General features: G+C 35.0%; 55 protein-coding genes and 1 riboswitch. Of the genes, 45 read left to right on the forward strand and 10 right to left on the reverse strand.

Going from position 1 to position 57,671, the window contains the following annotated elements:
- The coding region (locus Q2T76_RS04130; RefSeq protein ID WP_302084259.1) for a MucBP domain-containing protein at window positions 1-441 on the forward strand (441 nt) is incomplete at its 5' end.
- A 95-nt stretch (window positions 442-536) separates the two neighbouring features.
- A complete protein-coding gene (locus Q2T76_RS04135; RefSeq protein ID WP_302084260.1) occupies window positions 537-932 on the forward strand; it encodes a type II toxin-antitoxin system HicB family antitoxin in 396 nt (131 codons plus the stop codon).
- A gap of 36 nt (window positions 933-968) precedes the next feature.
- On the opposite strand, the gene Q2T76_RS04140 is transcribed toward Q2T76_RS04135, so the two are convergent.
- The 3 genes from Q2T76_RS04140 to Q2T76_RS04150 all read right to left on the reverse strand — a co-directional run bounded on the left by Q2T76_RS04140 (window position 969) and on the right by Q2T76_RS04150 (window position 3,336).
- Window positions 969-1,442, reverse strand: coding sequence for a universal stress protein (locus Q2T76_RS04140; protein WP_302084261.1), 474 nt, complete (start codon window positions 1,440-1,442; stop codon window positions 969-971).
- Window positions 1,443-1,518: 76 nt separating this feature from the next.
- Window positions 1,519-1,803: a hypothetical protein gene (locus tag Q2T76_RS04145; RefSeq protein ID WP_302084262.1), complete on the reverse strand. Its 285-nt coding sequence runs from the start codon at window positions 1,801-1,803 to the stop codon at window positions 1,519-1,521.
- Window positions 1,804-2,061: 258 nt separating this feature from the next.
- A complete protein-coding gene (locus tag Q2T76_RS04150; RefSeq protein WP_302084263.1) occupies window positions 2,062-3,336 on the reverse strand; it encodes a replication-associated recombination protein A in 1,275 nt (424 codons plus the stop codon).
- A 60-nt stretch (window positions 3,337-3,396) separates the two neighbouring features.
- Here Q2T76_RS04150 and Q2T76_RS04155 point away from each other — a divergent pair, with 60 nt between their 5' ends.
- Together Q2T76_RS04155 and Q2T76_RS04160 are read left to right on the forward strand one after the other, a co-directional pair.
- Window positions 3,397-3,966: a DUF1054 family protein gene (locus Q2T76_RS04155; RefSeq protein ID WP_302084264.1), complete on the forward strand. Its 570-nt coding sequence runs from the start codon at window positions 3,397-3,399 to the stop codon at window positions 3,964-3,966.
- A gap of 66 nt (window positions 3,967-4,032) precedes the next feature.
- Complete coding sequence (locus Q2T76_RS04160) at window positions 4,033-4,734, forward strand: B3/4 domain-containing protein (RefSeq protein ID WP_302084265.1); 702 nt, start codon at window positions 4,033-4,035, stop codon at window positions 4,732-4,734.
- A 48-nt stretch (window positions 4,735-4,782) separates the two neighbouring features.
- Here Q2T76_RS04160 and rpsD read toward each other — a convergent pair whose 3' ends face one another.
- A complete protein-coding gene (gene rpsD / locus Q2T76_RS04165) occupies window positions 4,783-5,391 on the reverse strand; it encodes a 30S ribosomal protein S4 (protein ID WP_302084266.1) in 609 nt (202 codons plus the stop codon).
- 328 nt (window positions 5,392-5,719) lie between these two features.
- On the opposite strand from rpsD, the gene Q2T76_RS04170 reads away from it, so the two are divergent.
- Complete coding sequence (locus Q2T76_RS04170; RefSeq protein ID WP_302084267.1) at window positions 5,720-7,414, forward strand: septation ring formation regulator EzrA; 1,695 nt, start codon at window positions 5,720-5,722, stop codon at window positions 7,412-7,414.
- Window positions 7,415-7,446: 32 nt separating this feature from the next.
- On the opposite strand, the gene Q2T76_RS04175 is transcribed toward Q2T76_RS04170, so the two are convergent.
- Window positions 7,447-7,965: a hypothetical protein gene (locus tag Q2T76_RS04175; RefSeq protein WP_302084268.1), complete on the reverse strand. Its 519-nt coding sequence runs from the start codon at window positions 7,963-7,965 to the stop codon at window positions 7,447-7,449.
- A 120-nt stretch (window positions 7,966-8,085) separates the two neighbouring features.
- Between Q2T76_RS04175 and Q2T76_RS04180 the strand changes: the two genes are divergently transcribed.
- The 9 genes from Q2T76_RS04180 to thiT all read left to right on the forward strand — a co-directional run bounded on the left by Q2T76_RS04180 (window position 8,086) and on the right by thiT (window position 18,700).
- Entirely contained in the window at window positions 8,086-9,231 is a 1,146-nt protein-coding gene (locus Q2T76_RS04180) for a cysteine desulfurase family protein (protein WP_302084269.1), read from the forward strand.
- An 11-nt stretch (window positions 9,232-9,242) separates the two neighbouring features.
- Window positions 9,243-10,460: a tRNA uracil 4-sulfurtransferase ThiI gene (thiI, locus tag Q2T76_RS04185; protein WP_302084270.1), complete on the forward strand. Its 1,218-nt coding sequence runs from the start codon at window positions 9,243-9,245 to the stop codon at window positions 10,458-10,460.
- Window positions 10,461-10,774: 314 nt separating this feature from the next.
- The gene (locus Q2T76_RS04190) at window positions 10,775-13,414 is read left to right on the forward strand and encodes a valine--tRNA ligase (protein WP_302084271.1); all 2,640 of its coding nucleotides are present in this window, start codon (window positions 10,775-10,777) and stop codon (window positions 13,412-13,414) included.
- A 40-nt stretch (window positions 13,415-13,454) separates the two neighbouring features.
- The gene (locus Q2T76_RS04195) at window positions 13,455-14,690 is read left to right on the forward strand and encodes a folylpolyglutamate synthase/dihydrofolate synthase family protein (protein ID WP_302084272.1); all 1,236 of its coding nucleotides are present in this window, start codon (window positions 13,455-13,457) and stop codon (window positions 14,688-14,690) included.
- Between the two features lie 18 nt (window positions 14,691-14,708).
- Window positions 14,709-15,365, forward strand: coding sequence for a DNA repair protein RadC (gene radC / locus Q2T76_RS04200; RefSeq protein ID WP_302084273.1), 657 nt, complete (start codon window positions 14,709-14,711; stop codon window positions 15,363-15,365).
- A 93-nt stretch (window positions 15,366-15,458) separates the two neighbouring features.
- On the forward strand, window positions 15,459-16,457 hold the full coding sequence (locus tag Q2T76_RS04205) for a rod shape-determining protein (RefSeq protein WP_302084274.1): 999 nt from the start codon (window positions 15,459-15,461) through the stop codon (window positions 16,455-16,457).
- Between the two features lie 54 nt (window positions 16,458-16,511).
- Window positions 16,512-17,369 carry a rod shape-determining protein MreC gene (mreC, locus tag Q2T76_RS04210; RefSeq protein ID WP_302084275.1) on the forward strand — a complete coding sequence of 286 codons (858 nt, stop codon included), beginning with the start codon at window positions 16,512-16,514 and terminating at the stop codon, window positions 17,367-17,369.
- Window positions 17,369-17,908 carry a rod shape-determining protein MreD gene (mreD, locus tag Q2T76_RS04215; protein ID WP_302084276.1) on the forward strand — a complete coding sequence of 180 codons (540 nt, stop codon included), beginning with the start codon at window positions 17,369-17,371 and terminating at the stop codon, window positions 17,906-17,908. Before mreC ends, mreD begins: the two co-directional genes overlap by 1 nt.
- A 72-nt stretch (window positions 17,909-17,980) precedes the next feature.
- Window positions 17,981-18,080: riboswitch (TPP riboswitch) on the forward strand.
- 38 nt (window positions 18,081-18,118) lie between these two features.
- Window positions 18,119-18,700 carry an energy-coupled thiamine transporter ThiT gene (gene thiT, locus Q2T76_RS04220; RefSeq protein WP_302084277.1) on the forward strand — a complete coding sequence of 194 codons (582 nt, stop codon included), beginning with the start codon at window positions 18,119-18,121 and terminating at the stop codon, window positions 18,698-18,700.
- 26 nt (window positions 18,701-18,726) lie between these two features.
- On the opposite strand, the gene Q2T76_RS04225 is transcribed toward thiT, so the two are convergent.
- Window positions 18,727-18,837, reverse strand: coding sequence for a DUF4044 domain-containing protein (locus tag Q2T76_RS04225; protein ID WP_302084278.1), 111 nt, complete (start codon window positions 18,835-18,837; stop codon window positions 18,727-18,729).
- 226 nt (window positions 18,838-19,063) lie between these two features.
- On the opposite strand from Q2T76_RS04225, the gene mraZ reads away from it, so the two are divergent.
- From mraZ to Q2T76_RS04380, 31 genes are all read left to right on the forward strand, one after another.
- Complete coding sequence (mraZ, locus tag Q2T76_RS04230) at window positions 19,064-19,495, forward strand: division/cell wall cluster transcriptional repressor MraZ (RefSeq protein WP_302084279.1); 432 nt, start codon at window positions 19,064-19,066, stop codon at window positions 19,493-19,495.
- 8 nt (window positions 19,496-19,503) lie between these two features.
- Entirely contained in the window at window positions 19,504-20,454 is a 951-nt protein-coding gene (rsmH, locus tag Q2T76_RS04235) for a 16S rRNA (cytosine(1402)-N(4))-methyltransferase RsmH (protein ID WP_302084280.1), read from the forward strand.
- Between the two features lie 17 nt (window positions 20,455-20,471).
- On the forward strand, window positions 20,472-20,852 hold the full coding sequence (gene ftsL, locus Q2T76_RS04240; protein WP_302084281.1) for a cell division protein FtsL: 381 nt from the start codon (window positions 20,472-20,474) through the stop codon (window positions 20,850-20,852).
- On the forward strand, window positions 20,849-23,017 hold the full coding sequence (locus Q2T76_RS04245; protein WP_302084282.1) for a penicillin-binding transpeptidase domain-containing protein: 2,169 nt from the start codon (window positions 20,849-20,851) through the stop codon (window positions 23,015-23,017). Before ftsL ends, Q2T76_RS04245 begins: the two co-directional genes overlap by 4 nt.
- A gap of 16 nt (window positions 23,018-23,033) precedes the next feature.
- Window positions 23,034-23,999, forward strand: coding sequence for a phospho-N-acetylmuramoyl-pentapeptide-transferase (mraY, locus tag Q2T76_RS04250; protein ID WP_302084480.1), 966 nt, complete (start codon window positions 23,034-23,036; stop codon window positions 23,997-23,999).
- An 18-nt stretch (window positions 24,000-24,017) separates the two neighbouring features.
- On the forward strand, window positions 24,018-25,391 hold the full coding sequence (gene murD / locus Q2T76_RS04255) for a UDP-N-acetylmuramoyl-L-alanine--D-glutamate ligase (protein ID WP_302084283.1): 1,374 nt from the start codon (window positions 24,018-24,020) through the stop codon (window positions 25,389-25,391).
- The gene (gene murG / locus Q2T76_RS04260) at window positions 25,388-26,479 is read left to right on the forward strand and encodes an undecaprenyldiphospho-muramoylpentapeptide beta-N-acetylglucosaminyltransferase (RefSeq protein ID WP_302084284.1); all 1,092 of its coding nucleotides are present in this window, start codon (window positions 25,388-25,390) and stop codon (window positions 26,477-26,479) included. Before murD ends, murG begins: the two co-directional genes overlap by 4 nt.
- 9 nt (window positions 26,480-26,488) lie before the next feature.
- A complete protein-coding gene (locus Q2T76_RS04265) occupies window positions 26,489-27,241 on the forward strand; it encodes a cell division protein FtsQ/DivIB (RefSeq protein ID WP_302084285.1) in 753 nt (250 codons plus the stop codon).
- Between the two features lie 96 nt (window positions 27,242-27,337).
- Complete coding sequence (gene ftsA, locus Q2T76_RS04270) at window positions 27,338-28,729, forward strand: cell division protein FtsA (RefSeq protein ID WP_302084286.1); 1,392 nt, start codon at window positions 27,338-27,340, stop codon at window positions 28,727-28,729.
- 33 nt (window positions 28,730-28,762) lie between these two features.
- The gene (gene ftsZ, locus Q2T76_RS04275) at window positions 28,763-30,049 is read left to right on the forward strand and encodes a cell division protein FtsZ (protein ID WP_302084287.1); all 1,287 of its coding nucleotides are present in this window, start codon (window positions 28,763-28,765) and stop codon (window positions 30,047-30,049) included.
- A gap of 20 nt (window positions 30,050-30,069) precedes the next feature.
- Window positions 30,070-30,462 carry a cell division protein SepF gene (locus tag Q2T76_RS04280; RefSeq protein WP_302084288.1) on the forward strand — a complete coding sequence of 131 codons (393 nt, stop codon included), beginning with the start codon at window positions 30,070-30,072 and terminating at the stop codon, window positions 30,460-30,462.
- A gap of 44 nt (window positions 30,463-30,506) precedes the next feature.
- Window positions 30,507-30,749: a YggT family protein gene (locus Q2T76_RS04285; RefSeq protein ID WP_302084481.1), complete on the forward strand. Its 243-nt coding sequence runs from the start codon at window positions 30,507-30,509 to the stop codon at window positions 30,747-30,749.
- A 2-nt stretch (window positions 30,750-30,751) separates the two neighbouring features.
- Entirely contained in the window at window positions 30,752-31,528 is a 777-nt protein-coding gene (locus tag Q2T76_RS04290; protein ID WP_302084289.1) for an RNA-binding protein, read from the forward strand.
- A gap of 222 nt (window positions 31,529-31,750) precedes the next feature.
- Window positions 31,751-34,528 carry an isoleucine--tRNA ligase gene (gene ileS / locus Q2T76_RS04295; RefSeq protein ID WP_302084290.1) on the forward strand — a complete coding sequence of 926 codons (2,778 nt, stop codon included), beginning with the start codon at window positions 31,751-31,753 and terminating at the stop codon, window positions 34,526-34,528.
- Window positions 34,529-34,729 carry a cold-shock protein gene (locus tag Q2T76_RS04300; RefSeq protein WP_302084291.1) on the forward strand — a complete coding sequence of 67 codons (201 nt, stop codon included), beginning with the start codon at window positions 34,529-34,531 and terminating at the stop codon, window positions 34,727-34,729. It begins immediately after the preceding gene.
- A gap of 55 nt (window positions 34,730-34,784) precedes the next feature.
- A complete protein-coding gene (locus Q2T76_RS04305) occupies window positions 34,785-36,203 on the forward strand; it encodes an MFS transporter (protein WP_302084292.1) in 1,419 nt (472 codons plus the stop codon).
- Window positions 36,187-36,750 (forward strand): NUDIX hydrolase, encoded by a 564-nt coding sequence (locus Q2T76_RS04310; RefSeq protein ID WP_302084293.1) that lies wholly within the window; start codon window positions 36,187-36,189, stop codon window positions 36,748-36,750. The genes Q2T76_RS04305 and Q2T76_RS04310 overlap by 17 nt, the downstream gene beginning before the upstream one ends.
- Window positions 36,743-36,955, forward strand: coding sequence for a hypothetical protein (locus tag Q2T76_RS04315; protein WP_302084294.1), 213 nt, complete (start codon window positions 36,743-36,745; stop codon window positions 36,953-36,955). The genes Q2T76_RS04310 and Q2T76_RS04315 overlap by 8 nt, the downstream gene beginning before the upstream one ends.
- 19 nt (window positions 36,956-36,974) lie before the next feature.
- Window positions 36,975-37,658, forward strand: a complete 684-nt coding sequence (locus tag Q2T76_RS04320; protein ID WP_302084295.1) for a 5'-methylthioadenosine/adenosylhomocysteine nucleosidase — start codon at window positions 36,975-36,977, stop codon at window positions 37,656-37,658.
- Between the two features lie 20 nt (window positions 37,659-37,678).
- Window positions 37,679-38,821, forward strand: a complete 1,143-nt coding sequence (locus Q2T76_RS04325; protein ID WP_302084296.1) for a cysteine desulfurase family protein — start codon at window positions 37,679-37,681, stop codon at window positions 38,819-38,821.
- 4 nt (window positions 38,822-38,825) lie between these two features.
- Window positions 38,826-39,161, forward strand: a complete 336-nt coding sequence (locus tag Q2T76_RS04330) for a cysteine desulfurase (protein ID WP_302084297.1) — start codon at window positions 38,826-38,828, stop codon at window positions 39,159-39,161.
- A 15-nt stretch (window positions 39,162-39,176) separates the two neighbouring features.
- Window positions 39,177-40,292 carry a tRNA 2-thiouridine(34) synthase MnmA gene (mnmA, locus tag Q2T76_RS04335; RefSeq protein WP_302084298.1) on the forward strand — a complete coding sequence of 372 codons (1,116 nt, stop codon included), beginning with the start codon at window positions 39,177-39,179 and terminating at the stop codon, window positions 40,290-40,292.
- Window positions 40,293-40,380: 88 nt separating this feature from the next.
- Complete coding sequence (locus Q2T76_RS04340) at window positions 40,381-41,040, forward strand: histidine phosphatase family protein (RefSeq protein ID WP_302084299.1); 660 nt, start codon at window positions 40,381-40,383, stop codon at window positions 41,038-41,040.
- An 11-nt stretch (window positions 41,041-41,051) separates the two neighbouring features.
- On the forward strand, window positions 41,052-41,699 hold the full coding sequence (locus Q2T76_RS04345) for a lipopolysaccharide assembly protein LapB (protein ID WP_302084300.1): 648 nt from the start codon (window positions 41,052-41,054) through the stop codon (window positions 41,697-41,699).
- A 3-nt stretch (window positions 41,700-41,702) separates the two neighbouring features.
- Window positions 41,703-44,081, forward strand: coding sequence for an ATP-dependent RecD-like DNA helicase (locus Q2T76_RS04350; RefSeq protein ID WP_302084301.1), 2,379 nt, complete (start codon window positions 41,703-41,705; stop codon window positions 44,079-44,081).
- Window positions 44,082-44,084: 3 nt separating this feature from the next.
- Window positions 44,085-45,299 carry an enhanced intracellular survival protein Eis gene (locus tag Q2T76_RS04355; RefSeq protein ID WP_302084302.1) on the forward strand — a complete coding sequence of 405 codons (1,215 nt, stop codon included), beginning with the start codon at window positions 44,085-44,087 and terminating at the stop codon, window positions 45,297-45,299.
- Window positions 45,300-45,484: 185 nt separating this feature from the next.
- A complete protein-coding gene (locus Q2T76_RS04360; protein ID WP_302084303.1) occupies window positions 45,485-47,671 on the forward strand; it encodes a BspA family leucine-rich repeat surface protein in 2,187 nt (728 codons plus the stop codon).
- 200 nt (window positions 47,672-47,871) lie between these two features.
- The gene (locus Q2T76_RS04365) at window positions 47,872-49,980 is read left to right on the forward strand and encodes a BspA family leucine-rich repeat surface protein (RefSeq protein ID WP_302084304.1); all 2,109 of its coding nucleotides are present in this window, start codon (window positions 47,872-47,874) and stop codon (window positions 49,978-49,980) included.
- A gap of 175 nt (window positions 49,981-50,155) precedes the next feature.
- Window positions 50,156-52,501: a BspA family leucine-rich repeat surface protein gene (locus tag Q2T76_RS04370; protein WP_302084305.1), complete on the forward strand. Its 2,346-nt coding sequence runs from the start codon at window positions 50,156-50,158 to the stop codon at window positions 52,499-52,501.
- 180 nt (window positions 52,502-52,681) lie between these two features.
- On the forward strand, window positions 52,682-53,134 hold the full coding sequence (locus Q2T76_RS04375; protein ID WP_302084306.1) for a hypothetical protein: 453 nt from the start codon (window positions 52,682-52,684) through the stop codon (window positions 53,132-53,134).
- Between the two features lie 12 nt (window positions 53,135-53,146).
- Window positions 53,147-53,548 (forward strand): hypothetical protein, encoded by a 402-nt coding sequence (locus Q2T76_RS04380; RefSeq protein WP_302084307.1) that lies wholly within the window; start codon window positions 53,147-53,149, stop codon window positions 53,546-53,548.
- A gap of 31 nt (window positions 53,549-53,579) precedes the next feature.
- On the opposite strand, the gene Q2T76_RS04385 is transcribed toward Q2T76_RS04380, so the two are convergent.
- From Q2T76_RS04385 to def, 4 genes are all read right to left on the reverse strand, one after another.
- Entirely contained in the window at window positions 53,580-54,536 is a 957-nt protein-coding gene (locus Q2T76_RS04385) for a diacylglycerol kinase family protein (RefSeq protein ID WP_302084308.1), read from the reverse strand.
- A 40-nt stretch (window positions 54,537-54,576) separates the two neighbouring features.
- Entirely contained in the window at window positions 54,577-56,265 is a 1,689-nt protein-coding gene (locus Q2T76_RS04390) for a ribonuclease J (RefSeq protein WP_302084309.1), read from the reverse strand.
- 6 nt (window positions 56,266-56,271) lie between these two features.
- Window positions 56,272-56,484, reverse strand: coding sequence for a DNA-directed RNA polymerase subunit epsilon (locus Q2T76_RS04395; protein ID WP_302084310.1), 213 nt, complete (start codon window positions 56,482-56,484; stop codon window positions 56,272-56,274).
- A 123-nt stretch (window positions 56,485-56,607) separates the two neighbouring features.
- Complete coding sequence (def, locus tag Q2T76_RS04400) at window positions 56,608-57,168, reverse strand: peptide deformylase (RefSeq protein ID WP_302084311.1); 561 nt, start codon at window positions 57,166-57,168, stop codon at window positions 56,608-56,610.
- Window positions 57,169-57,671: the final 503 nt, after the last annotated feature.

The raw sequence follows: 57,671 nt of genomic DNA on the forward strand, positions 1-57,671 counted from the left end.
CAAATGGGACAAGTTACTGCTAACTATCAAGATGATAAAGGTAACAAATTAGCTGATTCTGAAGTTCAAGTTCTTAAAGTAGGTTCAACTTACAAGACCGAACAAAAGAAGATTGCTGGATACAAGTTTGTGAAGACAACTGGTGATCCTGTAACAGGTAAAGTAAAAGCTGTTGCAGTTGGAGCAAGCACTCAAAAAGCTAAGATGAAAGCTGAAGCTATGGAAGCTGCTACAACAACAGGAGGACAAACAGTAAATTACATTTACTCAAAAATTCCTGCACCAGTAGATCCTGACAAACCAACAACAATCACAACTATTACAAAGACAATCACTAAGTACTTACCAAAAACTGGTGAACAACAATTGGCTGTCTTAGGAATCGTTGGTGTGCTAGTTCTAGCAACTGCAGCATACTTGAAATTCCGCAAAAAAGCTTAATAAGAAATAAACTATAGAAAACGCCGTGAACTGCGACGTTTTTTATAATTATAACTTAAACAGAACAACTCTAAATTGGTATGAAGGTATATTTTATGAAAACAAGAGATACTATAATCTATCCAGTAATTATCACTGAGATTCAGGATAACGAACATTATTATACGGTGACTTCTCCTAATATTGAAGGCATGATAACTCGAGGAAAAACTTTTTCCGATGCTGCTACCAAGGCTGAAGATGCGATTGCCACAATCTTAAACGAGGGAAGTAGCTATCCTGAAGTTCAAGACCCAACAACTTGGGAAATTAATGATAATGAAAAGATTGTTTATATTAATGTTAATATGACCAAATGGCGTACTCGAAATACTCAAACAATTAGAACGACAATAACTATGCCAGAGTATTTGAGTGTTCTAGCTAGAAAGAATAATATTAATGTATCTAGAGTTGCAACTGAAGCACTTAAGAAAAAACTAAAGATATAAAAAAGAAGTTCAACATATTGTTGAACTTCTTTTTATTTATTTACTTTCTTTATGTGGCTTCTTATTGTCTAAGTCGGTTCTGACAACTAATACATCACACTTAGCAGTACGGGTAACATATTCAGTTACGGAACCAATGAGTAGTCGTTCTACGGCATTTAGTCCAGTAGCACCAATCATAATCAAATCAATATCAGCTTTTTTAGGAAAGTCCTCAGAAATAATTGTTTTCGGTGCACCATATTCGATTGTAGAATCCACTTCTTTGATTCCTTCGTCTTTAGCTGATTTTACATAGCCATCAATGGTTTCTTTTGCTTTTTGAGTAACTTGTTCAACCATTTCTGAATCGAAACTAGAAACACTTTGGAAAGCTCTAGTATCAATAACATGCAAAATGTGAAGTTTAGCATTATTTCTTTTAGCAACCGCAACGGCCTTTCTGAATGCTAACTCAGCTTCAAAAGATCCATCAATTGGAACCAAGATACTTGTGTATTGTTGTAACATAGTATCACCTCATTTATTATTTTGTAACTTTATTGTAGTTCAAAAAAGGGTCATTTAACAAGTAATTCGAATTAGATTAAACGTGAAATTTATTGGAAATAAAGATTGCATAAAAAGCAGCACAGATACTACCAAATAATAGGGCAGAGATGCTGAGCATCTTGTTGTCAAAGAATAGAGTGACAAAGCCAAACATGGCTGAAATAAAGAACAAAATCGCAATGGATTTGGTTACTAATTTGTATTGATTGATACTGTCTGGTTTTATTTTGACGAAAGGTTCTTCAACGTGTCTTGATAAATAAGTAGCGATTATCAGAATTAATAGTGAAAAAATTCCCATGGCAATTTTGATTAACATTTGTTTCCTCCAATAAAAAAACGGTTCATTTCAGATGAACCGCTAAAACACTTTAAGTGACGCTTAGCATCGTGTAGTTGTCCCCGCGTTTTAATAAAAATCGGATTGTCTCAAAGCCAGTCACTTCTTTGCACAAAAGCCTGATCGTGACTATGAATAACTCTCCAGGGCATGTATTAGTTGTTCAGTCAACTGAAAATAATGCCTCTCTATCACTCAAGCATTTCATGCATATCTTAGCAACATTCGCGAGAAATTTCAATCTTTACGAGCTTCATTTATTTTGTCATATTGTTGTTTCAAAGCTTGTTCATATTTTCCAGTAGTTTTTGGATCATAATAGAGTTTTTTCTTAATCTTATCAGGCAAATATTGTTGATCAACCCAGTCATTTGGATAACTGTGCGGATACTTGTATTCAACACCATGATTAAGTTTCTTTGCTCCTGAGTAATGAGAATCTTTCAAATGATCAGGAATATTACCAGAGTTGCCGGCTTGAATATCTTGCATAGCACCATCGATGGCGGTCATTGCCGAATTGGATTTTGGACTTAGACAGAGATCAATTACCGCAACTGCTAGTGGAATTCTTGCTTCAGGTAAACCTAATGATAAAGCGGCTTGGGTAGCTTCGACAGTTCGAGCACAGACTTGTGGATTTGCCAAACCAATATCTTCATAGGCACAGACAGTGAGGCGGCGAACCACTGAGACCAAATCGCCAGCTTCAAGTAATCTTCCCATGTAGTGGAGGGCAGCATTGGCATCTGAACCACGAATTGATTTTTGAAAAGCAGAGATAACATCATAATGTCCATCACCGTCTTTATCAGCGGTGAGAGCTTTTCTTTGAACTGATTCTTCAATAATCTCTAAAGTTAAGTGAATTACGCCGTCAGAATCTGGTGCCGTGGATTTAGCAGCAAGTTCAAGACCATTAAGAATACTTCGTAAGTCGCCATTAGTTGAGGACACCAAAAGTCCGAGGGCGTTGTCGTCTAGTTTGATATTCATGTTACCTAGACCGACTTCTTTATCACTTAAAGCACGAGCAACGGCTTTTTTTAAATCTTCTTCATTCAAAGGTTTAAGTTCGAAAATTTGGGTACGAGAGCGAATCGCTGGTGAGATATTAATATAAGGATTCTCGGTTGTGGCACCAATCAAAATAATACTTCCTTGTTCTAATAATGGTAAAAGGAAGTCTTGTTTAGTCTTATTTAGTCGATGAATTTCGTCAAGGAGTAGGACAACTGTACCGCTCATCTTCGCTTCTTCAGCAACGACTTTGAGTTCTTTTTGACCGTCGGTGGCTGCATTTAAAGTACGAAAAGCGTATTTGGTACTACCAGCAATAGCGCTCGCAATGCTGGTTTTTCCGATTCCTGGTGGTCCATATAGAATCATCGATGATAATAATTTTGCATCGACCATTCGACGAATGATTTTTCCAGGGCCAACAAGATGTTCTTGACCAACGATGTCGTCAATCGTCTTGGGTCTCATTTTGTATGCAAGAGGTTGTTGCATTGCAATACTCCTTTGAATTAGTTATCTTAATATTAACAATAAAAAGCTCAGAGGTAAAAGATGTTTAATTCTGATGATTTTAAGGTTTTTGACGACCCAACTTTAGCTGGTCGCTTGGGAAAGATTAAAGAAATTATTGACCCGAAGTTTGAGTCATTAGGTGAATCATTATTAGATCAATATCAAGGACAATTTCAGCAACAACTATATGTCCATATTGCCCAACATATTCGTCGTCACAAGAATCCACCAACTGACACCTGGATGGCAATTAGTACCAATAAACGAGGATACAAATCTTTACCACATATTGAAATAGGATTCTGGCCAGAGTGTATCTTTAGTAATATTTCGTTTTTGACTGAAATTGAGAAGCGAAAAGATGTTGTTGATAGATTAAATAAAGTAATTACATTTGATCAGAATTTAGGAATTTCAACCGACCATACACAGAGCCAACTGCAACCATTAACGAAAGAAAATTTTGAAGCGGCTACGCAACGTTATTTGAAGATAAAAAGTGCGGACTTGGTAATCGGCTATACTTACGATAAAGAAAGTTTTGATAACGAAGCAATATTAAACGATTTGCTAGGGTTGTTCAGTTTATTAGAAAAATTTGAACGATGATTGAATTCGGTTGATAATAATTTAAATGTTATAATTATTATAGAGAGCAATCGCAAGGAGAATGAAATGGGTAAATTCACAGTTGATAAGAAATTCTGGGAATTATTTCCAGAAACAAAAATTACTTTTTTAATTGCAAAAAATGTTGATAATACAAGTTATCGCGATACACCAGATGATTTACTTGATAAAGCCAATCAAAAAGCTGCTAAGTGGGTTCCTGATGATCCAATCAGTGAGAATCCGGTTGTTAAGGACTGGCGAGAAGCTTTTCAAAAGTTTAAAACTAAAAAAGGTGCTCGTTGTGCGGTTGAAAATCTTTTGAAACGTGCTAAGAATGGCAAAGGAGTAGGGCAAATTAATCCGGTTGTTGATATTTATAACTCCGTTTCATTGAACTGGGCTTTTCCTTGCTCAAGTGAAGACAGTGATAAAGTAGTTGGCGACTTAGAATTGACGGTTGCTGATGGTGGAGAAAAATTCCTGCCTATCGGAGAAGCTGAAGTTGAAGAAGCACTACCCGGAGAAGTTATTTATAAAGATCAAGAGTCGGTATTAAGTCGTTGCTGGGCTTGGCGTGATAGTTCGCGAGTGGAAACAACCGAAACTTCTAAGAATCTTATTTTCTACATGGAAAATGTTAATCCCGAAAGGGATGCCGATCACCAAAACGCTATCAAAGAGTTACAAAGTAAATTAAAAGATTATTTAGATATTGATACACGGGTAATATTGGTAACCAAAGATAATCCTGAAGCTGAATTTTAGATAATAAAAAAACACATCCAAATGGATGTGTTTTTGTTTTGCCAAATCTTAAAGGATTTGGTTATAGTATTCAACGACAAGTGATTCGTCGATTTCTGGGTTAAGTTCTTCACGTTCTGGCAATCTTACAAGTGAACCAGAGTTTGTGCTTTCGTCATAACTAACGAAACCAGGGCGACCAACAACTGCTTCAAGAGCTTCTTTAACAATTGCCAAGTCTTTTGATTTTTCTCTTAATGAGATAACTTGTCCAGGTTTTACTTCGTATGAAGGAATATCTAAACGTTTGCCATCTACTAAGATGTGACCGTGGTTAACAAGTTGACGAGCTTGTGGTCTAGTTGAAGCAAGACCTAAACGATAAACAACGTTATCTAATCTTGTTTCAAGAAGAGCCATCAAGTTAGCACCGTGGATACCTTCCATTTTACCGGCACGAACGAACAAGTTACGGAATTGACGTTCATTTAATTCGTACATGAAACGTAGTTTTTGTTTTTCTTTAAGTTGAGTACCGTATTCAGAAACTTTTCCACGACTGTTTGGTCCGTGTTGTCCAGGAGCGTAAGGGCGACGTGCTAATTCCTTACCTGTTCCTGAAAGTGAAATTCCTAAACGACGAGATAATCTCCATCTTGGTCCTGTATATCTTGACATATATATGTCCTCCAATTTTTTTTGGAGTAAAATAAATCAAAAATAAGTTCGACATTCGTTCAGTTCTCGTTTCAATCTTCACCATTGCAGCCGTAGGTTACACAATTGAGCTATTACGCGTTGAACTGTTGACGAGCTTGCCACTTATCGCTGCATTATTTTACACAAGTGCTATCATACCGACATTTTGACGAATAGTCAATGTTAAATAGGGGATAAATATTAATTTTTTTAAAAGTTATTTAAATAACCCGTGGGATAGGGATATTTTATAGTAATGGTTTGCTATAATTAAAAATGATGTAAAAACTAAACTGAGGTGGCAACTGTGGCGTTAAATATTTTTATCGCAATTATTATTCTTTTAATTCTCGCAATAGTTTTCATTTGGTATATGACCAACAAAAATGAACGAGATTTAATTGAAGTACAAGATCGTATCGACTTGTTGAAAATAGGTAATTTAAAAAAAGTATTAGATGAACTAACGAAGACCCAATTCACTGGGGCTAGTTTGAAGAGCTTTCAAGAACAACAAGCTATTTATAATGAAATTGTAAGTGAAAAGATTCCGGTAATGAATGCCGAAGTTGAAGAGATACAAGAAGATAACTCGAGATTCAAAGTTTTTAGTGTGCACAATAAGTTAAAAACTAAGTTTCAAGAAATTGATGATGTCAAAGAAGAAATCAATCGAGTTAATTATAGTTTGACTCGTTTGGCTGAGAGTACCAAAATCAATGCTTCTCAAAGTAACGAATTAAAAGACCGTTATCAAGCAATTCGTAAACAACTATTAACTAAATCATTTGTTTATGGTTTAGCTGCACCAAAGTTAGAAGAAGAATTGAAAGCTATTGAACTTCAATTCGAAAAAGAAACTGAATTAACTCAAAAAGGTGACCACTTAGAAGCTAAGTCACTTCTAGATGTGATTAAAAAAGATATTGATAAGATTGATTGGAAGATGAATCAAATTGAACCATTGTATCAAGAATTGATTGACGTGTTCCCAGGTCAATTGGAAGAAATTGAATCAGTTTACCAAAAGATGAAAACTCAAAAATATGATTTTCCAAGTCCTGGAATTGAAGCTGGTGTAATTTCTATAACTGATCAGATTGCTAACACCAAAGAAAAAATCAGTACTTTTGATTTCCCAGTTGTTAAAGAACAAAACGCCAAGATTGCTAGTGAAATTGACGGACTATATTCAACGCTGGAAGAAGAAGCAAATGCTAAAAATGAAGTTCAAAAAACTGGTGATAAAGTCTTTGAATTCCTACAACATGCTAAGAACCAAAATGATACTTTAATTAGTAGCTTGAAGAAAATCAGTCGTGATTATATTTTATTGAATCAAGAAGATGAAGAAGTCCATAGTTATCAAGAACAAATTTATGAGTTGATTGAACAATATCATGAACGTTCTGAAGAGATGGCAACAGACAGTGTAATTTATTCCGAAATTTTAACAGCTAATAATCAGACTACTGAAAAACTTACTGAAATTGAAACTAAACAAAAAGAAATTCATGAGAATTTCCAAGCTATGGTTGAAGGTGTCGAAGTTGCCAAAGTTAGTGTCAACAACTACGCCAACAGCTTGAAGAACCAAAAACTTAGAATTGATCAATTAAGATTATTGGGACTTCCTAAAGACTATCTCGACTATTACAAGATGGTGGCTTCAGAAATTAATAAAATGCAAGGTCAACTTAATGAACCAAAGATTAATGTTGATGAAGTTTCTAAACAATCATTTATTGTTCAAGAAGATCTCAGCAACTTAGAGCAAAAAACCGATGAATTAGTTAACAACGTTAAGCTAACTGAGATTGCCATTCAATATGCAAACCGTTATGTTAACAGTGATGAAGAAGTTCGCGAAGCTTCTCAAAACGCCAAGAGATTATTTGATCAAGATTTCGATTATACCGGTGCTTTGAATATCATTGGTGGTAGCTTAGAAAAAGTTGAACCTGGGTCAATGAAGAGATTGCAAGACTCAATGGGTGCATAAAAATATAAAATAAAAAAGCCATTATGGCTTTTTTATTTTGAGAAAAGATTGAAAATAGTTAGTTTTTCGTTGAGCTTGATTTTGTAATACGGTGAAACATCGGATTTTTGAATTCTTTGATAAGCTTTTATTCGATATTTTTTGAGATTTGAAAGGATTTCTTTTTCTGATCTTTCAAATAGATCTATGTTTTCAAGAGTGAAATATAAATAACGACAGTTGATATTTTGACGAATTATCTCTAAGTCACTTTCAAAGAAATCATAGATCACTTTTTGAGTGGGCCCGCCACCAAAGACATCATCAGCTAAAATAGAAATTCTATCTAATATATACATATCATCAATTTGTTTAATTCCCCAAAGAACAGAGCCACGGCCTAACGAATTACCATTAGAAAAACTGACCAAATATTCAAAATTAAGATTCTTCTTGAAAAGCTCTCCAACGTATTCAGACTCTGGCCAACTAAAAGGATGGTAGTTGCTTTTGATCCAATTCTTTTTCTGTTCTAGATTCATCTTGGAACTATTTACAATTTTTGTTTTCATAATAGTTAAGTATACATTATTTTAGAAAGTTATTAAGTATCAGTAGATGCTTAATTTATGTAAATGTTATATGATATTAAAGTTAAAAACAGTGTATTATTTGAAACGGTGGTAGATAAAATGATTTACTTTGACAATTCGGCAACTACAAAAATCAATGCCGATGTATTAAAAACCTATGAAAAAGTTTCAACGGACTTTTATGGTAATCCTTCTAGTCTTCATAAGTACGGCGAGAAGGCTTTTCAAATGCTCGAGACTTCACGACAACAAATCGCTGACTTGTTAAAAGTAAAGCCAAGTGAAATCTTCTTCACTAGCAGTGGAACCGAAGGTGACAATTGGGTTATCAAAGGGACAGCTATGGAGAAGCGGGTCTTTGGGAAACATATTATTACTAGTAGTATTGAACATCCGGCAGTGTTGAATTCAATGAAGCAATTAGAAAAACTTGGTTATGAAGTAACATACTTACCAGTTGACTCAGAAGGGTTCGTTAGACCTGAGGATGTTAAAAAAGCTATTCGCAAAGAGACGATTTTAGTTTCTATTATGGCTGTGAATAATGAAATTGGATCAATTCAACCAATCAACGAAATAGCTGCAATCTTGAATGATTATCCAACGATTCATTTTCATGTTGATGCCGTACAGGCAATTGGTAAAAACATTGATGAGCAATACATGAATGATCGTGTTGATTTCATGACTTTTTCAGGACATAAGTTCCATGCTCCTCGTGGCGTTGGTTTTGTCTACTATAAGAATGGCAAACGAATTGAAGACTTATTAAGTGGTGGCGGACAAGAAAATAATCAACGTAGTTCTACCGAGAACACTCCGGCAATTGCTGCGATGGCTAAAGCATTAAGAATGCTGAAAGAAGACGAAGTAAATAGTGCTCAACGCGAATCAGAATTGAAAGAAATGTTAGTTAAGCATCTTGAACAAAAGAAGAATGTGACAATTTTCTCGCCGATTTCTGAAAATTTTGCGCCCAATATTGTCTGTTTCTCAATGCATGGCGTTCGTGGTGAGACAGTAGTGCATGCTTTTGAACAATATGATATTTATATCTCCACAACTAGTGCTTGTTCTTCAAAAAAAGGTGTTGAGTCAGGTACGCTGAAGGCGATGCATGTTGATGAAAATATTGCCACTAGTGCAGTTAGAGTAAGTCTTGATAACACTAATACTAAAGAAGAAATGCAAGAGTTCATAAATGCGTTAGATAAAATCTATGAGCATTTCCAAATTCTAAATTAATAGGTGAAAGAATGAATTATACTGAAATAATGGTTCGTTACGGCGAATTATCAACAAAAGGGAAAAACAGAAAAGACTTTATCAGTCGCTTGAACGGAAACGTGACTAAGGTCATGCGCGGATTAGATAAGTTGAGTATTCGTCCACATCGTGACCGAATGCATATTCAATTGAATGGTGAAGATTACCAAGAAGTAATTACCAGATTGCGTAAGGTTTTTGGTATCCAAACTTTTTCTCCAAGTATTAAAGTCAAAAAAGATTTCGAGGAAGTAAAAAAAGTTGCTCTTGAAATGATGCAAGAAGTCTATGAAGATGGGATGACTTTCAAAGTAAACACCAGAAGATCAGACCATGAATTTGAACTTGATACAAATGAAATCAACTTACAACTAGGGGACTACATTTTCACTAACATTGAAGGTATTCAAGCTGAAATGCGTAAACCTGATGTGAAATTGCTAGTTGAAGTTCGTCAAGATGGCATTTACTTATCTAATCAAGTTATCAAGGGTGCTGGTGGAATGCCGGTGGGAACTGCTGGCAAAGCTGAATTAATGTTATCAGGTGGAATCGATTCACCAGTAGCTGGTTATTTAGCTATGAAGCGTGGCGTTGAACTTGAGATGGTTCATTTCTACAGCCCACCTTATACAAGTGAAAATGCTTTGCGTAAGGCTAAAGAATTAACTGGTAAATTAGCAGCATACAGTGGACCAATTAAATTCATAGCCGTACCTTTTACAGAAATTCAAGAGACAATTAAGTCCGAGCTTCCTGAAGGATACTTGATGACAATCCAACGCCGATTCATGATGCGACTAACTGACTTAATTCGTGAAAGAAATAATGGTTTAGCAATTTTTAATGGAGAAGCGGTTGGACAGGTTGCTTCTCAAACATTGGAAAGTATGGTGGCCATTAACGACGTTACCAATACACCAATTCTTCGTCCTGTTTCTAACATGGATAAGAATGAAATCATTGAGATTGCTGAAGATATTGATACTTTTGATTTATCAATTCAACCTTTTGAGGACTGTTGTACGGTCTTTGCACCACCAAGTCCGAAGACACGACCTAATTTAGAAAAAGCTCGTTTCTATGAATCTAAATTAGATGTTGAAGGATTGATTCAACGTTCACTTGATGGAATTGTGGTATCAACTGTGATGCCAAATGAAGAATTTTTGACTCAAGAAGATACTGAAATCAACGAATTATTGTAATCTTATTGACTAGTCGAAAAATTTACATTAGTATCTTATTAAAGGCGTTGAGCAAGAGTTTTTTTAGTCCTTAACTTGTAGAGAAGATGAGTTGCTGAGAACATCTAGTTAAGCTAAAAAATGTTACTTGTGAGCTTATCTATACGATCGGGATACCGTTATCTATTTGAGGAGAGCGAGAGTGTGACATTTGCCGTTTATGGGAGATGGAACAGGTTTATATTCGTTCTTGAATTTAGGTGGTACCACGAGCATTCGTCCTAGTAGGCGAATGCTTTTTTTGTACAGAAATTATCACAAAAAGAGGTAATTCAATGAAAGAAGTAAATATGGATCCAAAATATAATCCAACCGAAGTTGAAAAAAACTTATATGACAAATGGCTTGATGAAGGTGTATTCAAACCTTCAGGCAATAAAAATGCCAAGCCATATTCAATAGTTATCCCACCTCCAAATGTCACGGGGAAACTACATTTGGGACATGCCTGGGATACAGCAATTCAAGACACTTTGATTCGCTTGAAGAGAATGCAAGGCTACGATACTTTGTATCTTCCTGGAATGGATCATGCGGGAATCGCTACCCAAGCTAAAGTTGAAGCTAAGCTTCGTGATGAGGGGGTTGATCGTCATGAATTAGGCCGTGAAAAATTTGTCGAACAAGTCTGGGCTTGGAAAGATGAATATGCCTCAACAATTAAATCACAATGGGGTAAGTTAGGACTTTCTCTTGACTATGACCGTGAGCGCTTTACCTTAGATGAAGGTTTGTCAAAAGCTGTTCGTAAAGTCTTTGTCCAAATGTACAATGAAGGCTTAATTTATCGTGGTGAATATATTATTAATTGGGATCCACAATTACAAACAGCCTTGTCAGATATTGAAGTTCTTCATCAAGATGATGAAGGTGCTTTTTATCACGTCAGATATCCCTTTGCTGATGGGAGCGGCGAAATTGAAATTGCAACAACTCGTCCGGAAACAATGTTTGGTGACACAGCGGTAGCAGTTAATCCAAGTGATGAACGCTATAAAGATTTAGTTGGCAAAGAATTAATCTTGCCATTAACTGATCGAAAAATTCCTATTATTGCCGACCATCATGTTGATAAAGACTTTGGTACTGGAATGGTTAAAATCACCCCAGCTCATGACCCTAATGACTTTGAAGTAGGAAATCGTCATGACCTTGAGCGAATCAACGTTATGAATGATGACGGAACCATGAATGAACGTGCCGGTAAATATGTGGGAATGGACCGCTTTGATGCACGTAAGGCGTTGGTTAAAGATTTAGATACCGAAGGCTTCTTAATCAAAGTAGAGCCAATGGTTCATAGTGTTGGACATTCTGAACGTTCAGGCGTTCAAGTTGAACCACGTCTTTCAACCCAATGGTTCGTGAAGATGAAACCATTAGCTGATACTGCCATTAAGAACCAGTCAACTGATGACAAGGTTAATTTCGTTCCTGATCGTTTTGAAAACACATATCGTCAATGGATGGAAAATGTCCACGATTGGGTTATTTCACGTCAATTATGGTGGGGACATCGAATTCCTGCTTGGTACCACAAGGAAACCGGTGAAATGTACGTTGGCGAAGAAGCACCAGCAGATATTGAAAATTGGGAACAAGAAAATGATGTGCTAGATACTTGGTTCTCAAGTGCTTTATGGCCGTTTTCAACAATGGGTTGGCCAGATGTTGACAGTGCGGATTATCAAAGATATTTCCCAACTAATACTTTAGTAACTGGCTATGATATTATCTTCTTCTGGGTTTCTCGAATGATTTTCCAAAGTTTGAAATTTACTAACGAACGTCCATTTGAAAATGTAGTAATTCATGGACTAATTAGAGATGAGAACGGTAAGAAGATGAGTAAGTCATTGGGTAACGGAATTGATCCAATGGATGTCATTGAAAAATATGGAGCTGATGCCTTACGCTGGTTCTTATTAAATGGTTCAACTCCTGGACAAGACACACGTTTTAGTTACGACAAAATGGATGCAGCCTGGAACTTTATCAATAAGATTTGGAATGCTAGCCGTTACGTAATTATGAACTTGGAAGATACTCCTGAACCCCAAGACTTACCAAATATGTCACAAAATGATTTAACCGATGATTGGATTCTGGCTAGACTGAATGAAACTGTCGGTGAAGTTAATGACTTATTTGAGAAATTTGAATTCGGTGAAGTTGGACGTAGTATGTACAACTTCATTTGGAATGATTTCTGTGACTGGTATATTGAGATGTCTAAGGCAACGCTTAATGGCGATGATGAAGAAGCAAAAGCTCATAAGCGTTACGTATTAGCATATGTCCTTGACCAAGTCTTGAAATTGATGCACCCAATCATGCCATTTGTAACTGAGAAGATTTGGTTAAGCATGCAATACAGTGGTAAGTCAATTTCTCTTAAAGAGTATCCTGAAGTACATAGTGAATTTAATAATTCCGATGCGATTTCAAATATGACAACGATGATAGATTTAATAAAAGCTATCAGAAAGATGCGCTCTGATGCTAATGCACCATTGTCAAATCCAGTTGATATCATTATTAAACCAAGTGATGACGAAACTAAGAAAATCATTGAAGAAAATATTGAATATGTTGATCGTTTTGGACATCCAAAAGAATTAACAATTAGCTTGGATGCTAAAGCTCCTGAACTAGCAATGACCGAAGTAATTAACGGAGCAGAAATCTACGTACCACTAGCGGAATTAATCAATATCGACGATGAAATCAAACGTCAAGAAGATGAACTTGCTAAGGTACAAGCTGATTTAGACTTTGTTAACAAGAAACTTTCTAACGAGAAGTTCGTTGCCAACGCTCCAGAACAAGTGGTAGCAGAACAACGTGAAAAACTTGCTAGCTACGAAGAAAGAAAACAAAAAATTGAAGCAAGAATTGCACAATTGAAGAATTAAAAAAGTAGGCGAAAGCCTGCTTTTTTGGTATAACTAATTTATGACAAAAGTTGAAGAAACAATTAAATATATTCATGGATTACCTAAGTTTCATAAGACGGCGGACTTCGCAAATATCAAAGAAGTTTTGAGTCGCTTAAATAATCCGCAAAATGATTATCAGACGATTCATATCACCGGCACAAATGGCAAAGGGTCAGTGGCTCATTTTATTAATCAAATGCTGATTAATTCTGATTATCAGGTAGGGATGTTCACTTCGCCTTATATCGAAGAATTCAACGAGCGAATTCAGATTAATAATCGTTTTATTTCTGATGAGGAATTAATTCACTTAGTTGAACAAGTTAAAAATGTAGCTGGTGAGATTTCGTTAGTAGAATTTGAATTCGTAACTATTTTAGGTTTTCTATATTTTAGTTTGCATCAAGTAGATGTGGCAGTGATTGAAGTTGGGATTGGCGGATACCGGGATAAAACCAACGTTGTTGATGCCGACATTGCCGTAATTAATAATATTGGTTTGGATCATCAAGCTCTGATTGGACCAACACTAGAGGATATTGCAGTTGAAAAATCTGGAATCATTAAAAGAAATAGTGTGGCAATTTTAGGTGATATTGAGGCTGAATTATGGTCAATATTTGAAGAAAAAGCTCAGGTAGAATCTGCTAAACTACTAAAATATGGTAGTGATTTTCACGCTTCAAAAATTGTTGATGAAAATTTCAAGTTCCAATCGAATGAATTATCAATTAACGACTTAATGTTAGCAACGGCAGGAGATTTTCAAATTAAAAATGCCACAGTAGCAATTGAAGCATTTATTGAATATCAAAAATTGCGACAACAAGAAATCGATGTACAAATCATCAGACAATCGATTTCTCAAGTTCAGATGTTAACTCGCCTACAAGTTATCCGTAATCATCCTCGAATAGTCCTTGATGGCGCTCATAATGTACATGCAGCAAAGGAACTAGTTAGAACTTTTCAAAAGCAAGATGTGAAAATTTTAGTGGCTATTATGAAAGACAAAAATTTCCAGGCTGTTCTAAAGGAATTGTCGAAGATTTCATCGGATATAACTTTAACAACTTTTGAGGAAAATCGGAGTCTAAGTCAAGATGATATTGTTCAAAGCCAGCTTGAATATCCATTCATAAATGACTGGCATCAATTTATTACTGATTTTGTTCGAGAAGATTCAGATGAAACTTTATTAGTAACTGGGTCGATTCATTTTGTTTCACTAGTTCGACAAGATTTTACGTAATTTCATTTTAGTAATGAGGTGAGTGAAATCGATATTAGAGAAACGGCAGCCGAATTTGGTGTTGAGAGTTTAAATGATTTTGAAATTATCAAGTTGTTGATTAGATCGGGAAATAAGTCTGCATCAGTTGAAGAAATTGCCCATGATTTTTTGAATAAATATCAAAATATAGCTGAAGTTGATTTTGCAAGTATTAAACAACTCCAAGAAATTAAGGGATTGGGGAAATGCCGAGCTATCGAAATTAAAGCTGCAATTGAACTTGGCAAACGAGTACAGGCGGGCAAAACTGTCAGATATCAAGAAATTAATTCTAGTAAAGCCATTGGCGAGTTGTTAATTAATAAGTTAACTGGACAAACTCAGGAACTGGTTATGGTGGTTTATTTGGACACGAAGAATCAGATTATTAAACTAGATAATATCTTTAAAGGAACATTGAATTCGACAACGGTTCATCCACGAGATATTTTTCGTCGTTGTTTGCAACTTTCCGCATCTAAATTTATTGTGGCCCATAATCATCCGAGCGGTATTATATCGGTATCTGATGCCGATCTCGAATTTACTAATCGATTATTGAAATGTAGTGAGTTGATAGGTTGCGAACTATTGGATCATTTAATTATTGGTAAAGATTCCTATCTTAGCTTGAAAGAGGAGTCGCTAATGTAGGAAAATAGCCGGGTAAGTTAAATAGGCATCTTTTTTTGAATCTATTTATGATATAATCTTTCTAATATTACGTAACTAAAGGAGCGGTTTATTTTGTTTGGAATTGGCACAAGAAATATAGGGATTGATTTAGGTACAGCGAACACACTTGTATACGTTGACGGTAAAGGAATAGTTTTGAACGAACCTTCCGTTGTTGCAAAAAATACTTCGACAGGTGAAGTTGTTGCGGTCGGAGAAGAAGCACGTGAAATGATTGGTAGAACACCGGGGAGCATTGTTGCAATTCGTCCAATGAAGGACGGAGTTATTGCTGACTATGATACAACGGCTGCCATGATGAAATACTTCTTGGAAAAAACCATTGGCAATACTAAACCTTTAGTTATGGTTTGTGTACCAAGTGGCGTAACTGAAGTTGAGAAGCGCGCTGTTGTTGAAGCTACTCAACAAGCAGGAGCTAAAGAAGCTTATGTAATTGAAGAACCATTTGCTGCAGCTATTGGAGCAGGACTTCCTGTAATGGATCCAACTGGTAGTATGGTAGTTGATATTGGTGGTGGAACTACTGATGTTGCTACAATTGCTTTAGGTGGAATCGTTTCATCACGTTCAATTCGTGTTGCGGGTGATAAGTTCGATGAATCTATCATTTCATACATCAGACAACAATACAGTCTATTAGTTGGTGAAAGAACTGCTGAACAAATCAAAATGGAAATTGGCTCAGCTTCAGTTCAAAAAGCTGATGAAGGAAAATCCATTTCAATTCGTGGACGTGACTTGATGACAGGTCTTCCTAAGACTATCGAATTAACTTCAGTTGATGCAGCTCGTGCTATTCAAGAAGACGTTAATGAAATTGTTACTGCTGTTAAAGAAACTCTTGAAGAAACATCACCCGAAATTGCCGCTGATATTATTGATCACGGAATCGTTTTAACTGGTGGTGGAGCTTTGCTTGGAAATCTTGCAGAAGTTATCTCTGATGAAACTAGTGTTCCAGTTTTCATCGCACAAGATGCACTTGAATGTGTAGCTATTGGAACTGGAGAATCTCTTAAAAATATCGACGTTATCAGACGTCACTAACAGATTTGTGGATGAATAATCCACTTTTTCTTTAAGTATTGGGAGTAGTAAAGAATGAATAAGTTTTTCTCAAATAAAAAATTAATTATCTTGATGATTGCGGTTATTTTTACTTTTGGATTAATAGCTGTATCTTTGAATATTCGTGATAATAAAAATGACTCACCATTTTTCCAACAAGCTGGTAATGATACTACCAGTTTATTTGGGAGAATCATTTCTACTCCGGTTAATGCAATTCGTAACTTTGGAAATAACGCTTCAGATTTGATGAACACTTATTCCGAGAATAAACGTCTAAAAGCTAAATTAAGTGAATATGAACAAACTAAAGTTGAACTAAGTACTAAGAATAATGAAAATAAGGATTTGAAGAAACAACTAGATCTTTATAATACTTTGACTGATTATTCGCGAATCAATGCTTCAGTTATCAACCGTTCACCAAGTGACTGGCAAAATTATTTAACTATTAATCGTGGCTCTCTAAAAGGAATCAAGAAGAATATGCCAGTTATGTCTGGTTCGGGTTTGATCGGTCGAATTGCTGATGTTAATAAAACTAGTTCCAAAGTAGAGTTAATTTCATCTGAGAATTCCTCAAGTAACCGTTTTGCAGCTGAAGTATTGTCAACTTCATTGAACGTTAACGGAGTTATTACAGGTTATAATACTAATTCTGGATTGCTTGAAATGACACAAGTGAATACAGTTGATGGGGTTGTGACGGGGCAAAAAATTATTACCTCTGGTTTAGGTGGAATCACTCCACGTGGATTGTATATTGGAAAAGTTCTAAGTGTTAAAAAAGATAACTACGGACTTTCAAATGTTATCTATATTAAACCGGCTACTGATTTAACTAAGTTCACAGTTGTGACGGTTATTGATAGAAGCGTAGGTGATAACTAATGAAGAGAGTCGTTAACACATTCAAAGTTATTGGCCCATTTGTTATGTTGGCCGTTGCTTTTTATTTAGATGGAATCTTGAAATTAGGATTAGATTTTTTGAACAGTGGGAATAATAATGGTTTGCCACAAATAATGTTGATGGTTTTTGTCATGTTTGCTTTTAAGTTTGACATGAACCGTGAGCTGATTGTCTATTCATTTGTTTTTGGATTTTTATACGACATTTACTATATGAATATATTCGGTGTCTATACGGTAATTTTGCCACTGTTTGTCAGTTTGTTGTTATTTGCTAAAGAATATTTTCCTGATTCAATCATTATTGAAACCTCATATTATCTACTAGTACTAGTGGCAATGCATACCGTAGTGTTTGTATTAGGTTTAATCTTTAAAACTGTGAATTTGAATTTTATTGATTTTCTATCATTTACAATTTGGCCAACAGTCTGGTTCAATTTGATTATTTTTCTTCTACTATATGTGCCATTGTCATGGTTAATTTATAAATTAATTGATTTAAGAAGAGTGTTTTAAAAGGCAAGTTTTACTTGCCTTTTTTGTTATCTTGGTATAATTTTAAGTTGTTGTTAATTTAAAAAATTAAATAGTCTCACAAAGGGGAGCCTTTTGGCTGAGAGTGATGTAATGTCAGACCCTTAGAACCTGTTTGTTAGTACAAGCGTAGGGATTTGTGTGGAGGAAACTCCTTTTGTGATGACTAAATCATGAAAGGAGTTTTTTTATATGCAAACAACAAAAAAAGCTGACGTTTTGTCAGTTACCGTCGAAGGAGCCATTATTACTGCTTTAGCAATGGCTTTGAATTACTTACCACATACAACTGGAATTTCAGCAGTTGAATTTTCATACGGTTTGGTACCGTTGACCATTTATGCTTTTAGAAGAGGATTTTTGCCAGCTACTTTATCTGGATTTGTCTGGGGTATTTTAGATCTAATTCTAAGAGGCCTTGGTAACGGAAGTGTCTTGAATCCACTTCAAGGATTTTTGGAATATTTCATTGCCTTTGCTTTAGTTGGGTTAGCTGGTCTTGGTTATAAAACTGTTCAGGCACGAATTCATGCTGGTAAGAGTATTCTTGCTCCAGCATTAGGCTATGCGACTCTAGGTATTTTTGGAAAATATCTAATTCATTTTATTGCTGGTGGATATTATTGGGGTATGTATGCTCCTAAAGGTATGAATCCTTGGATCTATTCACTAACCGTTAATGGTGGCAGTGCTTTAGCCAATGTAGTTTTAGTTTTAGTAGTTCTAGTTCTGTTGAAACCTTCAATGAAAACATTATTAATTCCGAAGAGATAAAAAAATCGCCCGTAAGGGCGATTTTTTTACGCGATTGATGCAACGGCGGCAAAAACAACTCCGCCAATGATAATGAGTAACATAAGCCAAACAAATATTTTAGTAATTTTTGATAAAGTACTAGGTTTCTTGTCCATTCAATACACATCCTAATTAATTGTTATTGAGAATTTTACTTCAATTAACTTAATTATTCAAATAAATTAAATATCCCCCACCAAAAACCACCTTTTAAAATCCTATTATATTAGGATTTTAGGGTGGTCTTTTCATTTTTATAACTTTTTTGTGGAATTATGTGGTACGAAGTGGTGGGTTGTGGTAATATTATATTTATTAGGAAAGGGTAAGGAGGTGATTTGGATGTTCATGGGTGAATATAGCCATTCTTTAGATACAAAAGGACGTGTTATCGTTCCTGCAAAATTTCGACAGAACTTAGGTCATGATTTTGTTTTGACTAAAGGTATGGACGGATGTTTATTCGGATATCCAAATGACCAATGGAAAAAGTTGGAAAAACAACTTGATCAACTACCCTTAACTAAAAAGGATGCACGTGCATTCGTTAGATTCTTCTATGCTTCGGCAACAGAAACTGAAATCGACAAACAAGGAAGAATTAATATTTCTTCTTCCTTAATGAATTATGCGAATTTAAAAAAGAATTGTGTAATTGTCGGTGTTTCTGATCGAATTGAAATTTGGGATCAAGAAAAATGGGATCAGTTCAGTACTGATGCAGCAGAAAACTTTGATGAAATATCAGAGAAAATGATGGACTTTGACTTGTAGGAGTAGAAATGTTTGAACATACAACAGTTTTATTAGAAGAAACAGTTAGATATTTGAACGTTTCTCCCACAGGAACATATATTGATGCAACTTTTGGACGTGGTGGTCATACCAGAAAAATTCTAAGTCAATTAGATGGCGGTAGAGTGATTGCCTTTGATCGTGATAATACAGCGATTGAAGCTGGAGAATTATTAGCAAAAGAAGTCGCTGATAATTCAAACAATGAATTAATAATGGTCAAAGCTAATTTTCAAGATTTAGCCACACAACTAGAAGCGCTCAATATAGAAAAAGTCGACGGCATCATTTATGACTTGGGAGTCTCATCTCCACAATTCGACGATCCGACTAGAGGTTTCAGTTATAAAAAATCTGCACGTCTAGATATGAGAATGGATCAAAATCAAGAACTTGATGCATATCAAATCGTCAATGATTGGCCATATGAGGAATTAGTTAGAATTTTGTTTCGTTATGGTGATGAGAAATTTGCTAAAAAAATTGCTCGTTCAATTGAAAAGAACCGTGAACAACAACCAATTGAAACGACAACGGAATTAGCAGAGCTTATCAAAGAAGCAATTCCAGCAGCCGCTAGAAGAACCGGTGGTCATCCTGCCAAAAGATCGTTTCAAGCAATTCGAATTGCGGTAAATGATGAACTTGGTTCACTAGAAAAATCTTTGATGGCAGCTATTGATTTAGTTGATCTAGGCGGAAGAATCTGTGTCATTACTTTTCAATCTTTAGAAGATCGAATTGTTAAGCAGATGTTTAAAGAATTTTCCGAGGTTGAAATTCCTCGGGGGTTGCCAGTCATTCCAGATGATTTACAACCAACCTTAAAAATGATTACCAAAAAACCCGTATTGCCAACAGATGATGAGCTTGAGGATAATCGCCGCTCACACAGTGCTAAGTTACGGGTGGTTGAAAAAATTAATAATCGTAATTAATAAATGGGGAAGTTACCATGGATAATAACAATACAGCTAGAAATTATGAAACATATACATATGAGCAACCTTTAAGACAACCGGAAACTCGCCGTGAGACGGTTAAAAAGGTTCAAACCAAAAGCGTTCCAGTTTCAAAACTTGAGGGTTTCTTGTTAGCTGCGCTAGGAGTTGTTACAATGGTACTTATGATTGCCCTAGTTTCTGTGAAAGTTTCAACTACAATTACCTCACAACAACTACAAAAAGCTAGTAATTCACTTGATTCTGTTACCAGTAAGAATGTCGATTTAAGACAAGAAGTAGGTGAGTTGACGAGTTCACAAAGACTAACACAATATGCTCAACAACATAATATGAATGTGAGCAACGCTAATGTTAGGAACGTTTCAAAATGAATAATAATCACAAAAAAAATAATTTAAGAGCAAAATCGAGCAGGACACTATTTGCCAAAGTGTTGGTAGCTGCATTTGCTCTTATTTTTGTTATTTTCATTTTTCAATTTGCAAAGATTGCAATGACTGGACAGGCAAAAGGACAAAATCTGAGTTATCGAACCAAATTTAAATATACCCAAAAGAATCCTTTAATTGCCCAACGTGGGAATATTTTCGATGCCAATGGTGATATGGTGGCTTCTAATGCTGGCGAATTTTCTATCTACGCTATTTTGGATAAACAAAACCGCACTAAGACCGGTAAGATTGACTACGTCAAAGATAAAGAAAAAACAGCTGAAGTCCTCAGTAAGTATCTTGCCTTAGACAAAGAAACAATTTTGAAGTATTTAAATTCAAAAAAGAAAGCCTTCCAAGTGGAGTTTGGATCAGCCGGAAAGAAACTTTCCTTACATACTAAGGAAGAGATCTCTGCAGAAAAATTACCGGGAATTAAATTCTTTAAAACACCTTCAAGATCATATCCGAACGGAATTTTTGCCTCAAACCTAGTTGGGATTACTAAAGTTGAGAATAAAAAAGATGCCACTGATATTCAAAAAATTAGCGGCATTATGGGAATTGAAAAGGAATTTGATAACCAACTAGCTGGTAAAGACGGAATTAAAATTTCAAAAGTTGATACTTCAGGTAACGAACTCCCAGAAACTAAAGTTGTTCAGAAACAATCAAAAGATGGCGATGATGTCTATTTAACAATTGATTCAAAAATTCAAGACTATTTAGAAATTTTGATGAGTGATGTTCAAAGCAAATATCAACCAAGAGAACTAAAAGCAGTAGTAATGGATTCAAAAACTGGGGCAATTCGTGCGATGTCTCAACGCCCAACTTTTAATCCATCTAATTTATCTGGCCTATCAGATAGTTGGAAAAATACGCTTGTTGAAGATCAATATGAGCCGGGTTCGGTTATGAAAATCATGACTCTATCAGCAGCAATTGATTCTGGTAATTACAATCCTAATGGCTACTATCAATCAGGTAGTGTCAAAGTTGATGATCGTACCATTAGTGATTGGAATAAGACTGGATGGGGAAGCATTCCTTTGAGCCAAGCCTTTCCACGTTCTAGTAATGTTGGGATGGTAAAGCTTGAACAAGCAATGGGTAGTGATGTTTGGCTAGACTATTTGAAGAAATTCAAAATGGGAGAGAAGACCGGTATCACTCTTCCTAATGAAACCAACGGAGCAATTTCTTTCGAACACAGATCTGATCAAGCAATGACCTCATTTGGACAAAGTATTAATGTTAATACCTTACAAATGCTTCAAGCAACTTCAGCAATCGCTAACGGTGGGAAAATGATTAAACCTTACATTGTTGATAAGGTTGTCAATCCGAATACCGAAGAAGTTGTTGAAAAAACTAAAACTCAATCAGCTGGAACGCCAATTAAGAAAGAAACGGCTGATCAGGTAATGGATGCAATGAAGCAAGTTGTCAGTGCCGATTACGGAACTGGTCGCGTGTATGCAATTCCTGGCTATGAAAATAACATTGCAGTCAAAACTGGTACTGCTCAGATTGCTTCACCAAATGGAGGATACTTAACTGGTTCAAGTAATTATATCTATTCCGTAATGGGAATCTTACCAGCTAATAATCCAAGATATATTGTTTACATTACTATTAAACAGCCACAAAGAATGACTCAATCTGCCGAAAAGATTTTATCAGAAATCTTTAATCCCTTGGCACAAAGACTATTACAATCGACTGTTAAACAAGCACCTAGCTCAATTAGCCAAATTGAAGTAGGTGATTTAATTGGTGAATCTGTTGAAGAAGCTAAGCAAAAAGTTACTAAACTAGGATTAACACCATGTGTGATTGGAACTGGTTCAAAAATTGTTCAGCAGTTACCTAAGTCAAAAGCCAAAATTTTAAGTGGTCAAAAGGTGTTATTATTAACTAATGGTGCAATGACGATGCCAGATGTTTCAAATTGGTCACAAAGTGATATTTTGAAATTATCAGAAGTTACGGGAATTAAGATTAAAACTAAAGGCTCGGGTTATGTTACTAGCCAAAATCTGAAACCTGGTGAAATAATGTCAGGCAAAAAAAATATCGAGGTGACACTTGCCGGTAGATAGTGTTACTTAAGGAGTAATAATGTTATCAGAATATTTAATTTCAATTGTTGGTAGCTTCGCTATCACAGTTATCATCTTGCCTTTGTTTATTGGCTATTTACGAATGAAAGACGAAGGTCAACAAATTAGAGAAGAAGGTCCAAGTTGGCATGAGAAAAAATCAGGAACGCCGACAATGGGTGGGGTGGTTTTTCTATTAGCAATTGCCATCAATAATATTTTTATGGGCTTTTACAAGCACCAAAATACCTTATCTCTAATCATTGTTACTGCCGTGATTATTTTATTCGGTTTGTTAGGATTCTATGATGATTTTATTAAAGTGAATCTCAAGAGAAATCTGGGCTTACGTGCTTGGCAGAAATTCTTAGGTCAGGTAATAATTGGAATTATTTTTGTTCTAGTTTATTTCCATGAAAAATTCTCAATTTCAATTAATCTTCCTTTTATTGGAGACGTTAGTTCAGTTCCATTCTTTATCTTCTTTGCTATTTTTTGGTTAGTCGGGTTCTCAAATGCGGTCAACTTAACCGATGGATTAGATGGATTAGTAGCTGGATTAACTGCTATATCTTATGGAACTTATGGAATTATTGCTTTGGATCAAGCACGTGGCGATATTGCAATAATTTGTTTCTCAGTGGTTGGTGGCATGATTGCCTTTCTAATCTATAATCACAAACCTGCTAAGATTTTTATGGGCGATGTTGGTTCACTTGCCCTTGGTGGTGGATTAGCGGCAATTGCATTAATCTTGCAACGTCCATGGTCGTTATTACTGATTGGTTTAATCTATGTAATTGAAACAGCTAGTGTCATCCTACAAGTCGGTTCATTTAAACTATTTAAGAGAAGAATATTTAAAATGACACCAATTCATCATCATTTTGAAATGCTAGGTTGGAGTGAATGGAAAATTGATATTACGTTCTGGTTTTTTGCTTTAATCTGTTCAAGTATTTATCTAATGATTTTCTTATAAAAAAAGAGGTTATAAAAGTTGAAGGATATCAAAACTTATCAAAACAAAAAAGTTTTAGTTTTAGGGCTAGGAAGATCAGGAATAGCTGTCAGCAAACTTCTAGTAAAACTAGGAGCAATTGTTATTATTAATGATAGCCAAGAAGCACCTATTAATTCAGATATCCAAGAACTAGAAAATTCGGGAGTCAAGATTATTACTGGCTCTCATCCATTGGATTTATTCGATCAAGGTTTTGAATATATGTTCAAAAATCCCGGAATTCCATATTCCAATGTGATGGCCCAAGAAGCTGAAAAAAGAAATATTCCGATTCTGACTGAACCGGAACTTGCCTATGAAGTTTTAGAAGGGCAAATGGTTGCGGTAACAGGGACTAACGGGAAAACCACTACGACAACTTTGATTTCACAAATGCTCGCTAGTCAAACAAAGGAACATAAAGTTTTCACTGGTGGGAACATTGGACTAGCGTTGAGTAACGTCGCTCAAGTTGCCGAAAAAAATGATTACTTAGTGGCTGAGTTATCGAGTTTTCAATTGATGGGTGTCAAAGAATTACATCCCAAGATAGCAGTACTAACCAACATATACTCAGCTCATCTTGATTATCACGGTAGTCGCGAAAACTACATTGATGCCAAAATGAATATTACTAAGAATCAAACTGCTCAAGATTATTTTGTGGTTAATTATGATGATGAAGAATGGATTGATTTAGTCAAACAAAGTCAGGCACAAATAATTCCGTTTACAAAAGGTGACAAATTCCAAGAAGGTGCTTATATTCAAGATGATGCTATCTATTTTCAAGGTGAGAAAATTATCCCTGTTGATGAAATTAGAATTCCCGGAAGTCATAATGTAGAAAATGCCATGGCGGCAATTTGTGCAGCTAAGCTGTTAAACATTTCAAATGAACATATTCAAAATGTTTTGACTACTTTTACTGGGGTTAAACACCGAATTCAATTTGTCGAGACAGTTAATCAACGAAAATTCTACAATGATTCTAAGGCAACTAATATCGAGGCAACTACGGTAGCTTTGACTGCATTTAAACAACCGATTAACTTGATTGCCGGTGGCTTGGATCGTGGAAATGGGTTTGACGAATTAATTCCAAATTTAAAGAATGTTAAAACCTTAGTGGCTTTTGGTCAAACAGCTGATAAACTAGTCGAAACAGCTCAAGCAGCAAAAGTTTCGACAATTGTTAAAGTTGCTGATTTAAAAGAAGCAACACAAAAAGCGTTTGAGCTTAGCGAACCAGAGGAAATAATCTTATTATCACCAGCTTGTGCAAGTTGGGATCAATATGATAGCTTCGAGCAACGTGGTGATGAATTCATTGCTGAAGTTGAAAAAATTAGAAAGGAAACCGACCAATGAGAGTAATTATATCCGGAGGTGGAACGGGTGGACATATTTATCCAGCCATTGCCTTGATTAAACAATTGAAGAAACGAAACCTCTTGGATGATGTTTTGTACGTTGGTACTCAAAAAGGGTTGGAAAGCCGCATTGTAAAGGAACTAGATATTCCTTTTGAAACGGTTGAAATTCAAGGCTTTAAGCGAAAGTTATCCTTTCAAAATGTAATCACCGTTAAATTATTTATTGAAGGAATTTTTAAGGCACGTAAAATCATCAAACAGTTCAAACCAGACATTGTGGTGGGAACTGGTGGCTATGTTTCCAGCTCAATTGTTTATGCTGCACATACTTTAAAAATTCCCACAATTATTCATGAACAAAATTCAATTGCTGGAGTAACTAATAAATTTTTAGGAAACTTCGTTAATAAAATTGCTATTTCATTTCAAGAAGTGGCAAGTGAGTTTAAAGAAAAAGATAAGCTAGTGCTGACTGGTAATCCAAGAGCTCAAGAAGTAGCAGGAATTAAGAAAAATAATCGTCTGCAAGAATTTGGTTTAGATCCTAAAATTCCTACCGTACTAATCTTTGGTGGAAGTCGTGGAGCAGAGCCATTGAATCGTGCTGTAATTGGCTGTTTGAAGGAATTTAGTGAGCAGTCATATCAAGTACTTTTTGCAACTGGAAAAATTCATTATGATTACGTCAAAGAGGCGATTAAAGACACTGATTATGAAAATGTTTCGGTAGTTTCATATATTGATAATATGCCGGAAATTTTACCTGATGTGGATTTGATTGTTGGTCGTTCAGGGGCAACAAGTATTGCTGAAATCACTGCGTTAGGAATTCCTGCAGTTTTCATTCCTAGTCCATATGTTACTCATGATCATCAAACAACAAATGCTCAAATTTTGACTAAAGTAAATGCTGCTAAGATGATTAAAGAGCCTGATTTGAATGACAAGAGTTTGATGGAAGTAGTCAATCAAATTATGAATGATAAGCAGTTACACGACGAAATGGCTGATAATTCTAAGAAATTAGGAATGCCCGATGCAGCAGATTTATTGATTGATCAGATGTTAGATTTAACGAAGTAGTGAGAAAAAATGACTGAACAAAAAAGTAGACTTTCTGTGGTTAAGAACAAGCAAAAACAAAAAAAGAATCGGCGAAACTTCTTCAAGGAAAACAAAAAGAATCTTGTTATCTTTGGAGTAGTTTTTGTTGTCTTAATCTGTGCTTATTTTGGTTCTTCAGTTTCCAAAGTGAAAACAGTTGAAGTCGAAGGATTGAATGAATTAGGTGAACAACAGGTTATCGATGCTTCAAAGATTAATACCAATACGCTTATGCTTAGTGTTCTTTTTACAAAATCACAATATCAAGACAATATTTTGAACAACTTAAAATCAGTTAAGTCTGCTAGTGTTCAATTTAAGTCAATCAATCAACTAAAAATTCATGTGAAAGAATACGAGACAGTCGGTTACATTGCCAAGAATGATCAGTATTACAAGATTCTTGTTAATGGAAAAAAATTAACTCAAGGTCAAAAGTTGCCGATTGGAAATCATCCGATTTTCGTTGATTTTAAAGATAAAAAAATTCTGGATCAAACGATAACTGAATATAGTAAGTTAAATGCCAAGATGAAAAACTCCATTTCCGAAATAAAATATACGCCTTCTGATTTGAATAAATACAAGGCTAGATTGTTTATGAATGACGATAATGAGGTTATAGTAGATATTAGAACTATGAGGAAGAAATTAGTCTATTATCCTAGTATTTCGAGTCAGATGGGTAAAAAAGGTGTTGTTGATTTAGAAATCGGCGCATATTCTTATCCTTTTTCTTAATTTATTAGGTTAATAGTTCAAAATTAATCTCTTTTTATGTTAAACTTTTATGGAATATATAAAGTTATAAAAACTTTATAGTCTATGGGGGCAATTATGGATAATTCAGAAATTTTTGTGGGGCTAGACATTGGTACTAGCTCGATAAAAGTTGTTGTTGCCGAAGCTGTTACGGGTAAGGTTAATGTAATTGGTGTCGGTAGCCAAAGATCTGAGGGTGTAAGTCGCGGTGTTATCGTTGATATTGATAAGGCCTCAGAATCGATAAAAGCAGCCATTTCCAAGGCTGAACAACAAGCTAATTTAAAAATTGAAGACGTAGTAATCAATATTCCTTCAAGCATGCTCAAAATTGAGCCATGCCAAAGCATGATTGCTGTCGGTACACAATCAAGAGAAATTACCGAAGATGACGTTCGTCAAGTTATGACGGCAGCTATGGTGCAAAATCTTCAGGGACAAAGTGAAGTTGTTACATTGAAACCACTCAAATTCAGCGTGGATGGATTCAGCAATATTAGGGATCCTCGAGGCATGATTGGTGTGCGCTTAGAAATGAACGGAATTTTGTATACTGCCCCAAGAAATATCGTATACAATCTTCAATCAGCAGTTAAAAAAGCTGGTTTGAATATATCTCATGAAGTAGTTGCTCCAGTTGCCCTAAGTAATATTGCTTTATCTGAAGGTGAACGTAACTTTGGTTCAATTATTATTGAAATGGGTGCTGGTCAAACCTCAGCTTCTGTAATTCATGATAAGTCATTGAAGATGACAGAAGTTGATTACGAAGGTGGTAATCATATAACTCATGATATTTCGGTGGTTTTAAATACTAACGTTGAAAATGCCAGCCACTATAAGATTTATTATGGTAATGCTGATTCAAACTTGGTTTCAGATAATGAAGTTTTCCCAGCAGAAATTGTTGGTAAAAACGAACCAGAAAATGTTTCAACTAAGTATCTATCAGAAATCATTGAAGCTAGGTTAGAACAGATTTTTAGTCGACTCAAGACTAAGCTTGAAGAAAGTAATGCACTTGATTTACCAGGTGGTATAATTATTACCGGTGGGGTAGCTGCTACGCCAGGGATTGATTCATTAGCTAGCCGAATCTTCCAAGTTAATACAAAGGTTTATATTCCTCAACAAGTAGGAATGCGTTATCCAGCCTTTTCAATTGGATTGGGAGATGTTTATTACGCTGCAATGCTATCAGATATCGATAAGATTGCTAATAGTATTGTTACTGGTAATTCAATCGATCTTGGTGGTAATCAAGCAGCAAAAGAACCTACCAATACTCAAGGATTGATGGGAAGATTTACCAATAAAAAAGATTCACCTCAACCAAAGAGTACTAAAGAAACAAATAATCCTGCTGTTGATCGTCAAAAACCAGAAGTAAATAATCAATCAGTAGATAATAAAACTAAAAAAACAGGAAATGCAGTTAAAGGATTTTGGAATAAGTTTTTTGACTAAAAACTCTGGAATCAGATTAGGAGAGACATTGATATGGAATATTCATTAGATTCACAAAATAATACCTCAGCCGTAATCAAAGTTATTGGTGTTGGTGGTGCCGGCGGAAACGCTGTTAATAGAATGATTAAAGAGGGTATTAGTGGAGTTGAGTTTATTGTTGCTAATACTGATGTTCAAGCTCTAGAAAATTCCCAAGCTGAAAAAAGAATTCAAATTGGTCCTAAGTTAACTCGTGGACTAGGAGCTGGAGCTAATCCAGAAATTGGTGAAAAAGCAGCTGAAGAAAGTGAAACAGAAATTCAAGAAGCTCTTGCTGGAGCAGATATGATTTTTGTAACTGCCGGAATGGGTGGTGGTACTGGTACAGGTGCTGCACCTGTTATCGCTCGAATTGCTAAAGACAGTGGAGCTTTAACCGTTGGAGTTGTTACCAAACCATTTATCTTTGAAGGTCAAAATAAAGACCGCAATGCGATTGATGGAATTGCTAAGCTAAAGGCAAACGTTGATTCCTTAATCCTAATTGCTAACAACAAGTTGCTTGAAATTGTTGATAAACGTACACCAATCGATGAAGCTTTCCAATTTGCTGATGATGTATTGAGACAAGGCGTTCAAGGGATCTCAGATTTAATTACTTCAGCTGGATATGTTAACGTCGACTTTGCTGACGTTAAGACAGTGATGGAAAAACAAGGTGCTGCCTTGATGGGAATTGGTCAAGCAAGTGGTGAAGATCGTATTCAAAAAGCTACAAGCATGGCAATTTCTTCTCCATTACTTGAAGTTTCAATCGATGGTGCTGAACAAGTATTGATTAATATTACTGGTGGAGCAGATCTTTCACTATTTGAAGCCCAAGAAGCTTCCGAAATTGTCCAAGATGCTGCTGGTAGTGATATCAATGTTATCTTTGGTACTTCTATTGATGAAAACCTTGGTGATGAAGTTAAAGTTTCTGTTATTGCTACAGGAATTGACAAGTCACAACAAGGTGGTGGATCTTCAGTTGGAGGATTCAAATCATCATTTGGTTCAAGTGACAGTGCTACTGTTGCTCAACCAAATACACCTAATCAAACTGCTACAGAAAATAAATCAAATGAAAGTAACGATCCATTTGATATTTGGAATGACACACCAAAAGATCAAGCACCAGAACCAATGCCAACCAATGAAGAAGCTAATGCACAAACAAGTACTCCAAATGTTGACTCTCAAGAATTTGATCTTTTCAATGACAATTCAAACATTGATGAAATTAAAGATAGTGATGATTCTACACCACCATTCTTTAAGCGTAGACGTCCAGAATAGGAAAGTAGAGGACTAAGATTATGGCTTTTGAAAAACTAAGTAATTTCTTCGGTATGAGTGATGAAGAAAACTACAATACAAATAATGAAGTAAATGAAGAATATATCAGTGAAGAATATACTGATGAAAAAGTAGTACCTATGTCTGCTGCAAATAATCCTAAAAAGACAAGTAAAATTGTCATTTCAGAACCAGTTGCATATTCAGATACTAAAGATATTGCAAAGATGCTACTTTCAAATAAAGCAGTTATCGTTAACTTTTCTAAGATTGATGACAGTCAATCAAAGAGAATTGTTGACTTCTTGACAGGTACTTTGTTTGCTATTGATGGTGAAATCAAAAATGTTGGTGATAAAATTTTCTTATGTACACCACAAAAATTTGAAGTTAACCAAAGCAATTCAAATTAATTAAGTAAAAAAGGATAAAAGCATTGGATAGTATATTTATAGGTTTGCCTTATGTAATCGCACGATTAATTGGGGCTTACGAAGTTCTTATCATAATATATGCTTTATTATCATGGTTTCCGGGGGCGTATCGGTCTAAGTTAGGACAAATTCTAACAAGGATGGTTGCTCCTTTTTTAAATATGATAGATAGAGTTGTTCCATCAATTATGGGAATGAGTTTTGCACCATTAATTGCCATAATCCTATTAGAAATCTTAAGTAGAATATTGTTGAGTATTTTATAAAAATGAGCTCAGAATATTTTCGACCAGAAGAAGAGCGTTTCATTCAAAGAATGGAAGAGCTCTTTTTACGCGCAGAACAAAAAAACTATTTTCAAGTTACTAGCTTCTTAAATCAAAGAGAACAGTATATTCTTGAAAACATTAGTCATAACTATCCAGAAACAGATTTGTATTTCAATGGTGGCGGATATAAGAATGAACGTCAAAGAGCGATAATAGCTCCGAAGTATTATCAACTCGAAAAAAGTGACTTTCAAATTCAAGCAATTTCTATTCGTTACGCTGAGAAATTTAATAAGCTAAAGCATTCGCAAATTTTAGGTGCTCTCGTTAATTTAGGTATTGATCGTAATAGTTATGGCGATATTATTACCGATGGCCATTACTGGCAGTTTTTTGTCATTGATACGATGAGTGAATTAGTAGTTGAACAAGTGAAGAGAATTGGTAGTAATTCTGTCAGTTTGCACAAAATAAATTCTGATCAACTATTACTTCCTACTGACGATTATGAACTAATGAATATTGTCAGTCGTTCGTTTCGAGTTGATAGTATTACTGCTAGTGTTTTTAACTTCTCCAGGCAAACTGGCAAAGACTTAATTGCAAATGGCAAAGTAACTGTTAATTGGATTAAAACTAGTAAGGCGGATTATTTCATTTCAATCAATGATGTGATTAGTGTTCGTGGTTATGGCAGAGTTAAAATTAATGAGATTTATGGACAAACGCAAAATTCCAAATGGAAACTGAGTGTGAGTGCAATTAAGAAGAAATAATGACTGGAAAAAAAACAGTTTTTCCACTATAATCAGTAAAGTAAATCAAAAGACAAGTTTCAAAATTAACATTAAAGCGAGTCAACAAGTGGTGTGAGGTTGATAATGCTCTGGTTTTGAAATATCACTTTTGAATAAGTTATTAATAAAGTTTCAATTATTTAAGGTGGTATAGCGATTAACTCGTCCGTTTAGGGCGAGTTTTTTTATAGGAGGAAGTACATGAAGACAAAAGAAACTCTTAACCTAGGTGCAACAGAATTTCCTATGCGTGGGAACTTACCTAACATGGAAGCTACTTGGGAACAAGAATGGGAAGATAATGACCTATATAACAAACGTCAGGCATTAAACGAAGGGAAACCATCATATACATTACATGATGGACCTCCATTTGCTAACGGAAATATTCACATGGGTCACGCTCTAAACAAGATTTCTAAAGATATCATTGTCAGATACAAGTCAATGAGTGGTTTTAGAGCACCGTTTGTTCCGGGATGGGATACTCATGGACTTCCAATTGAACAACAATTAGCCAAAAAAGGTGTGAAGAGAAAAGAGATGACCTTGGCTGAATATCGTCAATTATGTTTCGATTACGCCATGGGTGAAATTGATAAGCAAAGAGCTGATTTCAAACGCTTGGGAATTTCTGCCGACTGGGAGAATCCTTATATTACTTTGCAACCAGAGTTTGAAAAAGAAGAAGTGAAAATGTTTGGTGAAATGGTCGAAAAAGGCTATATCTACCGTGGTAAAAAACCAGTTTATTGGTCACCATCATCGGAATCAACTCTAGCTGAAGCTGAAATTGAATATCATGACATTAAGTCACCTTCACTTTATGTTGCTTTCAAAGTAAAAGATGGTAAAGGAATTCTAGATACTGATACTTCCTTCATTATCTGGACAACTACACCTTGGACCTTGCCTGCTAATGTGGCAATTGCTGTAAATCCAAGATTTGAATACTCATTAATTAATGCTGATGGCAAGAAATACGTTGTTGCCACAGAACGACTAAATGCAATTACCGAAGCATTTGAATTCAAAAACGTTGAAACTCTAAAAATTATTAAGGGTAAAGACTTAGAAATGATGACTGCTCAACATCCTTTCTATGATCGTGATTCACTAGTGATCTTAGGTAATCACGTTACTCTTGATGATGGTTCTGGTTTAGTTCACACTGCTCCTGGACATGGTAGCGATGACTACAATGCGGGAATGAAATATAAATTACCAGTACTATCTCCAGTTGATGAACACGGAGTGATGACTGATGAAGCACCTGGATTTGAAGGCCAATACTACGATGATATCAATAAGCCAGTTGTCGAATTGTTAAAAGAAAAAGGAGCTCTTCTAAAATTAAGCTTCTTTACTCATAGTTATCCTCATGACTGGCGTACAAAGAAACCAGTTATCTTTAGAGCTACTCCACAATGGTTTGCCTCAATTGATCCATTTAGAGAACAAATCTTGGCTGAAATTCAAAAAGTTAATTTCTCACCTGAATGGGGTAAAACTCGTCTTTACAATATGATTAAAGACCGTGGTGATTGGGTAATTTCTCGACAACGCGCTTGGGGTGTACCACTACCAATTTTCTATGCTGAAAATGGTGACCCAATCATGACTAAAGAAACCATTGACCATGTTGCTGAATTGTTTGGTGAATTTGGCTCAAATGTCTGGTTTGAAAGAGAAGCTAAGGACTTATTACCAGAAGGATTTACTCATCCATCAAGTCCTAATGGTGAATTCACCAAAGAAACAGATATCATGGATGTTTGGTTTGATTCTGGTTCAAGTCATCGTGGCGTCTTAAAAGCTCGTCCAGAACTAGATTTTCCTGCTGATCTATATCTAGAAGGTTCAGATCAATATCGTGGATGGTTCAACTCAAGTTTAATCACTTCAGTGGCTACTAATGGTCAAGCTCCATATAAAAATATTCTCTCTCAAGGATTTACTTTAGATAAGAATGGTCACAAGATGAGTAAATCATTAGGTAACACAATTTTGCCTAGTGATATCGAAAAACAATTCGGTGCCGAAATTATTCGTCTTTGGGTGGCTTCAGTTGATACTAGTTCTGACGTTCCTGTGGGAGTAGATTCATTCAAACAAATTTCAGAAGTTTATCGTAAAATCAGAAATACCATGCGTTTCATGTTAGCAAATACCGATGATTTTGATCCTAAAACCAATCGAGTTGAATACGCTGATTTACGCTCGGTAGATCAATTTATGGTCTCGAAATTAAACAAATTGATTAACTCAGTTTTGAACAATTACAATAACAATGACTTCTCAGCTGTCTATAAAGAAGTTATGTCCTTTATTACAAATGAAATGTCAGCATTCTATCTAGATTTTGCTAAAGACGTTGTATATATCGATAGTGCTGATAGTCATGCACGTCGTTGCATGCAAACTGTGATGTATGATGCTGTGGTTAAAATCACTAAAGTGTTGACACCAATCTTGCCATTCACGATGGAACAAATTTGGAAATATCTCAAAGAAGATGAAGAATTTGTTCAATTGGCTGAAATGCCAGGTGAGGAAAATGCTGATGATGAACAACTACTTAACGATTGGCAAGCATTCTTGAGTATCAGAGATGATGTATTAAAATCTCTTGAAGAAGCCCGTAATAACAAGTTGATTGGTAAATCAATGGAAGCTAAAGTCATAATTTTTGCTGACGACGAAACCAAGACCTTACTTGAAGGACTAGATAGTGATTTGGGACAATTATTAATTGTTTCCGGATTCTCGTTGGAAGAAATGAGTGCTGCAAGTTCTCAAGCAGACGAATATCAAAACGTGAAAGTTTTGGTTGAAAAAGCTGATGGAGAAGTTTGTCAAAGATGTCGTATGACTAAGACAGATGTTGGTGAGGATACTCAATTACCTAATTTATGCCAACGTTGTGCTAAAATAGTTCATGAAGATTATCCTCAAGCAGTTGCGGAAGGACTAGAATAAATGTTTACAGGAAAAGTTACCAATTTTGATGCAAAAAAAGGGTACGGTTTTATTGAAGATGAAAAAGGTGAACGCTATTTTGCTTTCATCACTTCATTTAAAAATCGTGATGAGAAAAGAATCGTCAATAATTGTGAAGTAGAATTCGAAGTGGCGCCTGGCTTAAAAGGACCACAAGCTGTAAATATAAATTTGTTGTAAAATGAGAAGTACAAATAGGTACTTCTTTTATTTTTGAAAAAGGGTGTTCGTTATTATGAATAAAGATTTGAATCCGAATCGATGGAAAATATTGATTGCGGTTAATTTATTTACTTTCATGTCAGTGTTGGATGGAAGTATTGTTAATATTGCTCTTCCAGTTATGAGTAAAGATTTGCATGTGCCGATGAACAAGGCAGAATGGGTGGTTTCAATTTATTTAATTGTTATCTGTGCCTTTTTGATTTTATTTGGAAAAATTGCCGATTCAGTTGGTAAGACCAAAATTTTCCAATTAGGTGGATTATTATTTATTATCGGTTCACTGTTATGTGGAATTAGCGTCTCGTTTGAATTCTTACTATTCAGTCGAGTTGTTCAAGCAATTGGTGCGGCGATGACGATGTGTACCAATAATGGAATTATTACTGAAGTATTTCCTGCTAATGAACGTGGTCAAGCTTTAGGCTGGGTCGGATCGTTTGTTGCGCTTGGATCGATTGCCGGACCAGGATTAGGTGGAATGATTTTGGCAGTATTTCCTTGGGGATATATCTTTTTAGTTAATGTACCAGTAGGTGTCCTAGCTTATATTTTTGGAAGAATTTATCTTCCCAAAAAAGAGAACACCACACCTAGCAAAATTGATTTTCAGGGATTTGCTTATTATTTTATAGCGATTATTAGTCTATTTGGAGCAATCTTTGTTGGCCAAGAAATAGGCTTTGGTGATTTGAGAATAATTGCTGCCTTTCTTGTAGCAGTTATTATGTTTATTGTTTTTGTCCTCCGTTCAAATAAAACGAAGAATCCACTAATTAATTTTTCAATTTTTAAAAATGGTAACTTCACCATTAGTTTATTAGTCGGTTTTCTTATTTTTGTTACTAACTTCTTTTTTAACGTTATCTCACCATTCTATTTTCAAAATGCTTTAGGATTTTCAGCTGCTCACGCTGGATATATGTTAATGATTTTCCCATTAGTCCAAGTAATTGTGGCTCCGTTTGCGGGAAGATTATCTGATCGATTTAATTCGATGTTATTAACCATCATTGGTCTATCAGTAATCTTCATCTGTCAATTGTTCCTAATAACAGTCGGCTTAGATACTCCGTTATGGACGATTATGATTTTTATTGGTCTATTTGGATTTGGAAATGGTGTTTTCCAATCACCCAATAATTCAATTATTATGAGTTCAGTTGATTTCAAATATTTGGGAATTGCGGGAAGTTTGAATGCTTTAGCACGAAATATGGGTATGGTTATTGGAATTTCTTTAGCAACTACTATATTATTTAGTTCAATGAGTCATTCGGCTGGATATAAAGTCACAACTTACTTAGCTAGTCATCCTGATTTTTTCATTAGTGGAATGCACGTTGTCTTTATATCTGCCGCTATCATTTGTTTCGTTGCCTTAATTTTGACAGGAGTTCGTTGGTATAAATCAAATGCAGAACAAAAGTAAATTTTTCGAAAAGATTCTTAGTGAAAAAGAAATTTTTAAAGGACAGGTGGTAGACTTGTCAGTTCAAACCGTTGAACTTCCAGATGGTCAAACATCAACTAGGGAAGTTATTAAACATAACGGTGGAGTCGGAATCATCTTGTTTGCTGATAACAAGATTGCTTTAGTTCGCCAATGGCGTGCCCCAATGGAATTAGAGACCTTGGAAATTCCTGCCGGAAAAATCAATTTTGGTGAAACTGATTTGAAGTCAGTCGCTAAACGAGAATTACGCGAAGAAACTGGTTATGTGGCTAAAGATTTTGAAAAAGTTTCCCAATTTTATGGTAGTCCAGGATTCTCAAACGAAATTTTGTATTTATATAATGCTATTGAACCTGAAAAAGCATTTGATGAATTGAAATTAGACGAAGATGAATTTTTAAATGTTGAATGGTTTACGATTGAAGAAACTCAAGCACAGATCGACCAAGGAGTTATCTGTGATGCCAAAACAATGTTAGCTATTGATTATATTAAGTTACATAAAGGTAGAGAAAATGGATAATAACAATTCAAATTTTGAAACTGATGATCAAAAAAGATTAGAAGCAGAGCGCCAATACGCTAGTCAAAATCCTGAACGAATTGAGACTAATCGGCGAATTGTTGCACGTGAAAAGAAAAATAAACTAAAGAGTAAATTAAATAAAGCAATTCTAGTTGTTTTTGTTTTGATTATTATCGTTTATTTGATATTATTCTTTCTGTAATTTTTGAGGAGTTGTCATTATGAAAATCGGTATTATTATACCAATGGAACAAGAACAAAGACTTCTATTAGAGTCGTTAACAGATATTAAAGAAACACGGATTGCGGGAGTTACTTTTTATCAAGGAATCTATAATACTCATCAAGTTATCTTAGGTTTGTCAGGAATCGGTAAGGTTCAAGCAGCGATGACAACTTCAATAATGGCGGAAAAATTCCAGCCGGAAGTAATTATTAATACGGGTTCAGCCGGTGGCATCGGTCAAGGATTGAAGATTGGTGATGTAGTTGTTTCAACAAAGTTGGCTTATCATGATGTCGATGTTGAAGGGTATACTAAGGGACAATTACCTAATCAAGAACGTTATTTTGTAGCTGATGAACACTATGTTAACGAAATAGTAGTTGCCGCACAGAAAAATAATTTATCTGTGCACGAAGGATTAATTGTAACTGGTGATCAATTCATTGGTGACAAATCGAAGAATCAAACAATTCTCGCTAATTTTCCTGAAGCGTTAGCCAGTGAAATGGAAGGTGCTGCAGTTGCACAGATTTGTAAGAACTTCGCAATTCCTTTTGTGGTAATTCGCTCAATGAGTGATGTTGCAGACGATAATGCTAATGTCGATTTTGATGAATTTGTGGTAACGGCTGGCAAAAACTCCGTACAAATTCTTTTAAGTTTTTTAGATAACAATTAAACGAAGATAAAGGTGGTAAGATGAAGAATATTTATTTGAATTATGCTGCCACCACTCCAATGGATGAAGCGGTCATTGAAGTGATGACTGATGAAATGAAGAATAATTTTGGCAATGCATCGACACCTGATTTCACAGGTCGCAAAGCCAAGGCAGCTTTACAGAAAAGCCGTCAATTGATTGCAAAAAGAATTAATGCTAATGAAAAAGATATTGTCTTTACCAGTGGCGGAACCGAATCAAATAATACCGCAATTATTTCCACTGCTTTATCAAGAAAAAATCTTGGTAAACATATCATTAGTACGCAGATTGAACACGAATCAGTTATGAAGCCACTAGCATATTTGGAATCGATTGGTTATGAAGTAACGTATTTGAAACCTAATGAAGCTGGTGTTGTTACCGTTGAACAAGTGCAAGCTGCCTTAAGAGATGACACGATTTTGGTTAGCATTATGATCGTGAATAACGAGATTGGTTCCATAATGCCGGTCAAAGAAATTGGTGAATTGTTAAAAGATCATCAGGCACTCTTTCATACGGATGCGGTTCAAGGTTTGGGACTATTGGAGATTGATGTTGATGAATGGCAAGTTGACTTGCTATCTACATCGGCTCACAAAATTTATGGACCAAAGTTTATTGGTTTCCTTTATATTCGTGAGGGTATCAATTTACCATCTTTTATCAAGGGTGGTGACCAGGAAACTAAACGTCGAGCAGGAACTGAGAACGTTCCCGCAATCGTTGGTTTTGCCAAAGCGGTTGAAAAATTAGAAGATAGTAAACAGTTAGGCGAAAAGTATTTAGGATTCAAACAAAGCATTACAGAATATTTGAAAAATAATCAAATTGATTTTGAAGTAAATGGTTCAATCGACGATCCTACTCATGTGCTAAATCTTTGGATAAAAAACGTGAGTCGTGATATTCTAATTACTAGACTGGATATGGTTAATATCGCTGTTTCTGGAGGATCGGCATGTACTGCTGGATCTTTAGAACCATCGCATGTATTAATGGCAATGTTTGATAACGATGCGCGAATCAATGAATCAATTCGCATTAGTTTTGGTAAAATGACTACACAAGACGAAATTGATTCCTTCAATCAAGCATTAATGGCAATTGTTCAGGAATTAACCGATAAAGAGGAGTAAAGATATGGCACATTTAGTTGACCAAGTAACAGGGGATAAACAATCTTACAAAATTTCAGATAAAATAAAAAAATATACTTTGAAAGATGTTGGTTTTACCGAAACTAATAACGGAAACTTTGTCTTCGATCGCCCAATTGGTGATTCACCATATGATGCTAATTTCAGATTGAAAATTAGTATTTCTAAAGACTTTGACAAACTAAGAATGTCCGTAACTGATATGTCGGGACTAACTAATATTGATATTTCAAAATTAAAAGATAGTGAACAAATGGTTGAACTATATCAATATATTTTAGATGACTTTGTAAACAGAGAAATTTTAGAGAAGAATTAGAGGAAATAATATATTATGACAAAAAAGCAGCGTGTCGTAGTCGGTTTGAGTGGTGGAGTTGACTCTTCAGTGAGTGCTCTATTACTTAAAGAGGCTGGCTATGACGTTATTGGTGTGTTTATGAAGAACTGGGATGAGACCAGTGATTCAGGAGTATGTACAGCAACAGAAGACTACGAAGATGTAGCTAAGATTGCTGAACAGATTGGAATTCCATATTACTCAGTTAACTTTGAGAAAGAATATTGGGATCGTGTTTTCACATATTTCTTAGATGAATACAAAAAGGGCCGGACACCAAATCCTGACGTTATGTGTAATAAAGAAGTTAAGTTTGCAGCCTTCTTAGACTATGCAATGAAACTTGACGCTGATTATATTGCCATGGGTCATTACGCACAAATTGAAAAAGATGAGAACGGTGTGGTTCATTTGCTTCGCGGAGCTGATGATAACAAGGATCAAACATATTTCTTGAGTACTGTTAGCCAAGAGCAATTACAAAAAGTAATTTTCCCAATTGGACATTTACAAAAATCACAAGTTCGTGAGATCGCTAATGAAGCTGGACTTGCAACTGCTAATAAAAAGGATTCAACCGGAGTTTGTTTCATTGGTGAGAGAAACTTCAAGCAGTTCCTTAGTGAGTTTTTGCCAGCTCAACCGGGTAAGATGATGACACCAGCTGGTGAAATCAAAGGTGAGCATGCTGGTTTGATGTACTACACTATCGGACAACGTTCAGGACTTGGTATTGGTGGTAATGGTAAGTCAAATGATCCTTGGTTTGTAGTTGGTAAAGATATGGAAACCAACACTTTGTATGTTGATCAAGGATATGAGAACCCAGCATTATATGCCGAGGAATTGGTAGCATCTGATTTGTCATTCAATACACCATTTAATTATGATGACGAATTCAAATGTACAGCTAAGTTCAGATACCGCCAAAAAGATGTTGGCGTGACTGTTAAGTTGCTTGATGATAACAAAGTAAAAGTTATTTTCGACCAACCAGTAAGAGCAATTACACCAGGACAGGAGGTTGTTTTCTATAATGGTGACGAGTGCTTAGGTGGCGCAACAATCGATGCTGCCTATAGTAACGAGAAAGAATTACAATACGTTTAATCAATTAAAGAAGCCCAAAAGTGTGCTTCTTTTTTTATTGTCTAACTTACTCTATAATGTTGTTATATCTAAAATTAGGAGATTTTTTGTGACTAAATTTTATTTCATACGCCACGGGAAAACTAAATGGAACTTAGAAGGACGATATCAAGGAGCTCACGGGGACTCGGAGTTATTGCCCGCTAGTTATCAGGATATTGAATACCTAAGTGAATTCTTAGCAGATGTAAAGTTTGATAAGGCTTATACCAGTCCTTTAAAACGAGCAAAAACAACTGCTGAAACTCTTATTAAAGATTTGGGCCAAGATATTCCCATTGTTATTTGTGACGACCTGCGAGAATTTGATTTAGGAATTATGGAAGGTGAGAAATTCTCGGACATGGAAGCTAGATTTCCAGAATTAATCTTGGCTTTTCGTAATAGTCCTAAAGACTATCATCATGAAATTGTTAATGGCGAATCTTTTGATGAAGTTATTACTCGCACCAATAACTTGATTAAGGGAATTGCTAAACGAGCTGACGGCGATGAAAATTTCCTTATTGTTAGCCATGGAGCAGCTTTAGTGGCAATGATTAAATCCTTGCTAGGGCTTAAAATTGCTGACTTACGCAAAGATGGTGGGTTATCAAATACTAGCGTTACAATTTTAGAATCAGATGATTTCGGTAATAGTTTTTCAATGTTGGAATGGAATAACACTTCATTTCTACACAAGAAAAATGATCCAACAGACACAATCTAGGTGATGAATTTATGAATGAAATTTCGCACGATGCAGCAAAACTTTATGAAAATGATGAAAAAGAACAAGCTGTTATCTTGTTAGCTAAAGAACTAGAAAAGAATCCTCAACAATTAGAATTAATTCTCCAACTCTCGACTTACTTAACTTATGGTGGTGAGATGGAACAAGCTGAAGAATTACTACTAAAATCAAAGAACTATTTCCCTAATGAGCCCTTGATTGATTATAATCTCGGTAACGTTTACTACAATCAAGGTGAGTATGAAAAAGCGCTAGCTATATTTGAACAAATAGATTCAAATGATGCTCTATTCATGAAAGCCCAATGTTTCTACAAATTGGGAGACAACAATCATGCTTTAGTTTATGCAATCACGGCTAGTGAGAATGTTAAGGAAGAAGAGAATTTTCGGCTAGTAGGTGATATTTTGCTTCGATTAGGCAATGTGAATCAAGCGAAAACTTACTATGAACAAGCAGTTGCCACAAATAAGAATGAAATCAATACATTTGACTTGGCACTCTGTAAGACGGTGCTAAACGAAGCGGATGCAAAAAAATATTTTGCTGAATCAAAAGCAATCAACAGTCAATACTACCATGACAATATTCAAAAGTTAGAGGATGTACAAAGACTGATTAATGGAAATCAATAAAATATGGATATAAGTGAAGATCAGAACTATATAGTCGGAACAGTTGAAGCAATCTTTTTTGAAAATCCGGACAACTTTTTTAAGATTATTCTGGTAGCAGTTGATGAGACTAATACCTCATGGAATGAACCTGAAATTGTTGTAACCGGCTATTTTGGTGATCTCACAGAAGAACGTGACTATGAATTTGTAGGTGAGTTAGTTAATCATCCTAAATATGGTCAACAATTCAAAAGTGAATCATATTCACAAAAGAAATTAACTGATAAAAAAAGTATTGTTAACTATTTTTCTAGTGATTTGTTTTCTGGAATTGGTAAAAAAACCGCCGAAAAGATTGTTGAAGTACTAGGTAATGACCCGATTGAAACCATTCTTAGAGACAAGTCTAGTCTTGATAAGTTGAAGTTGAGTAATGATAAAAAAGAAATGATTTATGAACAAGTTCAAGCCAATCATGAAGTTGAACAAATATTGCTTGAACTTAATAAATTAGGAATTGGTAACACGATTGCTACCAAGATTTATCAAACTTATCACTCACAAACTCTGGAAACTGTGATGAATAATCCCTACAAGCTAGTTGAAGATATTAACGGGATAGGATTCAAAAAAGCCGATTCAATTGCTGAAGAATTGGGATTTGAAGTTGATAATGATTTTCGAATTCGTGGAGCAATTTTGCACGTTTTGAACTTACTGTCATCGATTGAAGGTAATACTTATGCTGATGAAACAGTTTTAAAAGAACAAACTCAAAAACTCTTAATGAGTAGTCGCTTTACCGAAAATGTTGAAGAAAAAATCGCTACGCAAGTGAAGCAATTAGTTACTGATGGTTATATCGTTAAAGAAGAGCAACGATTATATTTGAAATATTTATATGATAGTGAATGGAGTATTGCTAGCGGGTTGAAGTTACTAGCTGATAGCTATGAGCAAGAGCTCGATGAAGATGAGCTTGAACAGGCGGTTCAAAAATCGGCTAAACAGCTTAAGATAAGCTATGATGATTCACAAATTGAAGCTATCAAAATGGCCCTAAAGAATCCAGTATTTCTCTTGACCGGTGGACCGGGAACAGGGAAAACGACAATTATTAACGGAATAGTGGCAACTTTTGCTAAATTACATAAAGAAACATTGAATATTGCAGACTATAAGAATAATGATTTTCCAGTCGCTTTAGCGGCACCAACAGGACGTGCAGCTAAACAAATGACTGACACAACTGGACTTCCAGCTAGTACCATTCATCGATTGCTGGGATTAAATGGTAGTGATGATATTAATGAAACTACCGTTAGTGAAATAACCGCTGACTTAATTATTATTGATGAGATGTCGATGGTGGATGTCTCTTTGTTCAAACAATTACTCAGTGCTATTAATCCAGGCAGTCAGTTGATTTTAGTTGGTGATAAGGATCAGTTGCCTTCAGTTGGACCAGGTCAAGTTTTTTCAGATATGATTGAAAGTGAAGCATTACCAACTAAGAAACTGGATTTCATTTATCGTCAAGACAGTGATTCTTCAATAACTAAGCTAGCGCATGATGTAAATGAAGGAATCATTGATGATGAATTATTTAGGAACTTTTCTGATCGTAGTTTCATTGAATGTAATGACCGCCAAGTTCCAGAAGCAATGGAACAAATTATTAATCGTGTGAAAGAACGAGATTTTGATATTGATGATGTGCAAGTTCTAGCACCAATGTACAAGGGAAATGCGGGAATTGATAATCTCAACAATATCATTCAAAATATTTTGAATCCATTAACGCCCAATAAAAAAACCGTAAAATTCGGCAATATTGATTACCGGATTGGCGATAAAGTTGCACATCTTGTTAATAATCCGGAGAATAATATTTTTAACGGAGAGATTGGTGTTATTACAGGAATCACTTATGCAAAAGACAGTGAAGATAATAATGATGAGTTACATTTGAATTTTTCTGGTCAGGAAATTATGTATCCACGTTCCGACTGGAGTAAAATTACGTTAGCATATTGTACTTCGATTCATAAAGCTCAAGGTAGTGAGTTTGAATTAGTCATTATGCCGTTAGTACGCCAATCAAGAAGAATGTTGAAGCGGAATTTGTTATATACTGGAATTACCAGAGCTAAGTCAATGTTGATTATGATGGGTGACAAGCAAGCATATATCGATGCGATTAAAGATGTTTCTAGCAAGCGTGCTACTACCTTAATTAATCGAATGCGTGATACATTCAAGATTGAAAAAGCAACAACTGTTGTTGATACGACAGATTTAAATTATGAATTAACGAATGATATTATTTTAAGTAACGATGTTGATCCAATGATTGGGATGGAAAATATCAGCCCTTACGATTTTGTTAAACAGGAGTAAAAAATGGACGAAAGTGCCCGAGAAAATTTAGAAATAAGATCAGTTGAGACCAAAGATGTTGAACAGTTTAATGATTTATTACGGTACGTCTTTCAAGTGACCGAAAAAGATTTATCTGAGAGCGGCTATGAAGATGGTGAGATTCAAAGAGCCAAGTTGCCAGTTATTACCGCTTCAGATGTTATTGGTTGGTTTAATGAAAAAGATGAATTAGTCTCTCAACTTGCCGTGTATCCATGTAAAGTAAATATTCATGGAAAAATTTTTGAAATGGGTGGTTTGACTGGAGTTGGAACCTATCCAGAATATGCCGGACAGGGTTTAATGCACGACTTGGTTAAACTTGCTTTACGGCATATGAAAAAGCGCGGACAGCTTATTTCTTATCTATATCCATACAGCATTCCTTTTTATCGTAAAAAAGGCTGGGAGATTATGTCTGATCATCTGACGTTTGAACTAAAAGATACTCAACTTCCTAAGACTAAAGAAGTTAGTGGTAGAGTTGAACGTACTGAAATTGATGATGCAGATATTTTTGCGACCTACGATCGTTTCGCTAAGCAAAACCATGGTTCAATGATTCGAAACCAATTAAATTGGGATGAATATTGGCGCTGGGAAAATGAAGAAGAGCGAATGGCGGCAATTTATTATGACGAAAACAACCAACCTCAAGGGTATGTTTTATATTGGATTGCTAATGAAGTTTTTCATATTAAAGAATTAATTTATCTACAACAAGAAGCACGAGTGGGATTATGGAATTTTATTAGTGCCCATTTTTCAATGATTGATAAGGTCAAAGGGAACATCTATAAAGATGAACCGTTAGCTTTCTTATTAGACGATGGTGATATTAAAGAAACAATTGAGCCGTACTTCATGGCCCGAATTGTTGATGTGAAAGAGTTTCTAAAACAATATCCGTTTGAAGAAAAAGGTAAGGACTTTCATTTCAAAATTACTGATCCATTAGTTGAAGAAAACAATGGATTTTTTGGAATTAGTTGGCAAGGAAACAAAATAGAAATCACTGATGAGGCGATTGGAAACGAAGTGGAATGTGATATTCAAACTCTGACCACGATGCTGATGAGTTACAAGCGACCTTCTTATTTAAATAAGATTGAACGTCTACGTGCAACACATGCTGCAGTCAGAGAATTGGAAAATATAATTCCGATTGAAACTCCGTACTATTCCGATTATTTCTGAGTTAGATTATGAATAAAAAGAACTGATGTTATCAGTTCTTTTTTTTGTGTAGAAATTTTTGATGTATTTATGAAAGTAATGTAACCATAATTATATTGAAAATATTAGATATTAGTGATAATATGACGGTGTTTATATATATATAAATATATATACTATAATTTATTTGGAATAGGAGAAGGATATTGAAAAATACTAACAAGTATAAATATATTTCTTTAGCATCAATTATCTTGATGCCTTTTGGGGCAACAGCTGTCAGTGCTGTTGAAAGTACTACTACAACTGATAAGAATGAACCAGTTCAATCAGAGGTTACTGACAAAGCTTCTGATTCAGAGACAAAGAATGAATTACCATCGTTGAAAAAAAATAATGACAGGACAGAAAAAGCTAATAAAGAAAAAAGTATTCCTGCCTCTATCGGAGTTACTCCACTAGCAGCTCTACCAACAACAATGAATTGGGGTGGAATAACAATCTCAATTGCTGCTGATGGTACATTAACTATTCCTGGTGGAACAATTAGTAATCCTCCTGCTCTTGCCGCATTTATATCAAAAAATACGGTCGAGTCGTCTAAAATTACTAAAATTGTGATTGGTGGCCCACTCACGGTCACGGGTAATGCAGACTCAATGTTTGCACTTTTTAGTGCAACAAGTATTGAAGGAATGAGTAATCTAAATACATCTGGTGTTACTTCAATGCACAATATGTTTCAAAATTCAGATTTTACCTCTCTTGATTTAAGTCATCTTGACACTTCCAATGTTACTGATATGTCAGGTATGTTTGCCCAATCAATGTTACCAACTATTGATGTAAGTAAGTTCAATACTGCCAAAGTTACTAATATGAGTGGGATGTTTTACAGCGCCATTAAAGTGGCAACACTTGATATAAGTAATTTTAATACATCAAACGTTACTGATATGTCAAAAATGTTTAGCTATAACAAAGTAATGACAAGTTTGAACATTAAAGGAATCAACACTGCAAACGTTACTAATATGTCTGATATGTTTGCTAATTCAGATGGCCTAACTACTCTTGATGTAAGTGGATTTAATACTGCCAAAGTTACTTCAATGAGCAGTATGTTTGCTGGTTTAGATAAAATAACAACACTAAATGTTTCAGGTTTTGATACATCTAACGTTACTGACATGACTTGGATGTTCCAAGGAAATAAAAAATTAGCCAATCTTGATGTCAGCAAGTTCAAAACTGGCAAAGTTGAGACTATGCAAGCAATGTTTAGTACCGACGCTGCACTTACAAAAATTGATGTAAGTAATTGGGATACATCTAATGTTACAAATATGAATTATTTGTTTTATGGTACTGGGGTGAAGGAACTTGATGTTAGTCACTTCAATACAGCCAAAGTTCAATATATGGATAGCACATTTAGAGCTATACCGGCATTAGAAAAACTTGATTTATCAAGCTTTAGTGATGCAAGTATTGTTAAAAGAACTAACATGATGATGACCGGGAGCGCATTGAAAGAATTGAAATTAGGTAATAATTTCAATATGACATCTTCTTCTGGATTAGTTGATCTTCCTGTAACTGATCGTTATTCAGGAAAATGGCAAAGTGTCGGAACAGGTACAGTTGATAACCCTAAAGGTGATCAAGTTTATACCTCAGCTGAACTAGCTAATAACAACTTCAAAATAAGTGGTGCTGATACTTACGTCTGGCAAAAGAATGCTGGTAGTGATGTAACAGTCAACTATGTTGACGAAGAAGGAAACAAAATTGCTGAAGACTCAATTGTTTCTGGTTACTACGGAGATATGTTTGCTGTAGATCCAATTTCAATTTCTGGATATACGTTTAAAGAAGCACAAGGTGGAATTTCTTCTGGATCATTCACCGACTCACCTCAAACAATTACATTTGTTTATACCAAAGATGTAATTCCTGGTGGAGATGTAACAATTAAATATGTTGATCCTACAGGTAAAAAGATTGCTGATGATACAGTTCTAAAAGGAAATATCGGTGAAACATTCACAACCCCAGAGCCACCAGTAATAAAGGGTTATACTTACAAAGAACTAATCCAAAACCCAATCGTTAAAACTGCTAAGTTTGCAGCATTTAGTTCAGTAGCTGCTAAACCAGCTATGGTAGGAACATTTACTGCTGATCCACAATCAATTAGTTTTGTTTACACCAAGGATCCAGTTGCTCCAGTTGATCCACAAAAACCAGTTGAAAAGACTATTGTGAAAACAGTGGTTAAAGAACTTCCTCGAACAGGTGTTAACGAAAATCTTTCAGTTGTTCTTTCAATTGCCGGAATTACATTAATTTCAATGATTGGTTTAACGACTTTCAAAAAAATTAAAAACTAGATGAATTGAGTAACTGTACGAAACACTTGCTGTTAAGGTAAGTGTTTTTTTATTTTGGATTTTGATGTAAAAAAAGGAATTATCTTAAAATTATCCTGCGATAAAATACTATTGCTAGCATTCGTAAAAAATGATAATATGATTTTGTTTATATATATAGAAGTATATATGTTATGGTTTGTTTCTATTGGGAGAGGGATATGAAAAAGTTTAAATATACTTTATTGACGGCAGTTATTTTGCTGCCATTAAGCGCAACAACTGTTAGCGCAATTGAAAATACTAACATAACTGAAAATGAAAAGCCGGAACAACTTGAAAAGTCTAAATCAGAAGTTTCGGATATTGATCAAGTAATTAACAATCAAAATGGAAGCAATATCACTAAAGATACAGATGATAGCGTTACTTCTTTAGTAAGCAATCCATTAGACCAGAAAGTTCCAATAAAGTCGGAATGGAATGGACTAAAGGTTACATTGGATGAAGATGGTACATTGAATGTTTCTGGTGGAACTATTACTAATCCAAAACCTCTTTTGAAGTTTGCTAGTGCAAATGGTAATTTAGGAATTAACTTAGAAAGTATTAAAAAAGTTAAATTTTTAGGACCAGTTAAAATTATTGGGAGTGCTGATTCATTATTTGCAGGATTACCTTCTATAAAATCAATTGAAGGACTTAATCATTTTGATACCTCAGAAGTGACTTCAATGAGAAAAATGTTCGATTTCTCAAAAGTATTAACGCTTGATTTAAGTAGCTTTGATACTTCTAATGTTACTGACATGTCAGAAATGTTTTCCTACTGTGATGCGATAAATATTGATGCAAGCAATTTTAACACTTCAAAAGTAACTGATATGTCGGGAATGTTTTTGGGAAGTAGATATTTGACCACAGTTAATGTAAGTAGCTTTGATACTTCAAAGGTTACAAATATGGAAAGCATGTTTAGTAGTAATGCTTTAACTACTTTAGATGTTTCTAATTTTGATACTTCAAAAGTGACAAACATGAAGAGTATGTTCGTCGGTCTTAAAGCTAAAAATCTTGACGTTTCCAATTTTGACACTTCAAAAGTGAAAAATATGCAAAGTATGTTTTCGGTAATGGATAACATTTCATCTTTAGATTTATCAAATTTCGATACGACAAATGTAACGAATATGACGTATATGTTTCACAAAAACAGTTCTTCAAGTTTAAATCTAGCCGGTTGGAATACCTCTAATGTTACTGATATGAACTATATGTTTTATGGTATGTCAAACCTAAAAGAAATAGACGTTAATCATTTTAATACTGGAAAAGTTCAAAGTATGGTAGGAGTTTTCGGTAAAGATAGTTCTCTTACTAAACTAGATGTAAGTAATTGGGATACCTCCAATGTTACTAACATGGATCAATTATTCGCTGATACATCAAAAATTGAAGAAATTAATGTAAGTAACTTCAATACTGAAAAAGTTCAAAGTATGCGCTATATTTTTAGCGGAATGATTTCCCTAAAAAAATTAGACTTATCAAGTTTCAGTGATGCAAAAATTGAAAAAACACTTGGAAAAGCAGGCATGGTAGGAAGTACCTCAAGCATGAAGGAATTGAAGATAGGTAATAAATTCAACTTAACTTCAGTTTCTGGAGTTCCAACCCGCTCACCAAGACCAACAGAACCATATACTCAGAAATGGCAAAATGTTGGAAATGGTACAGTTGAGAATCCTAAAGGTCAAAATGTTTGGACTTCTGACGAATTAGAAAACAATGACTTTAAGTCAGGTGGTGCTGATACTTACGTATGGCAACCTAAAGCCGCAAATGGTGAAGTAACAATTAGTTATGTTGATGAACTAGGTGACAAAATTGCTGTCGATACTGTCTTGAGCGGTACTGTTGGAGAGAGCTTTACAACTCCAGAGCCACCAGTGATTGACGGTTATACCTATAAAGAATTGATTCAAACACCAGTAGTTAAGACTGCAAAATTTGCGACAGTTAGTTCTGTAATTAAACCTGCGATGATAGGAACATTCACTGCAGATCCGCAATCAATAAGTTTTGTTTACACTAAGAATCCCGTTGCACCAGTCGATCCACAAAAACCAGTTAGTGAAGAACGTGCCGATAAATTAGTTACTAAAACTAAAGCTACGATAAGTCCCGTAACGAATAAAGAACTTCCTAGAACAGGTATTAACGAAAACCTTTCGGTTGTGCTTTCAATTGTAGGTCTAGGTCTTATCTCAGTACTTGGGTTTGTAAATAAAAAAAAATTAGATAGATTACTTAAATTTAACACTCACTAAAATTAGTGAGTGTTTTTTGGTTAAAAAACATAATCCAACAAAGGAGCTTACATTGCAATAGCAAAATTGGAATAACTAAATAGAAATATATTTATATAGTAATATTGATTGTTAGAATTTTATAATATAAAATGTGGTTAGTAAGAGAATATACTGACGTTTACGGGAGGGATTTATGAAGAAGAAATTAGAGAAACTAACTTATTTATCTTTGACAGCATTGATTTTAATGCCACTGGGTTCAAATGTTACTTATGCTATGGAGGAAGCCAATGTTCCATCGAGTGATCAAGTTGGGAAGAACACTGACGCACATCCAGATCAAACACAGGAAGAAAATACAGATATAAAAACTCCGGATATTTCAGAAATTATCGACAAGCCACAAATTGAAAAGAAAGATACTCCGAAGTTGTCGTCAGAAATTAAACCATTTGTTGATACCAATTACGAATGGGGCGGCTTGACGCTCAGAGTCGATGATGCTGGAGTATTGCATATTCCAGGCGGAACAGTCACTAATCCGGTACAACTTAGTAAGTCAATTAATGAATCATCAACTATTACTAAGGTTCAAATTGAAGGTAATTTGAAACTCATCGGAAATGCTGATAGATTGTTCTACTATTTACCAAAGGTAACAGAAATTACTGGTTTAGATAAAGTAGATACTTCAGAAGTTACTTCAATGAGTGGAACATTTAAGGACTTAGAATCAATAACTTCCTTAGACTTAAGTGGATGGAATACTGCTAAAGTTACCGATATGTCAGAGATGTTTAAATCATTACCATTATTAAAGTCACTTAATATTAGTAGTTTTGATACTTCTAATGTAACTAATATGTATTTCATGTTCTTTGAAGACCTAGTCTTAGCCAATCTAAATGTAAGTAGTTTTAATACTTCTAAAGTTACTAACATGGATAGCATGTTTTCAGGGATGTTTGCTTTAGAAAACTTAGATGTATCAAAATTTGATACCTCAAACGTTACTGAAATGGGATCAATGTTTAGAATGACTGAAAGTTTAACTAGCCTTGATGTAAGTAAATTTAACACAGCGAATGTCACAGCTATGGATTCAATGTTTTATGGGGCAAGTAGTCTGACGTCGTTAGATGTGAGCAAATTCAATACGGCAAAGGTTACTAATATGTCAGCTATGTTTGGCTTAATGGCCAAATTAACTGGGCTCAATTTGACGAACTTTAATACTTCCAATGTTACTAACATAGCAGGTATGTTTAGTGGCGATGGTTCGCTAACGAGTTTGGATGTATCTAGTTTTGATACTTCTAAAGTAACTGCAATGGGTTCATTATTCAATGGTGTTTCTAAAGTGAAAACCATTGATGTCAGCAAGTTCAATACCGCTAAAGTTACAAGCATGGGTTCAATGTTCGCAAATATGACGGCACTTCAAAAACTGGACCTTTCTAATTTTAGTCCAGCACCAAGCCCTGCCAGTGCTACATCAAGATTCTTCAGTAACAATATTGGTTTAAAAGAAATTAAATTTGATAAATTTATGCCATCAGTAGTACCATTCGCTAACGGACTTCCTTCAGGTAAATGGCAAAATGTTGGTTCAGGAACAACAATAGTTCCAAAGGGAAAAAATATCTGGAACGCAACTGAGCTGGTGAAGAATTATAATCCAGCGACTGACGCTGACACTTATGTATGGCAACCGGCAGCAGCACGTGATATTACCATAAAATATGTTGATGAAAATGGGGTATCAATCGCGGATAACAAAGTAAAATCCGGAGTCATGAACGAACCATATTCTGAAACACCAATTGCAATTACTGGTTATACATACAAAGGATTAGCCCTTGGAAGTGCGCCAGCATCTGGAAAATTTGGTGCAAGTGTAAAAACAGTTATTTTTGAATATACAAAAGATCCAGTTCCAGCAGCTGACGTGACAGTTAAGTACTTGGATGAAGATGGTGATTCAATTGCGGCTGACAAAGTACTTTCAGGTAATGTTGGCGAGACTTATACTTCTGAACAATTAGATATTGACGGATATACTTTTAAGGAAGTTCAAGGAGAAGCAGTTGGTACATTCACTGATACTCCGCAAAATGTAACTTATATTTATACCAAAGATATCATTCCCGCTGCTAATGTTACAATCCAATACTTAGACGAGAATGGAAACAAAATTGCTGCAGATACTGTTTTAACAGGAAATATCGGAGAAATATTCACGCTACCAGAAGCTCCAGTGATTAAAGGTTATACATATAAGGCAGTGACTCAATTAGCTCTATTAGGAATCTTCACTGATACTCCACAAACGTTTGTCTATGAGTACAGCAAAGATCCTGTTGCACCAGTAGTTGACCCACAAAAACCAATTAAAGAAAAGACCATTGTAAAAACGATAGTTAAAGAATTACCTCGAACCGGTGTTAACGAAAATCTTTCGGTGGTGCTTTCAATTGCAGGAATTACATTAATCTCACTGATTGGTTTGACAACTTTCAAAAAAGCCAAAACTAAATAATAATATTTAAGAGTGTTTGCAGGGCAAACACTTTTTTATTCTCGCTCACAGGTTACTCATACGCTAATTATTATAGTTACAAAATTATATTGATTATTCGTAAGGGTTTATATAAAATGATGATGTACTTATTTTGATTAAAAGACCTGATACAAGGTCTTTTTAGGAGACAGATAGAATATGGAATTTAAAAGTAGTATTTTTGTCGTAGGACGAAGCTTTCTTTATATGTTAGTTTTTGCCGTAGTTGTTTTTGGAGGAATCTACCTGTTCACTCAGAATGTTCTTTATGGAAGTATCGGTGGCGGATTGATTCTCTTGTTAGCAATTTTTAGTTTGTTCAGTGAAACGAAATTCAAAGTCATAGTTGATCAAGGTAAAGTAACTTTCATTGAGGGTAAGAAAAATACGAAGACTTTCGTGATTGACGAAGTAGCTTTTCAATCATTGAAAAAGACTGGAACTTCAACTATCGGAACTGACTGTAAATTGACAGTTAAAACAGCCGATTCTGAAGAAACATTTGATTGCACACCATTAGGGAAGAAAAGATATTCCCAGTTATTGGCCGCAATTGGAGTGGATGAAGCTGCACCAACTGAACTTCTAACAACGAAAAAAACTAATAAGTAGAGGTAGTGTAATATGAGTAAGCTTTTTGAATCACCAATTTTTTATGTAGTATTAGGGGTAGCAATTGTACTTTATTTTATTTATGCAATTGTTTGGACTCAACGTAAAAAGAAACGTGATAAAGAATTTGAGAAGAATAATTCCAACATTGGTAAAGTTCACACTCAACCGGGTATGAAAGTAACAAGTGACACCGAACAGTTAAAAGATTTTATCAAAGGTGTAAATATTGGTTATTATTTTGAACCGGGTAAACACACTGTTAATGTCGAATATGAATATCAAAGAACATTGCCAGTTAAAAAGACTATTAGAGTTAAGAAAACTCCAATTTCATTTGAAATTGAAGCTGGTAAAGAATATGATTTATCATACAATCAAGACGAAAATCGTTATAACTTTGAAGAAATCTAAAAAAACTCCGATGATAATTTCATCGGAGTTTTTATTTATTAATTAATACAAAAGGATGTTGATCAACATTAAAAGTTAAGTTAATTGCAGTTTTTTCAAAACCTTCGCCATCCATTTGTTTATATTCGGGCTGGTCAGTCTGTAATAACATATTATTGGAGGTTAAATGATGGACTCGATCATCATTCATATGACTCCCGTTAGTTAGAAGTTTAATGAATAATCCAATAATACTTAAGAAACTCATCTTTTCAACAACAATTAAATCAAGTTGATGATCAAACGGATTAGCAGTAGGAACAATTGGAATTCCGCCACCAAAGAAAGGATGGTTAGTCGTTGTAACTAGAAAAACTTTTTTGAAGATAAAATCTTTTTTGTTTTCAAAACTTTCTACTTGTAGGTCAAAAGCTTTTTGTTGGAAAAAGACTTTTACTAACTGAGAGACATAAATTAACTTACCCAAATGAATTGTATTGAAAAATTTCTTGCTGGCTGATTTATTAGAAGCCACAACAATAGCTGCGTCAAAACCAATTCCAATATTGTTAACAAAAAAACGAGAGTAGTTGTTTTCATTATCAATGAACTTGCCAATATCAACATTAGTAGTTGGTAGGTCACTCTCTAGGCCATCAATAATTTGGTTTAATTGATGTTCAACCTTGAGTCCACGAGCAAAATCATTACCAGATCCTGAAGGAATGTAAGAAAGAGGAGTAGTAGGGTTACTTGAAGAACGGATACCATTTAGGCATTCGTTAAGGGTGCCATCACCACCAATGACAACTAATAAAGTCGATTCAGCTTGCTTAGATTCAGCAAATTCTTTACCTAAGCGCACACCATCATTTGGCTTCTTGGTAACAGCGTATGTGTATTCAATATTTCGTTGCTTTAATAGCTCAAGAAATTTGAAACCACGTTTTTTAGCACGTCCACTTGAGGCATGTTCATTTAAGATAATGTGTAAGTTTTTGTACTTCATATTACTCCCCATTAAAAATAGCCCTAGAAACGGGCTTTTTTTAAACTGATGCTGAAATTAACATTGGAATTATGACAGGATTTCTTTCGGTACTCTTATAGAGCATGTCTTGTAATCCATCAGTAATTGCACTTTTTAAAATAGCTTCAGTCGCTTCTGTTTTTTCATCGTTCAATGAGTTTTTAATAATATGGAAAACTCGCTTTTGTGCTTGAGCTATTAGTTCACCAGATTCACGCATATAAACAAATCCACGTGATAATATATCTGGTCCAGCTAGAACGATCTTTTTCTTGTAGTCGATTGTAGCGACGACAATTACTAGACCTTCATCGGAAAGCATTTGGCGATCATGAATAACGATGTTGCCAATATCACCAATTCCATTTCCATCAACGTAAACGTCTTCGGCAGGGAAGTGACCAGCACGTCTTGCGGTATCACTTGTTAAGGCAAGAACATCACCATTTTCCATAATAAAGCAATTTTCTTCAGGAACATCACATCTTTGTGCTAATTCAGTATGAATCTTCAACATTCGGTATTCACCGTGAATTGGCATGAAGAATTTTGGTTTAATTAGGCGAAGCATTAACTCTTGTTCTAATTGACCACCGTGACCTGAAGCATGGATATTATTAATTTTTCCATGGATAACTTCGGCACCAGCTTCAGCTAGTAAGTTAATTACATGATTAACACTTGCTGTGTTACCAGGAATAGGGTTACTTGAGAAAATAACAGTATCGCCTGGTTGAACATTAATCTGGCGGTGAGATCCGTTAGCAATTCTACTTAAAGCAGCCATTGGTTCACCTTGAGAACCGGTACATAGAATCATTACTTTTTCTGGTGGTAACTTCTTGATTTCATTGGCATCAAGAAGCATTTCATCAGGAATATTTAAATATCCTAATTCGCGACCATTAGTAATAGCCGATTCCATACTACGTCCGAAAACAGCAATTTTTCTGCCGTGTTGTAAAGCGGCATCAACTGCTTGAGAAACACGATAAATATTGGAAGCGAAGGTAGCAAAAATGATACGACCTTTGATAGTTTCAAAGATTTTATGAATAGTGTCACCAACGTAACGCTCAGATTTACTAAAACCATAAACTTCAGCATTAGTACTATCTGACATTAATAAGAGAACACCTTCATCGCCTAATTTAGCCATTTTCTGTAAATTAGGAGCTGGTAAGCCGGCAACAGGGGTCAAGTCGAACTTGAAGTCACCTGTTTCTACAATCACACCTTGAGGAGTGTGAACAGCTATTCCTAAAGCATCAGGAATAGAGTGGGTAGTTCTAAAAAAGTCGACTGTGATTTTAGGAAATTTGATTACTGTATCTTCTTGAAGTTCGTGCATTTCTGTTGACTTGGTTAAACCATGTTCTTCAAGTTTTCCTTTAATCAAAGCGCTGGCTAAAGGACCAGCAAAGATTGGAACGTTGACTTTTTGTAAAAAGAAAGGAATTCCACCAATATGATCTTCGTGACCATGGGTAATGAATAATCCTTTAATTTTGTCGATATTGTCAATTAGATATTGATAGTCAGAAATGACATAATCAATCCCTAATTGATCATCTTCAGGGAATTTAATTCCGGCATCAATAACAATAATTTCATCTTGATATTGAACACCATACATGTTTTTACCGATTTCGCCTAAGCCCCCGATGGCGAAAACAAAAACTTCTTTATTATTAATTTTAAATGACATTAACGATTAAAACTCCGTAATTTTGAAGTCGGGATTTTTCTTTTCGTAGTCTAAAAAATCACCATCTAACTCTTGGACTAATTCAATGTTGTAATTAGTGTTGTCTTCAACATTTTTTAGTGCCTCGATTTTTGAGTTAGCTTCTAGATAAATTGTTTGGGTAGTCTCTCTACGGGGTGTTTGAGACTTGTCTGGTTGAAATAATACTTTATAAATCAAAATATTCTCCTTGTTTTTTATAATTTTATCCGCACGAGTGGTTGACGAATCAACAGTTATATGAATTTTATCACATTTATTATGCAAAGTATATAAAGCACAATCTAAAAAAGACGAGCGTAATTATTCAATGATAATTGCGCTATCGTCTATTTTCATTGGTTGCGATTTATTGATTTTGTCGTAGAAAAGATATCCATTAAGATGATCAATTTCGTGTTGGCAAACGATGGCGGGATAGCCTTTTAATTTCAAAGTCTGGCTATTGCCGTCAAAGTCATCATATTTGATAGTAATTTTATTAGCGCGAGGTACATAACCAGCAACATCTTCATCAACTGATAGGCAGCCTTCGCCTTCGCCAAGTGCAGTTACTTGAACCGATTGGCTTACAATAACAGGATTAATTAAAGTCATCTTTAAGTCAATCTGATCTGGTTCTTCCAAGTTAGGAACTAAAACTGATGCCATAGCCACAGATTCGCCAACTTGTGGGGCTGCCAGACCGACGCCAGCACGGAGTCCATATTTTTGACCTAATACAGGGTCTTGGCTATTAACTAAATATTCCATCATATCGTCAGCTAATTGTTTATTTTCTTTTGATAGGGGAAAGGTTACTTTCTGTGCAACTTTTCTCAGAACAGGGTTACCATCTCTAGTGATGTCGTCCATAAGATACATTGATAAAACCTCCATGAAAAATACTATGTTAGATTATATCATTATTGAAAAAGCAGGATAACAATTTTTTAAAAATTATAACAGAATAACAAATTAAAATTTACACTTGTTGTAGTATTTAAATAGCGCTACCATACATATGGAAGCGATTACAAAATATGTATAAAGGAGGTTTGCTTAAGTAAAAGAAGTGAGTGATGCCTGATTTTGTGAATCGAAATTGGCTTAAAAAAGAAAACTATTCACAAATAATGTTTCAAATGTTACCTGATTTCTATAGATTTTCTAGAAAAATGATTTTCTAATAGAAAACATTGTTAAAAGTATCACAAAATAAACGTTGATAAATCAACAATCATTAAGCCAAAAAAAAGAACATTTGAAAACAGGCGAAAACTCCCTAGTTAACGCTTGCAAACGCTATCAAATATTGTTAATTTGTACTAGTAAAGGTAAGTACATTTTATGTATGTTACCCATTATTATAAGAGAATTTTTTAAGG

It is taken from the genome of Lactobacillus sp. YT155 (genome assembly GCF_030504545.1).
Lineage (GTDB): Bacteria > Bacillota > Bacilli > Lactobacillales > Lactobacillaceae > BQUT01.

What these genes read in the sequence shown, in the direction of transcription:
- Q2T76_RS04135 (WP_302084260.1), top strand. Translation starts at nt 537, where the DNA reads ATGAAAACAAGAGATACTATAATCTATCCAGTAATTATCACTGAGATT.
- Q2T76_RS04140 (WP_302084261.1), bottom strand. Translation starts at nt 1,442, where the DNA reads ATGTTACAACAATACACAAGTATCTTGGTTCCAATTGATGGATCTTTT.
- Q2T76_RS04145 (WP_302084262.1), bottom strand. Translation starts at nt 1,803, where the DNA reads ATGTTAATCAAAATTGCCATGGGAATTTTTTCACTATTAATTCTGATA.
- Q2T76_RS04150 (WP_302084263.1), bottom strand. Translation starts at nt 3,336, where the DNA reads ATGCAACAACCTCTTGCATACAAAATGAGACCCAAGACGATTGACGAC.
- Q2T76_RS04155 (WP_302084264.1), top strand. Translation starts at nt 3,397, where the DNA reads ATGTTTAATTCTGATGATTTTAAGGTTTTTGACGACCCAACTTTAGCT.
- Q2T76_RS04160 (WP_302084265.1), top strand. Translation starts at nt 4,033, where the DNA reads ATGGGTAAATTCACAGTTGATAAGAAATTCTGGGAATTATTTCCAGAA.
- rpsD (WP_302084266.1), bottom strand. Translation starts at nt 5,391, where the DNA reads ATGTCAAGATATACAGGACCAAGATGGAGATTATCTCGTCGTTTAGGA.
- Q2T76_RS04175 (WP_302084268.1), bottom strand. Translation starts at nt 7,965, where the DNA reads ATGAAAACAAAAATTGTAAATAGTTCCAAGATGAATCTAGAACAGAAA.
- Q2T76_RS04180 (WP_302084269.1), top strand. Translation starts at nt 8,086, where the DNA reads ATGATTTACTTTGACAATTCGGCAACTACAAAAATCAATGCCGATGTA.
- thiI (WP_302084270.1), top strand. Translation starts at nt 9,243, where the DNA reads ATGAATTATACTGAAATAATGGTTCGTTACGGCGAATTATCAACAAAA.
- Q2T76_RS04190 (WP_302084271.1), top strand. Translation starts at nt 10,775, where the DNA reads ATGAAAGAAGTAAATATGGATCCAAAATATAATCCAACCGAAGTTGAA.
- Q2T76_RS04195 (WP_302084272.1), top strand. Translation starts at nt 13,455, where the DNA reads ATGACAAAAGTTGAAGAAACAATTAAATATATTCATGGATTACCTAAG.
- mreC (WP_302084275.1), top strand. Translation starts at nt 16,512, where the DNA reads ATGAATAAGTTTTTCTCAAATAAAAAATTAATTATCTTGATGATTGCG.
- mreD (WP_302084276.1), top strand. Translation starts at nt 17,369, where the DNA reads ATGAAGAGAGTCGTTAACACATTCAAAGTTATTGGCCCATTTGTTATG.
- thiT (WP_302084277.1), top strand. Translation starts at nt 18,119, where the DNA reads ATGCAAACAACAAAAAAAGCTGACGTTTTGTCAGTTACCGTCGAAGGA.
- Q2T76_RS04225 (WP_302084278.1), bottom strand. Translation starts at nt 18,837, where the DNA reads ATGGACAAGAAACCTAGTACTTTATCAAAAATTACTAAAATATTTGTT.
- mraZ (WP_302084279.1), top strand. Translation starts at nt 19,064, where the DNA reads ATGTTCATGGGTGAATATAGCCATTCTTTAGATACAAAAGGACGTGTT.
- rsmH (WP_302084280.1), top strand. Translation starts at nt 19,504, where the DNA reads ATGTTTGAACATACAACAGTTTTATTAGAAGAAACAGTTAGATATTTG.
- ftsL (WP_302084281.1), top strand. Translation starts at nt 20,472, where the DNA reads ATGGATAATAACAATACAGCTAGAAATTATGAAACATATACATATGAG.
- Q2T76_RS04245 (WP_302084282.1), top strand. Translation starts at nt 20,849, where the DNA reads ATGAATAATAATCACAAAAAAAATAATTTAAGAGCAAAATCGAGCAGG.
- murG (WP_302084284.1), top strand. Translation starts at nt 25,388, where the DNA reads ATGAGAGTAATTATATCCGGAGGTGGAACGGGTGGACATATTTATCCA.
- Q2T76_RS04265 (WP_302084285.1), top strand. Translation starts at nt 26,489, where the DNA reads ATGACTGAACAAAAAAGTAGACTTTCTGTGGTTAAGAACAAGCAAAAA.
- ftsA (WP_302084286.1), top strand. Translation starts at nt 27,338, where the DNA reads ATGGATAATTCAGAAATTTTTGTGGGGCTAGACATTGGTACTAGCTCG.
- ftsZ (WP_302084287.1), top strand. Translation starts at nt 28,763, where the DNA reads ATGGAATATTCATTAGATTCACAAAATAATACCTCAGCCGTAATCAAA.
- Q2T76_RS04280 (WP_302084288.1), top strand. Translation starts at nt 30,070, where the DNA reads ATGGCTTTTGAAAAACTAAGTAATTTCTTCGGTATGAGTGATGAAGAA.
- Q2T76_RS04290 (WP_302084289.1), top strand. Translation starts at nt 30,752, where the DNA reads ATGAGCTCAGAATATTTTCGACCAGAAGAAGAGCGTTTCATTCAAAGA.
- ileS (WP_302084290.1), top strand. Translation starts at nt 31,751, where the DNA reads ATGAAGACAAAAGAAACTCTTAACCTAGGTGCAACAGAATTTCCTATG.
- Q2T76_RS04300 (WP_302084291.1), top strand. Translation starts at nt 34,529, where the DNA reads ATGTTTACAGGAAAAGTTACCAATTTTGATGCAAAAAAAGGGTACGGT.
- Q2T76_RS04305 (WP_302084292.1), top strand. Translation starts at nt 34,785, where the DNA reads ATGAATAAAGATTTGAATCCGAATCGATGGAAAATATTGATTGCGGTT.
- Q2T76_RS04310 (WP_302084293.1), top strand. Translation starts at nt 36,187, where the DNA reads ATGCAGAACAAAAGTAAATTTTTCGAAAAGATTCTTAGTGAAAAAGAA.
- Q2T76_RS04315 (WP_302084294.1), top strand. Translation starts at nt 36,743, where the DNA reads ATGGATAATAACAATTCAAATTTTGAAACTGATGATCAAAAAAGATTA.
- Q2T76_RS04320 (WP_302084295.1), top strand. Translation starts at nt 36,975, where the DNA reads ATGAAAATCGGTATTATTATACCAATGGAACAAGAACAAAGACTTCTA.
- Q2T76_RS04325 (WP_302084296.1), top strand. Translation starts at nt 37,679, where the DNA reads ATGAAGAATATTTATTTGAATTATGCTGCCACCACTCCAATGGATGAA.
- Q2T76_RS04330 (WP_302084297.1), top strand. Translation starts at nt 38,826, where the DNA reads ATGGCACATTTAGTTGACCAAGTAACAGGGGATAAACAATCTTACAAA.
- mnmA (WP_302084298.1), top strand. Translation starts at nt 39,177, where the DNA reads ATGACAAAAAAGCAGCGTGTCGTAGTCGGTTTGAGTGGTGGAGTTGAC.
- Q2T76_RS04345 (WP_302084300.1), top strand. Translation starts at nt 41,052, where the DNA reads ATGAATGAAATTTCGCACGATGCAGCAAAACTTTATGAAAATGATGAA.
- Q2T76_RS04350 (WP_302084301.1), top strand. Translation starts at nt 41,703, where the DNA reads ATGGATATAAGTGAAGATCAGAACTATATAGTCGGAACAGTTGAAGCA.
- Q2T76_RS04355 (WP_302084302.1), top strand. Translation starts at nt 44,085, where the DNA reads ATGGACGAAAGTGCCCGAGAAAATTTAGAAATAAGATCAGTTGAGACC.
- Q2T76_RS04365 (WP_302084304.1), top strand. Translation starts at nt 47,872, where the DNA reads ATGAAAAAGTTTAAATATACTTTATTGACGGCAGTTATTTTGCTGCCA.
- Q2T76_RS04370 (WP_302084305.1), top strand. Translation starts at nt 50,156, where the DNA reads ATGAAGAAGAAATTAGAGAAACTAACTTATTTATCTTTGACAGCATTG.
- Q2T76_RS04375 (WP_302084306.1), top strand. Translation starts at nt 52,682, where the DNA reads ATGGAATTTAAAAGTAGTATTTTTGTCGTAGGACGAAGCTTTCTTTAT.
- Q2T76_RS04380 (WP_302084307.1), top strand. Translation starts at nt 53,147, where the DNA reads ATGAGTAAGCTTTTTGAATCACCAATTTTTTATGTAGTATTAGGGGTA.
- Q2T76_RS04385 (WP_302084308.1), bottom strand. Translation starts at nt 54,536, where the DNA reads ATGAAGTACAAAAACTTACACATTATCTTAAATGAACATGCCTCAAGT.
- Q2T76_RS04390 (WP_302084309.1), bottom strand. Translation starts at nt 56,265, where the DNA reads ATGTCATTTAAAATTAATAATAAAGAAGTTTTTGTTTTCGCCATCGGG.
- def (WP_302084311.1), bottom strand. Translation starts at nt 57,168, where the DNA reads ATGTATCTTATGGACGACATCACTAGAGATGGTAACCCTGTTCTGAGA.